The organism is Anaerovibrio sp. JC8, from assembly GCF_002100115.1.
In the GTDB taxonomy this organism is placed as follows: Bacteria; Bacillota; Negativicutes; order Selenomonadales; family Selenomonadaceae; genus Anaerovibrio.
Genome location: NZ_ANBM01000006.1, coordinates 115,343 through 173,013 on the forward strand (window position 1 = coordinate 115,343; position 57,671 = coordinate 173,013).

Consider the following 57,671-nt stretch of genomic DNA (forward strand, 5'->3'; position numbering starts at 1 on the left):
GGAGGTTCTGGAGTTGTTACAACGTCTACGACATCATCCACGACGTCATCAACAGTGTCTACTACATCGTCTACTACGTCTACCACATCATCCCAGAAGCTGCCGCCTGCTACTTTTTCCAGCTCATAACTGGTAAGTTCCATCTTCTTCAACATTGTCATTACCCCCTTTTGTAACTTAGTTGACTTTATCATCTTTGTCTATATATACGAGTGACAGAGTGTTCTATTACAAATATTTGAGGGAAAAATAAAAACAGGCCTCCAAAATTATTTGGAAGCCTGCACTCTTAAGCTATCATTATTATCCTGCTACTGGGCCGTTGGAACCGCCGATAATTATACAAAAGGCTGTTTTCCCCTTCTTTTGTGTTAAACCAATTCCTACCCCTATATAGGCGCAGGCATTGCTGCCATTTTTAGTGTCATCAAGCTTTATTTTCCTGCCTCCCGGAGCTCTCCCTCCGGCTACCTGTGCCAACTCATCCTCAGACAGGTTCATTTCCTTCAGCTGATCCTGCTCATATTCCTTTAATTCCTCAAGGGTAAATGGCAGGCCAACTTTGTACTTTATATCCCCATGCTGGTCAAAGTGTTATATTTAATTCCTATGTATGGAAAAGGCTTATGTCATCATTCAACACAATGTAATCAACCTCACCTATTCCACGTAAGGAATGTCTTCACCAGTATAATACTGCAATTCTACCATGTTCTGTAAAATGCCAGATAGATGTCATTTTTTCCTCAGTCCACCCCAGGAAATGCATCTACAAATTTAATTTTAATGTCCGGAAAACTCTCCACAAATTGAATGGTAAAATCCTCGCCATATTCCACAAACTGCCACTCCCCGATTTTATTAGGGAATGCTTCAACGGTTTTCACCCGTATATCCGGAAAAGAATCCACTACCTTTACCTTGATATCCGGGAAATGGTCTACAATTCTTACCTTCCCATTGAGCCTGATACCTTTATAATACCCGTCCTTGTTTATGACCGTGGCTGCCATGGCCGGAACCGATACAGCAATAATCAACAAGGCCATAAATAGTGCAATTATTTTTTTCGTCATGATGATATCCTTTCTGGAAAAATCCACCGATATGTTGAACCTGTTTTTATACATTCAATAAAAATAAGATTTTTTCCTGCTGAAAAAGATAACACGTATTTTTTTAATACTTATCCCTTGTAATAGAACACTTTTTCTGTTATTCTATTTTTATGTAGAACTTATGTTTTATTGTTTGGCTTGTCTACTACTATTAAATAGTATTATAATGAGTTTGGAGGGATACGCATTGAAGATAACCCGTAAATTTGTTTTAGGTACATGGTTTGAACACTCATGGAAAACGCTGGGTTTTGATGATGATGACCTTCGGCGCTTACAACGCGAGAACGAAACATATTGAAGAAATAGATTGATGAATTGGAATATAATTTGTGAGGTGAGCAACATGAGTAAAGCATTTAATATCCTTTCTTCTGCACTGGATGAAGCCATTGACAATGCTAAATCTGAAGAAAAATTCCTGACTGAAAATACTCTGTCCATCGAAATAGAACCGCTACAGGAATACACCGCAAAGGACATAAAAGAAATTCGTCACAACACTGGTCTAACCCAAGCCCTATTTGCCCAATGGTTTGGTGTATCCAAACGCACCGTTGAAGCCTGGGAATCGGGCCGTAACAAACCCTCTGGGCCAAGTACCCGTTTACTGGGATTGCTAAAATCCAATCGATTGTCTATTGCTCATTGAGGCTACCCCTTCTAAGCCAATTTTAATTTTAAATTAACCCTATCCTTATTGCGCCGTCGTGGGACCGTGGGTAATATATAGCTAAGTTAAATGTAACTATGCACATAGGAGGGAAATGCCTTATGAATAAGTTAGTTGAAATTGGTGTAGGTCTTGCAAAGGGGACAGTGAAGAATACGGTTTATGGTCTGGCCAGTACGGGGTGTACGGCTCTGGATGTGGGCAAGGCTGTTTTCCGCGGGAAGCCCGAGGAGGCGGCTGATGTTGTTTCCAACAAGCTGGACCGCATGGTGGACGGTGTGAAGCTGCTGGCCACGGATACCAAGAATCTGGGCAAGGATATGTATTCCAACTACAAGGAGGATAAGCCGGTATTCGATGATGCCAATACCCAGCGTTTTATCAAGGTTGGTTCCATAGCGGGTTCCCTGCTGCTGGCCGGCAAGGCTCTGGATTTCGTGCCAGGTGCCCCAATTACACCAGCGGTGGCAGCCTTCAACCATGACGGGATTCTCGCTGACCACGAGGGCCAGGAAAGTGGTCTGGTGCTTAGCTCCCGCCATCTGCCGGTAACTGTCGAGGCAGAGGACTGCTAAAATAATAATTATTTCCAAGCAAAATACCCCCTAAGGTACTGGTGTTGGCCAGATGCTTTAGGGGGATTTTTCGTGCGTCACAATAAACGGAAGAATCTTCTATGGAAAATTTTTAAACAAATAGGTTATAATGACATGTAGCATAACATGAAAAATGAGGTGACTAACCTGTGACGGAAAAACTAACGCCCCTTGACCGCCTTCGTGCCAAGGGCTATAAAATAACTCCACAACGTCGTGCTGTTTTGCAGGCCCTGGCTGCCTGCCCGCCCTTCACCACTGCCCAGCAGATCCGTGAGGAGGTCCAGAAGCAGCAGCCTGATGTTTCTCTGGATACGGTTTATCGCAATCTTTCCCTGCTGGCTGAGCTGGATATCGTCCACGAGATTTTCCGCAGCTCCGGCAATGTATACGAGCTGGTAGATGATGAGCATCACCACCATCATCTGGTCTGCACGGAATGCGGCCGCACTGAATGCATTGATATCTGCCCCATGATTGACACTTACGAGCAGGAAGCCGCCAAGAAGGGCTTTCAGATCACCGGTCATATCTTCGAGCTTTATGGGCTCTGCAGTCAGTGCCAGGAAAAGAAATCTCATAAGAAATAACCCTAAAACGACAAGAGTGAGAATAATTATTGAATTCGCCCTTGTCATTTTTACTTATCGTGCTATAATCTTAAATAGTAATATTACTATTTAATTATTTTCTTTATAGGGAGGTAATCGTTTTGAAGTTCAAATCTGCATTATTCTGTCTGCTTACAGCCCTCTGCCTTATGCTGGTTGGCTGCGGAGCTGACAATAATCAGTCCAATGGCAAGGAAGCCAAGGACGGCTCTGTGAGCATTGTCACCACATTTTATCCTATGTATATTGATGCCATCAACATCACCAAGGGTGTTGAGGGCGTGACCGTTACCAATATGACCAAGCCTCAGACCGGCTGTCTCCATGATTATCAGCTGACCACGGCTGACATGAAGATTCTGGAAAAAGGCGATATACTGATTGCCAACGGTGCCGGCATGGAAAGCTTTCTGGAGAAGGTTATTAAGGAACAGAAGCACCTCAAGGTAATTGATTCTTCCAGAGGCATCCAGCTGCTGAAGGAGAACGGCGAGGAAAATCCTCATGTATGGCTCAGCATCACCGACAATATCCAGCAGATCAAGAATATAACCGACCAGCTGAAGGATGCGGATCCAAAGCATGCTGAGGCTTATCAGGCCAATGCGGATGCCTACATCAAGAAGCTGGAGGCCCTGAAAAAGGAAATGCATGATGCTCTGGACAAGGTTCCAAACAAGGAGATTGTTACCTTCCATGAGGCCTTCCCGTACTTTGCCAAGGAATTTGGCCTGAAAATTATCGCTGTTGTTGAGCGGGAGCCGGGCACCGAGCCAAGCCCAGCTGAGCTGCAGGGGGTAATCGAGCAGGTGAAGCCTCTGACCACCAAGGTTCTGTTCACGGAGCCTCAGTATTCCCCTGATGCTGCCAAGACCATTGCCCGGGAAACCGGTGCCAAAATCTACGTGCTGGACCCGGTTGTAACCGGTGAAGCCAACGAAGGGGCCATTGATGCCTATCTGGTAACCATGCGGAAGAACATGGAAACCCTGAAGGAAGCCCTTAAATAAATTAAAAATAAAACTACGCCCGTCATAGCATAATGCCAATGATTGAGCGTAGTTTTTTATTGTGTTTGAATTTAACGCTGTACCTTGCCCACCAGCTCGGAAACGTGGCTAAGGCCCCGCTTCTCCAGGTAAGCGTCAATGCCCTCGGCTACCCGCACCACAGCATCCGGATGGACGAAGTTTTCTGCACCCACGGCTACAGTGGAGGCACCGGCCAACAGGAATTCAATGGCATCCTCCGCAGTGGCAATGCCGCCCAGGCCCAAAATCGGAATGTTCACCGCCTGAGCCACCTGATATACCATCCGCACCGCAATAGGCTTTACTGCCGGGCCGGACAGGCCGCCGGTTACATTGCCCAAAAGTGGCTTCCAGCTATTTATATCAATGACCATGCCAGTAAGAGTATTTATCAGGGCCAGTGCATCCGCCCCCGCTTCCTCTACGGCCTTGGCCATTACTGTAATATCCGTTACGTTAGGAGACAGCTTCACGATAACCGGCTTGCTGGTATGGGCCTTAACCTCCTTGGTTACAGCCGCCGCAGCCTTGGGGTCCGTGCCAAAGACAATGCCGCCCTCCTTCACATTCGGACAGGAGATATTGACTTCAATACCGTCTACCCCGTCCACGTCCAGCTTCTCAGCCATTATGCCGTAATCCTCCACGGAGCTGCCGGAGAAATTGGCAATAAAGGCAGTATTAGGCGCTTCCTTGCGAACCTTTGGCAAAATATCCCGCAAAAATACATCAATGCCGGGGTTTTCCAGACCAATGCAGTTCAGCATGCCGGAAGGAGTTTCCGCAATGCGTACCCCCTCATTGCCAGCCCGTGGCAACGGGGTCAAACCCTTGGAAATAATGGCTCCCACCTGATTTAAGTCCAAAAAATCACTATATTCAACGCCAAAGCCGAAGGTACCGGAGGCTCCCATAACCGGGGTGGCCATCTTGATGCCGGCAAAATCCGTAGCCAGTCTGTTCATATTCATCAGCCAAATACCTCCTCTGCGTCAAATACCGGGCCATCGCCGCAAACCTTCCAGCGCTTGCCGCTCTTACCCTCAAAGGTGCAGCCCAGACATACGCCAATGCCGCAGGCCATGCGCTTTTCCAGAGAAACCTCGCACTCAATGCCCTGCTTGATAGCCAGCTCGGCAATTCCCTTCATCATAATGGTAGGACCGCACACCTTGATATGCTTAATATCCGGGTATTCCTTCAAAATATCCGGAATGGCATCAATGGCAAAGCCCTTGCGGCCATAAGAGCCGTCATCAGTGGTATAGACCAGCTTCTCGGAGAAATCCTCCACAAAATCGCTCCAGAACAGCTCCTTGTGGTTCCGTACACCAAGGAGAGTTACTGGCTTCGGGGCGTCCATTTCCTTGCCCAGACGACGGGCAGTATAGATAATCGGGGCAATGCCCACACCGCCACCAATCAGCAGGGTACGGCCTTCATTTTTAAAGGAAAAGCCCTTGCCCAGAGGACCTTCCACACTGATAGGGGCCCCGTCCTCCAGCTTGGCCAGCTCCTGAGTTCCCTTGCCGGCCTTGCGGTATATGAGAAGCAAAAAGCCCTGCTCCTTGTCCACATCAGCCACCCCAAAAGGACGGCGCAGATAAGTGCTGCCCATTTCGTTCTTGATCATGACGAATTGGCCAGGCTCTGCCAGGGCCACTACCTCAGGACACTCCAAAACCAAGGCATTTACATCTTCGGATAATTCCCAGTTGGAAATAATATTACCGGTCTCCACCAGCTTTTTGGTTGCGTTCATTTGCCATTCACCTCAATTAATTATTAAAGCATATTCCCGGCCTTTTGGCTACCTTTTAGGGGGCCCCAGCCGCAAAAAGGGAAAAGCTGCCCACAATGAGCAGCTTTTGAATTAATAAAGTAACTTTATTATAACGTTATATTATTGAATTAGAATTTAACGTTTGCACCAACGAGGAAGGTACGGCCCTGAAGTGGATAGAAATGACCTGTCCAAGCGGATTTTGGTACAAGATAATATACCTGATTGGTAAGATTATTGATTTTAAAGTATACATCAATATTTTCCGTAGCCTGGTAGCTAGTATTGAAATCCCAAATAGCATAATGGTTGCGGCCATAAGCTGTATCATCAAGACCACTGCCAAAACGTCCCATAAGATTAGCCTTCCAGCGGTCGCAGTTGTAATGAACCCCCAAACGATAGCCATTTGGTTCGTAATAGGCCACCTGCTTGCCATCCGTTTCACTGCTGATGTAGGAATAGCCAAGATCATAAGACCAACGGTCAGACAACGCACCATTTAAGGAAATATTTATGCCTTGCTTCTTTTCATTTGACACATTCAGAGCATCTGTCATATAGGTAACTGGATTATATACCCATTTAATAGCGTCATCAATATCACTCCAGAAATAGTTCACATCCAATATAGCCTTTTCATTGAATTCATGGGTTACACCAATGGTTTCCACATTGCCTGACTCCGGCTTCAGATTTGGATTACCCTGCATATAAGCATCCGTATAGTACATATCATCCGCAGTTGGCGCCTTAAATACCTTACCCCAGGAAGCGTACAACTTGGTAGCCGTATCCGGCTGATAATTTATGGCAGCCTTCGGAGACCAGTGAGTTCCAAAAGCATCATGATGATCCATACGCAGGCCTGGTACAAATGTCCAGCGCTTGTCCATCGTTATAGTATCCTGCAGAAACAGAGCATAGGTGGTAATATCCTTATCCTCATACCCACTTTGTTTATTGGTGGAGGTACTCTTGCGCCATTCACCGCCTGCAATGATTTTGTTATTGCCTAGCTGCCAACCATTCTGATATTCCAAGCTATTGCTGTGAGTATCATACTTGCCCTGATAATCGGTGGACTTATAGTTGGCACCATAGCGCAGGAAGCCCTGTACTGGCTGATCCTCCTTGAAATTGTATGTAATAGAACCATAATTATAATTTTGGTCCTGATACAGTGTTTTCTCTTCTATTCCCATATCAGCCTGTCTATGAGTGAACATTAACCGCAAGGAATCGCTGTCGGAAAACTTCTTATCAAGCCGTAAATATAGGCTCTTCTTGTTATAGCCGCTGTTGTTACGGCGAACATCTTCCCCATTATCACCTTTATACTTAAAATAATCCCTTTCCTGAAGGCCAGCAGCAGCGAACCAGCTCCAGTCACCTTCACTGCCTTGGTTGCTGAGTTCCACATTATGTGTACCAAAGGAACCAATATTCATATCCAAGTTAGTTTCCGCCTTGCTGCCCTTCTTGGTGATAATATTAACTACACCACCAACCGCATCACTGCCGTAAAGAGCAGAACCTGCTCCCTTCACTACCTCAATACGTTCGATGCTCTTTACAGAAGGAAGCATCCCCAAGCTGGCACTGGCACGGGTCATGGAACCCTGATCGTTATTTAAACGCTGACCATCAATGAGAATTACAACACGCTGATCGCCATTGATGATTACTTCCTGATCACCGTTGGCATTACCATTAGTCACAACCACACCATTAATCGGCCGCAACGCCTCTGCCACATCGCTGTAGTGATTATCCTCAATCTGCTCAGCGGTGATAACAGTTACATCTGCCGGGGTGCTCATAATAGATGATGGCATACGCTCTGCTGTAACTACCACATCCATTATATCATCGTCCTGGACTGCAGGTGCCGCCTGGACCACTGCTGTACTGGAGCAGAGAACGCCCACAGCCAAGGTGGCCAGCACCTTGTTCTTCAACTCATTTTTCATAACTCTTTCCTCCTCTTAATTCTCCAATGCTGACAGGTGCTGCTGCGGAGCCAGCTTGAACTTGTCGCCGTATACCCTGTAGGCGATTTCCTGCACCGCATACACAAAATCCTGTGAGCAATTATATATATACCCTTCATCCGGCTCCAGCAGCCGGCCATTCTTTATGGCCTTCATACCTTGCAGGGATGGGTCATTAACATAGTCAGCCCGTATTTTGTTTATATCCAGCTCCCCATGATTGTTATAGCTTGGCAAAAACAAAATATCCGGGTCAATGGCTACCAACTTTTCCTTGGTAAGGACCTCACCATTTTTCAAGCCGGCGGCCGCCATTCCATTGATAACTCCAGCCAGCTGACAGGCCTCGTCAAAGGCACAGCCTGCTCCGCCGTAGTCCTTCATAAGGGAAATCAGCACCACGCTGCGGCGGTCTGACGCGGGAATTTCCGCCACCTTGGACTTAATCTCCGCCAGCTTGTCATCCATCTTTTTTAGCAAAAGCTCCCCACGCTCCGGCTCACCCACAGCCTGGGACAGCAGAGTGATGGTTTCCTTTATATCCTGTAAATTTTTGGGACCCTTGCAAACCACCACCGGGATACCCAAATCTCTGAGGGATGCCACACGGGACAAATCACCCCAGTCCGGCACTATAACCAAATCCGGCTGAAGGCTGGCAATTTCCTCCACTGATGGGTAGGTAATCTTGGTGGTTACCTTCTTCCCCAGCTCTACCATATTGGAGCTGGTAGGGTCATCCAGCATAGTATTCACTGCTGCCATCCGTTCCGGCTCCACCAGAGCCAGCATCATCTCATCAGTGCTCATGGCCATGGTCAGGATTTTCTTCGGCTTGGCGGGAATATTGACCTTAGTCCCCTGAATATCCGTTACTGTATAGCCCGTCTGTGTGTCGGCCCCTGCATTATCCTGCTTGCAGCCAGCCAGACAAGTTAAGACCAGCAGCATTACTACTATAAGCTTAAACTGCATTATTTTTTTCAGCATATATCCTCCAAGGCAATATAAAAGCCGCCCTCAAAAGAGGACGGCCGAACATTGCATATAACATTATAACGTGATGCTAGAACTGCGTAATCCCCTTCCCATCTCTCGTAGGTCAAACGGTGATTGTTAATCAGGCAGTTCTCCTGGCTCCGGTTCACAGCTCCTCCGCGCCTTCCCAGAGTCTCCCCCAGTGACATTTCTTGCAGATTCGCTCCCCGATACAGTGGCGTGACCGCGCCGGCCTTAAACCGGCTTTTCTATTAAGTACTATGACGCCTAATCCGTTATTTTTTTATTAATTAATACGCCATAGATAATATCATCATACAAATTTTCTGTCAACGCAAAATAAAATTAACAAGTCCTTTTACCTATAGTTCGCAACATAAAAAAGGGACCGCCAGGCGGCCCCTTTTGGGTTGATAATCCATAATTAATATAAACTGAATTCTTAAACCTTGAACTTGCTCATGGCATTCTGCAGATCAACAGCCAGATTTGACAAGCCATTGGCGGCTGCAGCGATCTCCTCACTGGAGGCCGACTGCTCCTCGGCTGCGGCAGAAATGGTCTGGGTTTCCTCAGAGGTATCACGGCATACCTTGTCGATATTATCCATAGAGCCTACTACACTCTGCATACCCTTGGATACAGTCTGAACTGCAGAATTGATTTCTTCCATTTCGTTCTTAATGGAAGCTACACGGTCGGTAATATCACGGAACTGCTCGCCCACCTCACGGATGGCCTGAGTGCCGGCAGTAACCTCCTGATTACCCGATTCCATAGCTTTTACTGCATTCTCAGTATCACCCTGAATAATGGCAATGCGGTTCTTGATTTCCTCGGCAGATTCCTGGGACTGCTCTGCCAGCTTGCGAACCTCCTCAGCTACAACGGCGAAGCCACGGCCGGCTTCACCGGCACGGGCGGCCTCAATGGCTGCATTAAGGGCCAGAAGGTTGGTCTGGTCTGCAATGGAGGAAATACTCTCCACAATTTCACCAATCTGCTGGGAATTCTCGCCCAGCTTCTTTACTACTTCAGCGGAATTGGCCACGCTCTTTTCAATGCCATTCATCTTTGCCATGGCATTCTGCATGAGACGGGCACCATTGTCTGCTGCCCCGGCCATCTGCTCAGTATTTTCAGTAACACCGTTGGTCTTTTCAGTCATTACATTGATATCACCAAAGGAGCTGTCAATGCTGTACTTGGCCTCATCCATGCTGGTAAGCTGTTTTTCCATGCCACCGGCCACATCCACAACGGACTGGGCCACATGGGTGGCTGCCTCTGCGGACTGCTGGGCACTGGCGGTCAGCTCCTCACTGGAGGCGGCTACCTGCTCAGCCGTTGATTTCATCTGGCTGATCATGTTCTTCAAATTCTGGTGCATCTGATTGAAATTGTCCGCCATCCGGCCCAATTCGTCCTGAGCCTTGATAGGCAGTGCATTCAGCCGCAGATTACCTCTGGACATTTCCTCAATATGAGCACCCAGGGCCTCAATACGGGTAACCATATTGTTGGCCTGATATACGATACTGCCTACGCAAAGGGCGATCATAACAACGCAGACAAAAATCATGATTTTACTCATGGTCACTGCCGGAGCGTTGATTTCTTCCTGTGGCATAATGAGACCCAGCTTCCAATTTACATTTGGAACAGTAGCAAAGTACAAATTATGACCGTCAAATTCAGCTATGCCGCTTTCACTGTTCAGCATAATCTGACCAGCCGCTGCCAGGCTCTTGTCCTCATCATCGGTGATTTTGAGAGCATCAGCTACCGCCGCCTCATTATTTGTGTAAATGTATGTACCATCGGCGGTGGTGAGAATAGGCCGGCCATTTTCGCCCACCTTGAGAGAGCCCATTACATCGCTGATTTCCTTCAAGGTGAAATCTACGGTAATACAGCCCACATACTTGCCGGACAGGTCAAAAATAGGGGCAGAACAGGTGGACATAACCACGTTGGAGGTTGGATCATAGTAAGGGTCCGTAATCAGGGCAGCTTCCTTGCCGATATTCTTGGCATTCTTGTAGTAATCCTGCACAAAATAATTGTACTCGGCATTACTGTACTCATAAGTTTCCTTAATGGAGCTCCCGTCACGATACCAGTAAGGTCCCATGTATTCCTGGGACGCATCAAAGGCAAATGGCTCAAACCAGATACCACTGCCGAAGAAGAACTCATCGGATTTGATGGACTTGGCTATCATAGCCTTGTAGCTGTCCATTGGAGTTGAGGTGTAGGTACCGCCGATATAGCGGGCCGTATCAACTGCATTGGCCCGGGCCATGTTCAGCTTGTCATTGATAAAGTTTACATTGGCCTTCAGCTCGGAATTCATGGTGTGCTCCACCTGAGTGCCAAGACTGTTGCTGGATGAAATCACCGACACAATGGTCAGGATAAGCATACCGATAATAACAAACGGCAGCATACCAACCAGCATTTTTCCTTTAATGCCCATTGTAAAACCTCCTTATATTAACAATCATTCAACAATTTTATGACAAAATGAGACAAATATTTCACTTATAATACTTCTACACAAATGACAAAACTCCTGCACATTGAATGCAGGAGTTTAAGTAGTTTTAATTAATATATGACGTTACCTCAGCTTAAAAGCAGCTCATCGGAATTCAGCTCGCTGCCGGCAGCCTTTTCGAACATGGCCAGCAGATCCTTGATGGTAAGGTTCTTCTTTTCCTCGCCGCTGACATCAATGAGGATTTTGCCCTCATGAAGCATGATAAGGCGATTTCCACAGGCCAGGGCGTCTCTCATGTTATGGGTAATCATAAGGGTGGTGAGCTTGCGGCTGTTGACGATATTGTTGGTAAGCTCCAGCACCTGGGCCGCAGTCTTCGGGTCCAGTGCCGCGGTATGCTCGTCCAGAAGGAGCAGCTTTGGCTCCACCATGGTAGCCATAAGCAAAGTCAGGGCCTGGCGCTGACCGCCGGACAGGAGGCCCACCTTGGACTCCAGACGGTCCTCAAGGCCCAGATTCAGTGGCTTTAACTGCTCACGGAAATAAGCCCGCTGGGATTCCGGCGCACTCCACCGCAAAGTTGGCCACTTGCCGCGACGGGAGGCAATAGCCAGATTTTCCTCTATCTGCATATTGGCCGCCGTGCCCATCATAGGGTCCTGGAATACACGGCCAATGTACTTGGCCCGCTTGTATTCAGGCAGCTTGGTAATATCCTGGCCGTCAATTACAATTTTGCCCCGATCTACCCGGAAAGTACCGGCAATGGCGTTCATCAGAGTGGATTTGCCCGCTCCGTTGCCGCCGATAACCGTCACAAAATCACCTGGCTTAAGATGCAGGGATACACCCCGCAGAGCCACCTTTTCCGTAATGGTCCCAGGATTAAAGGTCTTGGAAATATTGTCTATTTTCAGCATCACTGGGCCACCTTTCTCTTTTTCAGCTTAGCCTGGCACAGCGGCATGGAAAGAGCGGCCGCAACCAGAATGGCTGTAAACAGCTTCAAGTCGTTTGGTGGCATACCCATCTGCAGTACAATGGCGATAACAGCACGGTACACAATGGAGCCCAGAATAACGGAAATCAGGCAGTTTTTAAAGCTGCGGGTGCCAAATAGCACCTCACCGATAATAACAGAGGCCAAACCGATAACGATGGTTCCAACACCCATTCCCACGTCGGCAAAGCCGTTGGCCTGGGCCACCATGGCGCCGGATACGGCTACCAAAGCGTTGGAAATCAGGAGGCCTAATATAATAGTAATGTCTGTGTTAATACCATTGGCCCGAATCATGTGTGGGTTGCAGCCAGTGGCACGGATGGAGGCACCAATTTCGGTACCAAAGAACCAGTAGCACAACACTCCCGTGAATACCACCACAATGGCCCCCACTATCAATATCATGTTGGCCAATGTCATATCAGGAATGGCATAAAGGGTAAATACGGTGTCCACGTTCAGCAGGGACAGATTGGCCTTGCCCATAACGTGGAGATTTACGGAATACAGGGCAATCATGGTGAGAATGCCCGCCAAAAGAGCTGGAATCTTTAATTTGGTGCACAAAAAGCCGGTTACCACTCCCGCCAGCATGCCCGCAAAGGCAGCGACAAAAATGGATGCCACCGGGCTCATGCCCCCCAGCATACATGCGGCTGCTACCGCCGCCCCCAATGGAAAGCTGCCCTCTACGGTCAAATCAGCAATATCCAGCACCCGGAAGGTGATGTACACGCCGATGGACAGGAGAGACCACAGCAGGCCCTGGGATACAGTAGGAATAATCAGATCCACTTCAAAAACCTCAATTCAATAGTTCAAATTTAATCCCGTACAGAGGAAAGCTCCAGACAGGGTCTGCATATCAGAGACATGTCCGGAGCTTGGTAAAAGACAAAATAGGATAGCAAACACTTAGTTATTAGTTGATAACCTCGGCATCCTTCAGTACATCCTGAGGAAGGGTGATGCCCAGCTTATCAGCATTCTTCTTATTAACAACGGCCTTTAAAACCTTTGCAAATTCGATCTTCATATCAGCTGGCTTGGACTTGCCATCCAGAATGTCAGCTGCCATGAAACCGGACTGACGGCCCAGCTCATAATAATCTACACCATAGGTAGCAAGACCACCGGCCTTTACCATGTTGGCCTCACCGCAGATAACTGGCTTCTTTGCTGCCTCAGTTACGGAAATAAGGGTAGGCATGGAGGAAGCAATTACGTTATCAGTAGGGAGATAGAAGGCATCTACCTTGCTGAGAAGGCTCTGAGCTGCCTGCTGGATATCATTTACGTTGGAAATGGTAGCAGCCTCAACCTTCAGGCCCTTGGACTCAGCGTATTCCTTCATGGCCTTGAACTGAATCTCGGAATTTACCTCACTGGAGGTGTATACACAGCCAATAGTCTTGGCATTTGGACAAAGCTTGATAAGCAGATCAACCTGATCCTTGATAGGGTTCATATCGCTGGTGCCGGTTACATTGCCGCCAGGTGCCTCGTTGGACTTAACCAGCTTGGCCCCTACATAGTCGGTAATGGCACAGCCTACGATAGGAATATCCTTGGTAAGGTTGGCCATGGTCTGAGCTGCAGGAGTTGCAATAGCATAAATCAGATCAACCTTGCTGCTGAGGAACCGCTGACCTATATTCTGGAGGTTTGACTGATCTGCCTGAGCGTTCTGGTTATCAATTCTCAGGTTCTTGCCATCCTCGTAACCACGTTCCTTCAGGGCGTCTACAAAGCCCTTGTTGGCTGCATCCAGGGCGTCATGCTCAACCAGCTGTACCACGCCAACAACCTTATTGTTGGACGCAGACTGATTATTGGAGCCGCAACCGCCCAGCAGGCCAAAGGAGAATACCGCAGCCATTCCCAGGGCTGCCATTTTCATTTTTTTGGAAAACATCATGCATTATCACTCCTAAAGTATAAAAATAAAAACCTGAACATATTATACATGATTGTTTCACAAAAATAAACATTGTTCTCCCTATAAACACAAATTTATTTTATATAAAGATTTTTATTATAAACTCCGTCAACTAAAAACATATATAGAATATTAATCGGACCCGCGGAAATTAAGACAGCGCCAAAACAATCCTTTTCGTTGAATAAATATTCACCTTATGCGACATGAAGGAGTACTTAATGAGTGGACAGGTGCTTAATATATGAAAGCAAAATGGTCAGATGTATTTATTTTACCTTATTTTTGCAGGAAAATTTGAGTAGGTGAAGAATTAATGAGCATGGTAAATCGTTTGTAAACTATTATCCGGACTGATAATTTTTACGAGTGTGTAATATATTTGAAGAGGAGGCGGTTTTATGGAAATTGCGTTGGGCTTTATTGTATTCCTACTATGCCTTATAATCGGCGTGCGCTTCGGTGGCCTTGGGTTGGCTGCAGTCAGCGGCATCGGCCTTGTAATCTTTGTCTTTGGCTTTGGCTACAAACCTGGCGTACCACCAAATGACGTAATGCTGACCATTTTGGCAGTTGTTACATGTGCTGCTTTCCTGCAGACCTCTGGTGGTTTGACGGTACTATTGAAATTGGCCGAGCAGATTTTGCGTAAGAATCCAAAATACGTAACTATTTTGGCTCCTATTACCACCTGGTTTTTGACCGTGCTTTGCGGTACCGGCCATGTTTGCTACACCATGTTCCCAATTGTCTATGATGTTGCCATCAAGCAAAATATCCGCCCTGAGCGGCCTATGGCAGTATCCTCCATCGCCGCCCAGATGGGTATCTGTGGCTCCCCGGTTTCCGTGGCTATTGTTTCCATTGTGAGCTTTTTGGCCATAGCCGGATATGATATCAGCATTGCCAAGGTTTTGATGGTTTCCATTCCATCCACCTTCTTCGGTGTGCTGGCAGCAGCCGTGTGGTCAATGCGCCGTGGCAAGGAGCTGGAGGATGATCCGGAATTCCAGGCTTTGATAGCTGACCCTGAACAGAGAAAATATGTCTATGGTGCCACCGAGTCCCTGCTGGACAAGGAGCTGCCTAGAAGCAACTATATCGCCGTTGGTATTTTCGTTGTTGGTATTATCCTGATCGCCTTCATGGGCAATCTGCCGGATTATCTGCCGCATTTTTCCGCTGGCGTAGGCAAACCAGCCAAGCCGATTTCCATGACCTTGGTTATTCAGATGGTTATGCTGTGTATTGCTTCACTGATATTGTTCTTCTGCAAGGTGGATGCCAAGAAAGTGGCTGACTCCAACGTATTCCGGGCTGGTATGGTGGCCCTGGTATCCGTTTATGGCGTTGCCTGGGCAGCAAATACCCTCTTTGCCCATCACATGGACTTCTTAAAGGGCGTATTGATTTCCGCCGTTGGGGTATATCCATGGGCCTATGCCATTATTGCCTTTTTCACCTCCAAGCTGGTAAATTCCCAGGCGGCAGCCATTGCTGTAGTAGTACCACTGGCGCTGGAAGCTGGTATCGAGCCAGTTATTGTCCTTTCCTTTATTTCCGCTTGCTATGGTTACTTCTTCCTGCCGACCTATCCATCAGATCTGGCCTGCATCGGTTTTGACCGGTCCGGCACCACCAAGATCGGCAGGTTCATTCTGAACCACAGCTTCATGATTCCGGGCCTTATCGGCGTTATCACCGGCTGCTGCGTTGGTTACGTCATCGCCCATGCTATCGTATAATTTCAGAATAGTTTCCTAAAAAACAAAGGTCACCGGCTCAAATTGAGTCAGTGACCTTTTTCTTTATGATCGGGCCATTTGTTCCTTATCAAATTTTCTGGCAAAAATCACCCATACTATGACAATGTATATCAAAAATTGTCCCAGGGTGACGGCGCAATCGAAAAAGCCCGCCCCACGGAATACAATGTCACGGATAAATTTAAACTCCCAGGTTAGAGGGAATATCTGGTTTACCCAATGAACCCATTCCGGCATCATGGTCATGGGCACGCCATAGCCGCCCAGGATAAAGCCCCCGGGAACAAAGAGAATCATCCGGCTGGAGGCCGCCCCGGGGTTAGACGCTGTCCACCCCATTATTACCGACATCATGCCCAGCATAATAATATACAAGGCCTGTACGGCAAAATATAAGAGTATATTGCCGGAAAAGCTTATATCACCCCAAAAACGCAGCACCACCAGCCCCACGAAATTGGCGATAAGCCAGCAGGCGCAATATGGCAGTATTCGTTCTATCAAATCATAAGCGGTACCCACCTTCAAATGAAGGTCCAGCTTTCCTTCCAGCCTAAGCCGTGGCACCATGCCCAAGGTGGCAAAGGCAAAAAACATGCTGGAAAAAAATATCAAAAAGCCCGTTACCTCACCATTGCTGGCCGAATCTGCCGGATTGAACAAGGAACGGGAAACCAGCTTGGTGCCGCCCCTTATGGTATCGCCAGTGCCCAGGGTTGGATTATTGATATCGGCAATAATTTCATTCAGGGCTTCCCGTACACCACTGAGGGCCGACGAGCTGGTATTATCGTAAAATACACCTATATCAGCACTTTCCCCATTGTAGTGGTTTTTCTCCAGCCCCTGGGGCAGATATACCACCGCATAGGCCTTGTCACGATACATCAGCTCATTTGGCTCCGCCGGCGTATTTACCACCGCCGTGACGGAAAGCATCTGGGAATTGTTCAGATAGTTTATGATTTCGTGACTGTAATGGGAATTGTCCAGATCAATTACTGTAATCGGCGTATCCTTGGCGTAATTTAGCCCCAGCATAACACTGAAAATCACCGTGATTACCAAGGAAACCATTATGGAAACCTTCTCGTAGGGCATGCCATCGCCGGTGAGAAGGTGCTTTACTTCGTCCCGAAAGGCCTTCATCTCAGCTTCACTCCCATCGTCATGCCGGGCATAATTCCTTCGGTGGGCTCAAGGTAAATTCGCATCTGGAAGGAGGTCAGGTCCGCCTGTCCCTTTTCTCTGGTCATGCGCAAATCAGCAAAGCCTGGGGCCTGAGTCAGCAAGCGGATGGTACCCTGGGCCTTTTTGTTACCGGCCACAGATGTAGCCTGGATTTCATCCCCTTCCTTATATTTTTCTATGTTCTCTTCACTGACATATATATCAAAATAGTAACGGCTGCTTTCCATAAGCAGTACCGGCGTGTTTGGCGCAATCATTTCCCCTTCCTTGGCCAAAATCTTTATGATTTTTCCATCCTCAGGTGCCCGCAGAGTCAGGTGCTCTTTTTTCACCTTCAATTCCTTAAGCTGAATCTCCAAGGCCTTCAACTGCTGATTCAAGGCCTCCACGTCATTTAACTTGTTCGCTGCGGTCTGACGCTGAAGATCAATCGTCGGCAGGTTCAGTGAATCAGTATCGCCTGTATCCACCGTGCCCCCCAACAATTTGCTTAACAGCTGCTTTTGCTGGGCAACATTGGCCGCCGATACCTGCAAGGTTGTTTGGGCTGCATCCAGCGCAGAGCGGGAAATAGCGCCTACCTCAAATAACTGCTGCTTTCGCTCATAATCAAGGTTAGCATTATTATAATTGGCCTGAGCCGCATCCACAGCCGCCCGCTGCTGGTCTATCTGGCGGAAGCTCTGCTGCTCATTGGTATCAGCCTGAGACATGGCAATATTTACACCACCGCCTGCGGACTTCACCTGAGCCTTCATCTGATTTATCTGAGCTTCCAGCTTGGCAATGGACAAATCCACGTCTGTGCTGTCCAAAACCATCAGAATATCCCCTTTTTTGACCTGCTGAGCCTCCTGAACGGCTTCTTTCACCAGCCGTCCACCTACATTATCAAAGGAAACCTTTATTTGTTCAGCAGTAAGTATTCCTTCCTTTTTTTCAGTGGCCAGCACCAGGGCATCATTGCCCGTATACATCAATAAAAGCCCTGCCACTACCATTACGACAGCGAAAATCATGCCAAATTTCTTTGCCCTTAATTTTTTGTCCATTTTTTCCTCCATTTTTTTGCAACAAAAAACCAGCCGATACATTACCCTTTAGTGACTACAACTCCCGTCCCTGTAGTCACCTGGCATGTATCAGCCGGCGATATTTCCCATAAATGGGCGACGCACTCAAGTGCAATATTTATTTAAGTCTTGGTTATCTTACGATAAAAATCTGAAATAGTCAAGCCCAAATAGTTCAAAAAATTTACTGAAAAATTAGATATACTTTTCTACCAGTTCAATAACTTCCTTAATAAGGGCATCACAATGTGCCTTTTTCTCAATGCCCTTCTCCTTGCTGATGCGGAGCAGGTCCCCACAGTCCAGGGCACCATCATGATTGGCTTTTATGGCCTCATGATATTCATGAAGAATCTTCACATCGTTTACCCCGTGCATGCCCAATACCATAAGACCGGCTGTAACAGCACCGCACACGGACGCCCGCTTCATGCCGCCGCCAAAATTAAAGCCCAAATCAAAGGCCTGCTCCTTGGTCAGCCCCATTTCCTCCGCAAAGGGAATCAGCACCGACTGGGCACAGTTATAATGCAGGCTGGTATCATCCCGCAACGTCTGGGCATGTTCTGTGTACTTACTCATTTGCAACACTCCATTTATATAATACTTGTCTTTCAGTATAGCATATCGGGCTATTTTATGGCACTAAGCAGGCTAAATTTAGTCATCCAGGAAGCTATTAATCATTTTCAGGGCAGAGCCTGCTTTTGAAGCTGATTGTGAATCTGGATTTGCATTTGTAGATGATGTATTCTCAATTGCTTTCTGTTCACCCAAATCATTGATAGGTGCAACAAGAATCTTACCTGTACCGCGATATACATTAACTATCCCTTCACCGGTTCCAAGACTGCTGATGAGGGACTTATTAACCTTTTCCACAGTAAACTGCAGATTACCGGACCAGGCAACAGCGTATGGGCCGTCAATTCTGGCAACACTGTTATCCAGCGTAATTTCCATCAATTCGTCATATGGTACGGAGGACTCCAATACAGCTACTCCGTCACCAACCAATTTGGTATTGAACAAGCCCTCTCCGCCTAAAATTGCCGAAGACAAATTGGCTCTTGACTGCATATCCACCTTTATGTCACCGGAGCTGGCAAGGTACATACCGTCCTCCACGACGATGCCACCGTCCCAATCCTTAGGATTTACCAAAAGAATATGCTTATAGGTTGGTTCAAGAATCAAGGTACCGCTGCCAGAATACAGTGGTTTTACGGCTGATTCGTTATTTACAACGCTCTTGACCATTTTCCCCAAAAAGTCTCCAGCGTCCTTTACATCTGATTTTACAGCAATATCGCCTAGCATCATCTGCATGGCACCAGCTTGCAGCCTATATGAGTCATTCTTCAGGTCAATCCATACCTGGCGCTTGCGAATGTTCATTTCAGATGCATAATACGCAATCATGGCCGAAAGCGGATTTGTCGATAAATCTCTCTTGTATTCATATACTTTTACGGCACCTAACTCAGACACACAGCACCTGTTGCTGCCTTCCTCCTGCTTGATGGAAAAGCCACCATTGCCCATAGGTGCACTATTTACCGGCCCGGCACCTGCTGGTGCTGAACCAAGCTGCGTGCCACAGCTGGTGCAAAATCTGGATCCATCCGGCAATTGTTGTCCACAATTAGTACAAAACATACTCTTCCCCCCATAAATAAAATCACATAAATAATTATTTACCCATGACCATCTTAGCACATAGCGTTCATAGAATCTAGAGCGATATCTCTCTTGTAATTGCCAAACACAAATTGATTCTCCCCTCAATAGCAGCTCATGATCTTATCATCTTTATGATAGAATTGAAATACTATACCAATACAAAAAGACCCCAGCTGCTCTAAAAACAGCTGAGGCCTTATTGTATATTAACTAACTTTTTCATCACTTTAGGGTTATTCTCTGCATATATTAAGCTTTTCCTTTATCTTTCTATTGGTACCACCCTAAGGGTTTTGCCTAACGGAGCCAATACCTTTAACACTGTAGCTAGTGTGGAATTTGCACTCCCCCGTTCCATACGGGCAATGACTGGTTGCTTTACACCACTTAATTCCTCTAGCTGTTTCTGGGTAATTCCCTTCTCATTACGGGCAGCTATCAACTCTGAGATGAGTGCAACCCGCAAATCACTTTCAGATATTTCTTCTGATGTAAAATATTTTTTCTCCAGAGCATCCCACTCATCAATATTATTCTCATCAGTAACATGTCGTTTCCCGTAATCAACCAGCTTACTTTTCGCATCATTCACTGCTTCTTTATACTGCTTATTCATCCCGACCAATCCTCCCGACATAGTTTTTCAACATACTTTTTGCTTTGTCTATTTCTCGTTTTGGGGTCTTCTGCGACTTCTTAACAAAATGGTTCAGGATTAGAAAAGTTTGCCCCGTCCACAAGGCAAACATAAATCTATCATCCAATGGGCGCAACTCCCATATATCACCGTCAATATGCTTCACAAAGGGTTTTCCTGCTCTAGTTCCATTAGCACGCAATACTTTCATGTAATCATTTATCTTATTTGCCTTTATACGATTATTTTTATCTTGCTTAGAGATAATAGAGCGAATATACTCTCTTGTTTCTGATATACCGTTCTCATCTTCATAAAAACGTATGTTATACAATATGTACATTCCCTTCTTGCAAGAATTATAACTTAAAAGTTATTAAGCGTCAATATTCCATCTTCCACTTGTTTACATTATTCTAAATTTATTAATATTATATCATATATTATTTAATAATTATATGTATTATTAATAATAGTATTAATATTTTTGACGTTATTTTGTAACTTCAATATACGCAGAAGAAGGGATATCAATAGCAGTAGACATAGGAATTTGTCAATACTATTTTGGGCAAAACCTTCACAATATCTTTACATTCTCTGCAAGGGTTCTGCATATTTGGTCGCTATACTGTAAGCAGATAAGAAAAATCAACCCTTGAGGAGGAATTTGTGTATGACAAACTATATGGAACTTTTGATGACGAATCAGCCCTGGAATCTCATCGCCTTTATGGTGCTGCCGGTGGCAATGGCCGAACTCATCACCATGGCGGAATTTTTTATTCTGTCCGATGCCCAGGAACATAAGAGCTGGAAAAAACTGAGCCACTATCTGGGCATGATTTTAGGCGTTTATTTTACCGGGGTGTTCCTGTACCTGGCCACAGCCGTGGTACCGCAGATTGAATTCCGTGGCTGGATTGACCTGCTGGCTGTAGGCTTTTATATGCTGGGCGTCATCCCCTTAGGTGCCATTGCCCTGCAGGAAATGGGCATCATCAGCGGAGCTTTTGATGAAAATAGAAAGATGCACCGCCATATCGTGCTGCTGGTCACGTTCCTGATTGTCAGTCATGTGGCTATGGTCTTCGGCATGGCTGACCCTACATTAGGTGGTTGGCAGTCCGCCCCGCAATATGATATGATGGATAGCAATATGAGCGTTATGCATCACACGGATGATGCCGCCCATGGAATGAAACACTAATACGGCAAGGAAGATGGACTCTTACGGAAATTGAGTCCGTCTTTTGCATATACGAGGAAAAGCAGAATGCAGAAAAAATATTGCTGGTGGATGATGATGTGAAACTGCTGGATGTTCTGGAGCCATTTCTCCGCAACGAAGGTTTTGCAACCATGCGGGCCCCAGACGGGCTGGAAGCCCTGACGCTGCTGATGAAGCAGCCAGACCTCATCGTCCTTGACATCATGATGCCGCACCTGGATGGCAAGGAAGTCTGCCGCCGCATCCGGCAGATCAGCCAGGTTCCCATCATCATGCTGACCGCACTGGATGAGGAAGCAGACAAATTGGAAAGCCTGGATTTAGGCGCAGACGATTATATAGCCAAGCCCTTCAGCATGCGGGAACTGGTGGCCAGGATACGGGCCGTCCTGCGGCGGGCCTCAGGCCCCCTTGCCGATACGCCGCCTCAGACACGTAAAATTACCGCAGGCGGCCTTGTCCTGGACAGCTTGCGGCACACGGTGCAGCTGGATGGGAAAATGCTGGAGCTTACCCCTACTGAATTTACCCTGCTGGAAGTATTGATGCGTCATCCGGGGCAGGTGCTGAACCGCCTGCAGCTGATGGAGCAGAGCCATGGTTTTGCCTTTGATGGTTATGAACGGACCATTGATGCCCATATCCGCAACCTGCGCCGCAAGATTGAGCAGGGTACCCGCAAGCCCACCTATATTTTGACCGTGTATGGCGTGGGCTACCGCTTTGGAGGTGATGCTAGTGAATAAATGGCAAAGCATCCGCCTGAAACTGGCCGGAGGGACCTTTCTCCTGCTGGCCATCACCGTATGCAGCCTGATTGTGCTGATGAACGGACAGATGGAACGTGCCTTCCACGGTTTCCTGCAGCTGCATTTTTCCGCAACGGCAGCACAGGATACAGCAGAAGTGATGTTCCTGCAATCTGTCCATCAATCCCTTTGGTGGGTGGGGCTGTTTTTCATCGTTCTGGGTCTGGCGGCCAGCTATCTCCTGGCCACCAGCATTACCAAGCCCTTGCGCCGCCTCACCGAAGCGGCCAAGGAAATCGGCCGGGGAAATTTCAACCAGCAGCTGCCTGCTTCAGCCCATGATGAAGTGGGTCAGCTGACCCAGGTCTTCAATCAGATGGCCGAAGACCTGTCACGCAATGAAAAATCAAGACGTGAGTTTTTCGCCGGCATCGCCCACGAACTGCGAACCCCCCTGGCTATCCTGCAGGGAAATCTGGAGAACATCAGCAGCGGCATCACTCCCCCGGAACCAGAAATCATCTTCTCCATGCAGGAGGAGGTCATGCGCCTGAGCCGTTTGGTGACGGACCTGCGTGACCTGTCCCTGGCCGAAATCCGGGAACTGAAGTTGCACCGGGAGCCCACCGATTTAGGCCAGTTAGTCCTGCAGCTTGGTCAGTTCATGCAGCCGTTATTTGACGAAGCCGGTCAAAAACTGCTGCTGAATGTGGCAGACAATCTGCCCCCCGTATCCGTAGACCAGGACCGCATGCGCCAGGTCATTGGCAACTTATTGGCCAATGCCAGCCGTTACAGCGGCCCCGGAAGCACAGTACAGCTCTTTGCCCGCCAGGAAGGCGATTCCCTGTGCATTGAGATACAGGATAACGGGCCTGGGATACCGGAGGAAGACATGCCCCATATCTTTGAGCAATTCTATCGCGGAGAAAAATCCCGCAGCAGGAAAAATGGCGGCTCGGGAATTGGTCTGGCCTTAGCCCGCCGCTATGTGGAAATCCATGGCGGTACCATAAAGGCCGAAAACCTGCCGACAGGCGGGGTACGTTTCGTAATCCGAATCAAAAATATTGACTAATACCGCAATGGCCATATCTATGAATTAGGACAGGAAGGACAATATCATTCTCCATTCACATGACCTGTTTTTCGGATAAAAATGCCAAAACTAAAACAGACCTTCTTGATACAATTATAACGATTACCAACCAAACCGATTTAACAATGAACCCATTACAATATTCAACTATCGTTACAGTGGTATGCACCTTTTTATTCTTCTTTTCCATACCCCTACAATCTAGTTTCGATAATCTTCCCTTATGAAAACTCAAAGTGCCTGATATCCCAGACTACAGGGATATCAGGCACTATTTATTTCGTTATATTGTATCAATTTATCCGTGATGGGGTTTGCTAGAATTTATCATCGATACAATTTAATCATTACACCCGTAACCCACTTAACCATAAACACCGTGTGCAAGTGCCATAAATCCGCTTAAATACTGGCTTTGAAATAAACTCGGTAAAGTCCTCAATGTAAACGGAATAGCAGATTTCTTTCTCAATTTCATCCAGCGTGAGGAAAAACCTACCAGCCTCGCCATATTCATATTTTACACAATACATAATGCCCTCCTAACTGATACCACCTTACCCAGAAAAATTGCAATGGATAACCGTTTAAATCAGTAATCGATGAGATAAAAATTTCTTGAATGTTTTATGTCGTGAATTGCTTTTTTCAGTATTTGTCCTATACGTCCTCTGCCCACACCGAAAGATTGCCCAACTTCCTCTAAAGTACGTTCTCTATAATCCTCCAAGCCAAATTTAAGTGCCAATACTCTTTTTTGTCTTTCGTTTAACGTATCAATAGCCTTCATAAGTGTATCTTTATAAATTTTAAATACCGCTTCATCTTCGATTAATTCTATTTTTTTACTATCATCGCCACTTAATGATACTATTTCGTACACACCAATATCATTTTTTTCCATAAAATACTCTAGTGACTCAATATGAGTTAGAAAATAATACTCAGAAAAATATTGTTCAGCCGTTGATATCTTACAATCATCATACCATTTAACAAATTCTTCAATTTCTTGAGACTTTGTTAAACATCCCTTTATCAATTCAATTTCAGGTAATACGTTATACATATACTTATATACTGACCTAAGATATTGTTGGGTTCTGTCATTCTTTACTAAACCAATATTTGTAGACCACAGTGATTCTCCAATTTTCTTCTTTATTGTATTTGCAAGCATATGATTTATGTGTGGTATTTCACCATCACCCCGATATACCTTGCCGGTTACTAATACATCAAAATCAAACTCTTTTTTATACTTGGTAAACTGATATGTGTAATCACTATAAAGTGACCAAAATGCTAACTCCGCACTTTTCTCTTCATAGTTTGTGATCAATTCTATTATTTCTAGCATTATAGATTGATATAAATCATTTTCGCCTGCCAATGCTCTGTTATTAAAATACTCGTAGTAACAAGAAACAGCTCTTTTTACTACATCTGATATTTTTTCGCATATAGCAGATAATGCATCCGTATCACCGTTTCTATATAACCTAAAAAGTTCCTTATATGAATATAACGATTTTAAAGATGAGTTATACCCTACTATTTTAAATTGTAATTTTTCTAAATAATCAAGGTATAGTTCTTCTACACCCATTCTAGGATAAATCCCAATTAATCTTCTGTATATACTATCCACTGTCTCAATATGAACGGTTCCGTAATGTACATCATTCCATACATTATTCATAAAAACCTGTTTATAAAAGTTCTTTTCTATGTATAAATCGTGGAACCCCAACAATGCATAATCTATAAGCACTTCAATATCGTTATCTTTGCAGAATTCACATATCATGTAGCTTATCCAACGAGTATCTGGTAAATCACTTAACTTAGTGATCCGCTGAATTTCTTTATAAGATATTTTATCATCGTCAATCCTTGCAGATTTTATTTTGTAATAACAATAATCATCTAGGTAGCCGTATATATTTTCAGCTTCCTGGGTCGAACGATATTCATTTATGAAACTAGCATAATCTTTATAGCTGACAGATTCCATTTTAACTCGTCCTCAATGTATTTTTTATATTCCATATTCTCCCTTTTAATGGCATTTTATCTCCACCGTCTGGTTCCGCCTCCAGATTGGCGATGATGTTCCCTGTCCTCACGTTTTTCTGAACGATAGCTGTCATCGTCATAATCTTCGCTGTAATTGCCGGCTGTATAAAATTCTTCGTCATAATAAGGATCATCGTCACCCTGTTTTGCCACCCGCTCAGAATATGTCCTGTCATATTCTGCCTGAAGTTGCTTATGCCGTTCTTTTAGTGCGGCTGCTTTAGGTTTTACAACATTTTCATCGATATCAATAATTTGATTGCGAATCAGCAAAACCTTTTCTTTTAAATCTCCATCATATTTTTCCGGGATTAACTCAGCATAATACCTCAGCATGCTGTTCTTTATTGTAAGCCCTTTTTCTATAGTTCCCCATTCACTAATGATTTCCAGACAATTGGCAGTATAATACAATTCCTCAGCATTTGGACATTTACTTTTTACTTCGCTGGCACAGTCCTCCCGTTCACTAAAGTGTCTGTGGTCAGCTGTACCAACAAAAAAACATAAAGACGCTTTCTTGGACTTCTCCTTGTCAGGATTTGAAAAATCCATCTCCTGAAATATCGCCATTCCTTCCTGATAACTCTCCTCGGCACTTTTTATGAAGTATTCTCGTTCCTGCTGTTGCCTTGCTTCTATATCGGACTTGGTTTCGCAACCACCTACGAATAATAGAAGCAGCACCAAACAGATCACAAAAGATATTGTTTTTATAGTTTTCATACCCTAATACTCGCACCACTTTTCATAATCATCTCGTACTATTGTATATTCATGGTGGGGCTATCATGGCTGATATTATTGGATAAAATGCCCTTATTTCTATAAGGTTGTACCGTTCACCATTACTTGATACATAGACCATGTGCAATCTCTAGTTTTTCAGAATTAAGTTTCACGCTGTATTTTTCTCCAAGCAAAATAAATTATACTTCCGTATGTCACGGTTAATCCTACCCATGCCATAAATGTTTTAGTATCTCCATTTATTAACGCGAGAAAAGAAGCGAATGTAAATATAGCATACACTATTACACTTGAAGTAAGAGCTACTTCGGGGCCAAACATAAAATTTATAATTATAAAAGCGAACGCTGAGAAAATAAATAGTCCTACCATGACAGGTACCTCCATTATGATTTTATCACTGTCTTGACAATTTCTCGGTATTTTTTCCACGGCATCCATCATATGTACTGTAAGTATAAAAATCTTCAATAAAGAAGGCTATTCACCTTTTATATCTTCCCCCGGCCATAAGTGCCGGGGGGATGGATATAGAACTGTATTTTAAAATCAATTATTACCTTTTTTCAAAAATTCAGCCAACGGAGAATTAGGACCCCATTCCAATGAGTATTTCACTATACCACTTTCACCAATTAGAGTTGCCATTCTTGCATTAATGGTTTCCTTAGAAACTTCTTGTCTTTCTGCCAGAAGCTGCTTCCTCATTTTTTCTATAATAGAAACAGTTTTTACTACATAACCAATAATCAAATTAGCAGCGATAAATGTTGAATAGTCTTTAAACAATTTTACATCTGTTATAAGGCTTCCCATATTCTCAATTTCTTCATCTTCACAATCATTAAACTGTTGATAATCCAGCTCATCAATTTTCGGATTATATAACATATCACGTAAAAATGGGTAAAATATTTTATTTTTTTCTATCAACGATAATACTCTATTTCCATCAAACTCGACATCAGGACGACTATTTCCCAAAGGGTCCATGACAAGCGAAGAAATTTCATCATAATCATACCCTTCTCCAATATCGCCTCCTAAAGTTTCATAAATAGACTCAAAAACATTCTCCGGATTGTTCCATGCTGAATTAATATCCTTTAATCTGCTTAACTCATCTTCACTTACATAGCACTGCACTTCAGCAGATAAATCATCTGGCAGTAAATTGGACAAATCTACCAACCTTTTACAGTAGTCATCTATTATATCTGTATATCCGTTACTTAACACCTTTGGTATTCCCTGTTGCTTATCATTAGCAAGCAAAACTCCTGTAAATGCATATACCTCTTTTATACAGTCAGCAATTTTCAGATCTACAGCATTATTATAATTATTAGAATTAACGGTAGTGTTCATAATATTCCCTTCGTTCTTCTCAAAATGATTTAAGTCGACGCCTAACAGGGATGTCAACCTTGCCTTTGTATCATTATCGCCAGGACCATTATTATTGTCTCTTGTCCAGCTTTTAACAGTTTCTTCTGATAAATAAAGTTCATCAGCTATTATTTTGAATATTTCGGTGTAGAAATTAACAGGTTGGCCAATAAACTCCTTCCTATCCTTGATCTGTTTTAAGTAAAGTTTAAATGCTATTGGCGACCACATAATGAGTTCCTCCCTTTAATTATTTTCAACCGGTTGTTGGTATTATAGTAGCAATTTTAATATCAAATGTCAGTGTATTTTGTGTAGCAAAGTTGTGTATTAAAATGTGTATTTACAGAGGTGCTGTAAGGTGTGCAAGCTGCATATAATGATGGAAATGTAGCAATTTATTAATAATCTTCCACATTACTGCATATTCAATTCACACGACTGATTTTCAGATAAAAATGTCAAAATTAAAACAGACCGTGAAACCAGAAAAAACAATGGTTCCACGGTCTGTATTTTTATACCTTCCGATAAGGCGAATTTATAGGTACTAATATGACGCTTGGTGGTATCCCCCAATTTTTCCAAAATCTCCTCAAAAATAAAGAATCCAGACTATGTCATTACAGCTCTCTGCAACCTAATATTTTTGTTGCTTTCGTATCCCCATACATAAGGAATAAAATTATGATCTAATCATCTTTATATGTGGTATACCATCTATATCATATGGTTCAGACACCTGCTTAAAGCCATTTTTCTCATACAGGCCTTTGGCATAAACCTGTGCTTCAAGGTATATTTTATCAGCAGCAAATACCTTCTCAGCAATCTCTATACCGTCGGTTAGAATTCTGCTACCAATACCGCAACGCCGTTTTACAGCAATGACTCTTCCTATGGATACATGTTCGTTTTCTACTCCCCTATCCATAACACGTAAATATGCTTGAATTTGACCATCTTCCTCATACCAAACATGTATGGCATCCTGGTCCAAATCATCAATTTCTTTATATGGACACTTTTGTTCAACTACAAAAACATCAACTCTTAATTTTAGAATTTTATACAGCTCAATGTTTGCCAATTCGGAAAATCTCTTATATTTCAAAACCATAGCCAACTACTCCTTTATCTTATCTATTTTCAGCAGGATATTCTCCACACTGTTGGTACAGGATTACACGCGGACAAGGAAAAAACCAATCAAGCAGAACATTATTCCAATCCCTTGTTTTATTGTTAAACTTTCGTTATATAAGCCAACACCGATGGCGATAAGAATTAATGCTCCTGTAACATTCACCATAAGAGGAGCGATGCTGATTTCCCATCCAGCCCTATAAAGCAACAAATAACCTACTTCAATTCCAACCAATACAAAGCCCCAGGCAACACTCACCCAATTCAGATCCTGAATATCATGTTTAATTCCACCGCCAGTATAATAATACCCTATCACGCATAGTATAAAACTTACAAAATATGTGACACCAAGCCCCAACATGGGACTTAATGAAATCGGTGTCCATTTGGCTATATTGTGATAAAGTACATTTGACAAAACCGTAAGGGCAAATGGCCCCCAAAAAGCTAACCCACTCATTTAACCAGCTCCTTCTTTAACCTAAAAAAACATAAAGCGTTATTATCCATTCCACTGTTGCTATAGCAACAACCCTACAGAACGGATAATAACGCTTCCTCACACAATCCCCGGGGAGATTGACAAGCTCAATATAAATTTGATCATCATTGTATAACATACCATCAGTAAATTCAAGAAGATTTTTGTTCGTATTGCGGCTGAAAGCAATGATGAGTAGAATTAATATGTCAATCATAAAAATCATTTATTCTTTTCCGGCATTCAAATGAAACGTACAATATTCCACTTTACTTTATATCCAATTCACACGACTGATTTTCGGATAAAAATCCAAAAACTAAAACAGACCGTGGAACCAGTAAAATCAATGGTTCCACGGTCTGTTTTTTATACCTTCTGATAAGATGTCTTTATGGGTACTAATATTGCCCCTCTGACATCGTCAAGGGTCAATTTCACCCTTAAAATCATGCAACAACTCTTTTGGCTGAATATCCTTATGCCGATAACGTCTACGTCCTTTGGTCACTCCAGCATAATCTATTGCCTCAACCGGGCAAATATGCAGACATCCAAGACACTCCACGCAGTTATGCTGCCACACCGGATGTCCATCCGGGCGTACTATATTTCCTTTAGGGCAAATACGCTGGCACATATCTCTTAAAACCTGCCATGTGTCGTGATGGCCATTTTGAGCAATAGCCTTCGCTATACCTTTAAGTTTCCGTTCTGCCAGCCAAGCCCTAATACTGATACGCCACTCGGCTGCCGTATCCCTATAAGGCAGATAGTTTGATACCAGGCGAAGGAACCAGGCACCATGCAGTTGCCGCCTTTTCTTTGCCAGAATGGCGTTCATATCCAAAAATGGTCTGCCCCAATAGGGCACACCACATGTAGCGATGGCAAACAGATACGGTGATTCCTTGAAGGAAACTTTCTCCAAGAATTCCTCCACCTGCAAAGGCAAGGATAAGTAATGCATAGGAAACACAAAACCTACCTTGTCAGCCTGTACTTCAAATATGCCACTGTTCAATTCCTCCGGTATGGAACGAAGCTCCACATCCGGCAGTCTCTCCTGAAGAAATCTAGCCACATAGAGAGAATTCCCCGTGGACGAGTAGTAATATATGATCATTCTAATTCACCACCGAGGCCATAATCTTTTGCCTCAACGCATCCATCAGATATCAAACTCTTCCTTTAAGTCTAATATGCCACGAATTTCAACATGGCCATTTTCCAGATAAAACAAGCCCATTTCCCAGCCTTTTTCATCGTATAAGGGATGAATTTCCCACCAAAGTGAATAACGCAACCTACTACAACAAGTACTATCCCCAAATATATGAGCATTTTTCCAATATCAGGCATTGCCTCACCTCTTCTCTACCCACATATAATGTCAATCTTCCTTTACATAATTCTGTAAAATCAAACAAACCAGAATAATAACACAGCCTATCATGCCATTAAGTGACAGTTGCTCATTCAACAATAAGAAGGCGAATCCTGCGGTCATAACAGGACAGGAACATTGTAGAAGAGCAATTGTTTTTGCTGAAATCGTACCTAATGCAGCATTTTGCAGCAAATAACCACCTATCGTGCAAGCAATGCCGATATAAGCAAGAATGGCAAACGACAAGCCATCAACCGTGCTAAAATCCACCTTCCCGTCAATAGCGAAAGTTGCCACAATAGTTACTATCCCCGTAGCAACAGTTTGTACTGTAGTGAGTCCCAGTGGTGTTGTACTTTCAAGAGCATTTTGTCCAAACACCAGCGAACCGGCCAAGGTAAGTGCTGATATAAGGGCCAATATGTCCCCGACTCCTATGCCAGAAAAACCATTGTCTGCTACGCCACACAAGAAATACAAGCCCATAAGCATCAAAAGCAAAATAGGTATCTGTTTCCAACTACATGAAATCCTAAAACAGACAAATGCCAATACTGGAGTAAAAATTATGGCCAGTGAACGCAAAAAAGCTACTGTTGTAGCCTCCGTCAAACTTATGGCTACATTACCCACAACATAGGCTATAGCAATAGATATGCTTGGTAAAAGCAGTGGCCTAATTTTGCTATTTTTTAATTCATTTATTATCCTTTTACCAGCAAACAAAAATAGTACAGTAATAGCTATGCCGTAACGTATCACAAGAGCTGAATAAACTGGAACAATCTCAAATGCATATTTTGATATAGGGTCACCAAAGCCGTAAATCAGGCTTTGAAGTAAAATACACAATACCGCCTTCATCGGAGTCATTGCTTACTCTCCTTATTCTGGTATATCGCGGGAACACCTCATTACCTATCAAGTAACTTTTCCAACGCATCCTTATACTTCAAATCATCCGCCTCAGTTCGTTTGGCTGGACCTTTAAGATGATGTTTCCCAGATGACCTCCGGGCCTTCTTTGCCATGTGCCTTTCCATCAGCAGTCTATCTATGTTCTCATTGGTATAAAGCCATCCATTCTGGTGTATGGCATGAGCCTTCTTACCCAATGCCATAGCTGCCACACCGTAATCCTGGGTGACTACAATATCGCCTGCATGGCACAGATTGACAAGAGCAATATCTACCGCATCCGCCCCGGCTCCAATTACCTTGACCTCACTATAAGCGGAGTTCAAGATATGATTGGTGTCACACAAGAGCGTAACCGGAACACCATATTTCTTTGCTATTTCCTCTGTCTGCCTCACGACCGGGCAGGCATCCGCATCAACAAATATTTTCATTTTATCCGTTCCTTTGCCTTTGGCTCATATTATATCATAATTACTGCATAACCAATTCACACGACCTGATTTTCGGATAAAAATGTCAAATTTTAAACAGACCGTGGAACCAGTAAAATCAGTGGTTCCACGGTCTGTATTTTTATTCCTTCCGATAAGATGTCATTATCGGTATTCATAGTGACCTACAAAGTTTTTCCTAAATCAGGTCATGTATCCGGCCTTATCAGCCCTTATTCCATCAGGGCCAAAAAAGAATGATACAATGTGGTCTTGTTATTAAAATAGGGCAATATTTTACAATACTCCTCCTGTTCATATAACTACACTATGAGCAGGAGGTTTTATTATGAACAACAATTTAAAATCCGTACTTCAATCACCAGCTTTTAATCTTTCCGCGGCAATGATCATTGTGGGAAGCTCAGTCATCTGTGGAAAGGTTCTTACCCAGGAAATCCCCTTATTTTTGGCATCGGAAATTCGCTTTTTGCTATCCACGCTACTTTTCACCCCCTTTGGGATATACAATAAAAAACTTCTCTTTATCCCCCGCCACGACCTGCTTATTTTATCTGCAATGTCTTTTTGCGGACAGGTGGTATTTACAATCTTACTCCTGTGGGGGCTGCGTTACACATCAGGAATAAATGCAGGCACTCTTACCAGCACTACGCCTTTTTTCATGGCAATTATAGCCATTTTACTTCTAAATGAAAAATACGGTAAAGTGCAGATTATTGCACTCTGCATGAGCCTATCGAGTATTATGTGCCTTAGTTACGATTCTTTTATTGATATTGCAAATTCAAATTTTGACCAAACTATTGGCAATTTGATGGTGTTGGGAGCGGTAATGGGAGAAAGCTGCTTTCTCTTGCTTGGGAAAAAATTAAAAACCAATATTTCCGGGATAAACCAGACTGCCATATTATCGCTCCTAGGTGTCATTATTTGCCTGCCCCCAGCTATAGCTGAATCAATCCATTTTCCCTTTCATTCATTGACATATACCGATCTACTTGCTATGTTATACCTAGGCTGGATATATACCAATCTCGCCTATTTCTGCTGGTTTAACGGGCTAAAAAGGACCTCAGGGGCCAATGCCGGTATTTACACCGCACTGATGCCAATTTCTGCCTCTTTTTTCTCCCTATTATTAATGAATGAATCCATAAACCTGTACCAGGGACTGGCCTTATTCCTGGCTATAAGCTCTATAATTATTTCCACATCTTGGAAAAGGGTGGCTGATTATGGGAAATTCAAGAAAAGAAACAATCAAATACAGCCATCTTAATCTCTTGGGTGGCATTGATTTGCTGGATGCGGATTATCACAGTCAGCATTTTTCCAAGCATACCCATGATGGATATGCTTTTGGTGTAATTACTCAAGGAGAGCTGGATTTTTCTTATTTAGGCAAAAGCTGGGAAGCACAGCCGGGAGATATAAATCTTGTAGTGCCCGGCGAAGCCCATGATGGTCATGGTAAGGACCACAAAGGCTGGTCCTATAAAATGCTATACCTTCCCCCGGAAATTCTTTACAAAGTTTATGCTGACAGGACGGGAAAGGATACATTACCATGGTTTACGGCCGGTGTGGTTCAAGATTCCTTGTTATCCAAGAATCTGCTTCATCTCTATCAACAATTAACTTTTAATGGCGAAGCAGCACTGGAACAGGAATCATCTCTTATAGAATGGCTTACAGCCTTTGTGGAACGCTACAGTGCTGAACCAATAAAAATGTACCGTGGTGGAAAGGAACATCAGGCCATAAAAATTTGTCTTGATTTTATCCAAGAACATTTTCAGAAACCAATCTCACTATCCGCCTTATCCCAGCTGACAAATTTAAGTCCTTATTACCTTCTCCGTTCCTTCAAAAAAGCCACAGGGCTTCCACCCCACCTTTATCAGCAGCTGCTACGCATAAAAATTGCCAAAGAGCTTCTGTTATCTGGCGATTCACCAGTAAATGTTGCTGCTGACCTGGGCTACACAGACCAAAGCCATTTTTCTCGCCAATTCAAGCAGATTACAGGAGTAACGCCGGGAAATTTTGCCAGTAACAGATAAAATCAGCTTGTGAAAGGATTTACTGCCATGAAATTGTCATTTAGTTATATTCCATTAGGTTAATTCGATATAAAAATTGTATTATCCTGCTTATTTTAAAAGCCCCGGCTCTGGAAAATGATAGTACCCAAATAAAGAAAGCCCCTCTGAGCCATTATATGGACTCTGAGGGGCTTTTATTGGTATCAGGGTAGATATTATTGTATCTCCTAACAGACCTTCTTGATACAATTATAACGATTACCAACCAAACCGATTTAACAATGAACCCATTACAATATTCAACTATCGTTACAGTGGTATGCACCTTTTTATTCTACTTTTCCATACCTCTACAAACTAGTTTCGAGGATATTCCCTCACTAATACTCAAAGCGCCTGATATCCCAGACTACAAGGAAATCAGGCACTATTTATTTCGTTATATTGTATCAATTTATCCGTGATGGGGTTTTATACAATTCTACAATAATGTCCTTAAACCTTTTATTATCATTTCATTCATATTCATATGCATCTACTTCACCAGCTATGTTTTTTTAGCCGCTATTTCTTTTGCCCACTAACTTATCCCCTTGGGACTATTGGGGTGAATAATTGTTATCCGCAACTATTGATTAACTCCATTCAGCAAGTTATAATTAATTAGCTAGAATATTTGTTATATTTAACAACAGTTTGGGTTTCTTTCCAGGTATCATTTTATATTCGAGGGAGATTTTTATGAAAAAAGGGATTATAGCAACTTTTTCAGCTCTGGCATTGCCACTGCTTTGCGGAAATGCTCTTGCAGCTTCTTCTGCTGAAATGTCCAATCATCATTGGGCTGTGGATGCAATTGAGCAACTAGCCCAGGACGGCTTCATTGAGGATTTGGATGAAAATTTTGGTAAAGGCAAGGTTTCCCGTCAGGACATGGCCCAAATAGTGGCTAAATTTGCCGACAAAAATGTCCAGGGGCCAAGCAAACCATTGGCTGACCGCCTTGTTGTGGAATTTGCCGATGAGCTACATCAGATGGGAATAAACAAAAAGAACACAGACAAGGTGCTCTTTAACAATAAATTCCAGATACGCACCCAGGACCAGTGGCAGGCAGACAAGGGCAACAGCATCAGAAATGATGCCCATTATGCTACTCTCCAGCTCAATCCTTATGTTTTATTTGACAAAAATTGGTCTGTAAATCTTAGGGCAGAAGCCAATTTTAACTTCGATACAGGGAACTTTGTCTCCCCTGGCAATTATCTTACGGATGGACAAAGGGTAATCCCAAGCACTGGCATACAGCACGCCTACCTACAGTATGACGACAATAACGTCCAATTAATGGGCGGTATGATACCATATTTCTCAAAAATTGATGAAGGCATGATGTATGATTACCATCTTTATGGTGGACAGGTGACAGTATCCAACGATGTTAATGTTACCCTTACTGCCGGCAAAACAAACCGCTTTGATGCAGTAAACGACTTGGCCAAGGTATATGCCAACGATTCCACTGTAAAATATGGCAAATACTATGGACTGGAAATCTACAACAACCGCCATGACCGCTTTACTTGGGGAGTTGCCTACCACCATTGGAGCGATAAGAACAAGCTTTACGAGGAATGTGGTGCCACTGCCATAAATATTTATGAGGCTGCATTTGGATATAGATTTGACAAAAATTTCCGTATCCACGGTGCTGTTGCCTGGACCAATAGCCCAAATTCAGAGCATGAGCCAGGAGAGGCTCCTGATCAAGTAAACCATGATTCCAAACGTGCCTATAATATTGAACTGGATTATAAGGGTGCCAAGCTTTCCCAGCCAGGCTCCTTTGGATTATTCATAGCTTATAGACAGCTTGGACACTACGCAGTTATTGCTCCTACCTATGACATTATTGGTCACGGCATGAGGGGAATGGAAATCGGCGGAGATTATGTCTTTACCCCTAATCTCTTAGGCAGTGTCCGTTACTTCCACGGCCAGGAAATGCCAGACGAGACTGGCCCTGGCGAGCTTCTTGAAAACGCCCGTGGTTTCCTATGTGAGTTAAAGTACTTCTTCTAAAGGTAGAACTAAAAACAGCTATCCCCCAAGGGCATCTGAAACCCTTGGGGGATATTTTTATGGTCTGTACTTCATACGGTTTAATCACGGAGCTTGCACTTTATCTTTACAATATTACCACCAACTACCTTAAATTCCAATTTTTTAAAGTAGTCGGTACTGTAATAGGTATATTCAGTATCGTCATAATCCCGGTCAAGCTTGTCAGGAGCTCCATAGGTGGCAGTAATGGATGCTTCAGGCATACCCACCTGCAGACCGCCAGGAGTGGCATTTCCAGCGGTATAGGTTTCAATTTCCTCTACCAAATTCGGATTGTAGTCGGAACGTTCAATAACAATACCATTGGAAAAATAAATCTTGTCCCCGGCAAATTGCGGATTCCCCAGCTTGGCTGTAGCATCACTTACAGAGGAGCCTGGAGCCACTCCGGATATTGCCATTCCCTCTGGTGAAATCATGGCACAACACACTGCACTTGCTGTCATGGTAAGGCCTGCCACCAGTGCTATCATCTTCTTTTTCATATCAAAACGTCTCCTTTAGTGCAACATTCCACACTCTATTTTTTCTACATGATTTAATTCAATCTCAAAATTAAGGCCCACGGCAGGGTTGTTGACAGAATTATATATCATGTGATCACCCAGCACGGAATTAGGCTGACCATAGGCTGCTATAACATCGTCAACCGATGAGCCAACACGGATTCCCTTGGCCGTGGCCAGTCCGTTTAAATCATCCACCTTAATCCGCTGCACTATGCCATTAATCACGTACAAGTCAAATACATTTTTGTATTCGTATTTCGTCATCCCGTCGTCCCTATCAATTTCATGGGGTTCACCATGACGCTGACGCACTGCATCAATTGATGCACCGTAGGAAATCTGCCCCAATACCAGCTGGTCATCAGTCAAGGTTCCAGCCGCCGAAGGCTGATTCTGTACTCCCCCCGCTGCCGGCACCTGAGTCTGGGTAGCCGCCGGAATGGTTGTATTGCCAGCCGGTGGTACAGCACCCGCTGGTACAGCACCCGCTGGCTGCTGTGTAGCCGCCGGAACTACAGGGGCCGTATTGGCCACATACACCGAGTGCAGATAGAAATATGCAACCGTGCCACCAATTCCCAAAAATAATGCAACCACCACTGCAAAAATAGCCTTCTTGCTCATAATGATGCCCTCCTCTAGCATTAATAATCTTGTTGGTGATTATAATGCCTTATTGCTTAATGTTTTTTATTTTGCCCTTTATAAAGTGTTCCCAAGTGGATGGTTGAGTTCAGCAACACCAATTTCCACTTGCCTTTTTTGTATTCCAGCACATTTATACAGGTGTTATTCTGGGTGATTTGCGGATAATGCTCCAAACCAATGTCCAGCACACTGCAAATCAAGGCCTTAATTCCTTTGGAATGGGCTCCAATAAATATGGTCTTGCCGGGATAACGGCTTACAGCATCATCGACAGCAGCGCGATAACGCTCCTGCAGCTCCTGAAGACTTTCTCCCTCGGGCAGCTTCATGGTCCAAGGCTGCTTATCCCATTTGCGGTAAGCAGCTGGATCATTTTCTGATATTACCTTTTTATACTCTCCGGCCCACTTGCCATAATCTATTTCCTTTAAGCGAGGGTCTGTGTAACTAATGGTCATCCCCTTGGCCTGGGCACATTTTTCCGTGGTAACGTAAGCCCGTTCCAAAGGACTGCTGATAAATACGTCAATGGGCACATCCTTGATGCTGGCCGCCAGCTTATCCGCCTGGTCAAGTCCAGTGGCATTCAGAGGAATATCCAAAGCTCCCTGAAATCGGTCATAAATATTGTAATCTGTTTGTCCATGACGGACCAATACGATTCTGGTTACCTCTTTTTTGTTCTTGGCTGCATGAACGGGGATAGTTACGGACAAACAAAGCAACAAAAATAATGAGGTCAAAAAATAAATAAATTTTGTCTGTCGCACTTCCATTTTGTATTACCTCCTCAGTAAAACCACGGTTACCCCCGCATTAGAATTACGGGTGTTATTTTCTATAATTGAGAAGAAAAATCCTGCATTTTCCTAAAGGCGTTATAGCGTAAATTTCATGTATATCCTTATATACGGACATAGAGAAAATGTATTACAAACATTTTTAAAAAATCTCTCCTTTCGGGGCAATGTACAATAATGCAACAGAAAACAGACCAAGCGTATAACTACTGATGCTTACTTCTATATCTAAAGAAAATATCCTGCTTAAATACATGTGTGTACATTGTCATAAATAAAAACACCTCCTGCTACATTATCCTGTCAGGAGGTGTATGCGGACACATGTTATTGATAACTTTTCCTTAATCATGTTAAGCACCTCCTTGCGTCTATATTCCCGTACTAACCGCGTTATATCAAGCTATACTTGATAAAGTTTTTATCGGAATAAAACACTATTAATAAGCTATGGTTACAACCGTGCTCCAGGTCTGAGTAATCATTACATTCCATCTAGCTTTTATTCTATTGCTATAACAACGGAGTACATAATAAAATGCCCGGTAGCCTATAATTAAGACTCTCAGGCACTGATTATATGGTTATTTTTTGACTTTTTGACTATATCGGAGTTCAATACAACAGTACATCGATACATTTTAATTATTACACCCGTAACCCACTTAACCAAAAACATCCTGTGCAGATCCCGTAACTTTCAGATACAAAAAGGCCCCAGCTGCTCTAGAAACAGCTGAGGCCTTCTTTATGTGTAGACGAAAATCTCATTTTCGTCTTAATTGATGGTGGAGATGAAGCATAATTCACCCTTTAGACTTAATGGAAAGTCATCTCATCTCCAAATATTAACCATATATAGTCTGAATATTAACTTACTTTTTCTTCTACTGCTTGTCTGTTATCTGCACAAAACTCATGAAAATCCGGCTGAAATGATTGCATCGATGAAACTATTTTATTTACCCTGCGTTAAATACATTTTTACAGCATCATAATACTCAACAGCTCTAGCATACTGTTCTTCAGCATCAGCCTTAGCCACAATATAGAAATCATTATAATCGCAGTTATTCCTTATCTGAAACGCCTCTTGTAGGTACGTCGAATATTTTTTATCAAAGATACCTGTCTTAATGTATTCTCTTTGAAAATAGGAAATAACCCCTGCATGCTTGGCAAAATCTACAGCATCTTTGGCTAACACAGCCCTAACCGCAGAAAAGATAGCATAATAAGACCGCCCAATAGAATCTTTATAATGTTCATTATCCAATAATATCTTGGCTGACTCCAGTTTCTCCTTGGCGCTGTCCAAACGGTAGTCTACAAGTTCATCCAACCTTCTGCCCCTCCTTTATTATATTTTTATAATACGGTAGGGTACCCTTATATTTGATAAACTCATTATATGGAACAACTGTCGGCGAAATAATGACATCGTTTTCTAATCCTAACTCAGTAGATAGTTCCCACATTTTCTTAAGTTTACGCTGCAAATCCAGTCTATCTCCCTTTACTATAGCCACAAAATCAATATCTGATTCACAGTCGTAATCACCCCGTGAATATGAACCATAAAGATAAATATCTATTATGTCATCACCATAAATTTTTCTGTAACCATCCTTGATAGTAGCCACAATGTTCTCCAGTGATAAAGCTGTCATATTGTCACCACCTAGCACTCATTCTTCTGTAACAGTTTCCTCTCTTTGCCTTATTTTACTATGGTTGCTGATTTTATAGCAAGGCAATATTTTGACCACAACAGAAAAGCCCCATCTCCATGAGAGAGATGAGGCAAATTTTCTCACCGAATAACTTGTAGACCGCACCATCGATAAGCGGTAACATTTTCATTTATCTTCATGTTCATATTACCACATAGCACGATGATAGACTCACAGGACTCACAAAATTCAAACCAACCAACAATACAGGAAAAGCCCTATTCAGTTGACATCATCTGCCTACTGACTAGGGCTTAATTTCTATATTTCCTGTTCCCAGCCAAACTCAACGGCTATGCTATGCCATTTCTGTGACAGGGTTTGCTGTTCCAGTTTCACATCAGGGTCTACAAGATGAACGATACCTTCAGTTTCAGTTTCCATTTCCTTCTGTACTTTTTTAACTGTTGGTGGATTTTGTTCATCATCGGAGTTCAGCCGCCGGTTCTGCAGCTTAGCTTCTTCCTGCTGCCTGTTGGACTCGTTTTCCCATGCTCTATTTAAAAGATTTCTGGCAGTTGTATCAGGCTTCTGTTCCTCCTTATTGCCAAACATCTTATCCAAGAGTTTTTTATCTTCCTTCAATGACATGAGCTCCAACTCCTGACTTGAAAGCCCTTTGGACTGCTCCGGTCCCTTATGCTTATCGTTCTTTTTAACGTAGACACCCTTAGTTGGTGTTTCAATTTCCCAATAGTCGGCCACAGCCTTACGGACACTTTCCTGATAGTCGGCGCTTTCCGTATCTATACGCTCACCGTTGCTGACAGTTTCCACCATACTACGTATTTGCTTGATAAGGGAATTATTGCCGTCATCAATTTTATCCAGGGCACTGCTTAGCTTGCTGAAAAAATCATTATCTTTCCCAAATACATCCAAGTAATTGTTCAATGTGTTGGCCAGCTGACCAAAGAGGCCAGAAAAGGCTTCCCCGTTTTTGTTCATCTGGTAAACAACATTATAATCCTCATCATAGCTTGTCCATGTGCCGGCCCCAGTATTCAGATACAATGCCTGCTCGGCTTCCTCATAGGTATCATAAGGTTGCAGGATTTGTCCAATAAGATTATTTACACTGCCGCTCAATTCCTTTTGGACAGTTTCCTCTGCGTGTTCCCTGCGCTGAACAATTTCTTCCTCAATGGTCATTTTCTCAACAATACCGGTTTCCTCGGTCCATCTGTAATGGGCTGAGTCTATTGAAGTTACTTTTGGCAAGGTGGCAGGCTCTGCCGTTGGGTCAACCCCAGGAATAGTTTTTTTCTCCAGATACAGTGCCATGGCCTGATCACTAATTTCGACAATATATGGCTCGTTATTCTTCCATATATTGTTAGGGTCCAGCTCCCCGGTCTTAACACCGCCCAAAATCTTCTTGGTATTATCTACATGGAGATTTTGGTAGCTGTCTACCGCCCTATTCATCTGCTTCATTTCGTCTTCCCTGGCCTGCTGCAGTTTCTCAGCCAAAGTTCCCTCGTACTTGGAAAGATTACTGCCAGCCCACAGCATTGAAACCATGGAATTATTCCGTACCATCATAATACTTCACCTTCTTAAAAACGAACACGATACTCCTTAACAGTATATCGATATTTTAGGCAGATAGTTTAATTAAATAATTACTAATAGACCAACAGCCAAGAAAAAAGCTTATTGACACACAAAAAGACCAGAACCACTCTAGAAATGGTCCTGGCCTTCTTTATTACAGGCGAATTTTGCGTTTTCGCCTTAATTGATGGTGGAGATGAATCATAATTCACCCTTTTGACTTATCGTGAAAGTTATCAACAATAATATGCTTTTCCTAGTCCTCCCTGTCTGGCAAACTGAATTATCAGATGTGCAGTTGACTGAACAATATCTTTTAAGTTTGCCATTTCTTCATCATCGAAGCCATCAACTTTATCCCACTTATATGCCGGCAAATAGCAATAAGCAGATTTAAAACCAAGGTGGATTGGTTTTTCCATATATACTTTTACATATTCTTTACCATTCTCATCAAAAAGAGCATCTGAATGCACTATCTGAGTACCATCATTTAATTCCATGAACTGGTGCATCATAAGAATCACCCTCTCGAAACCATACCTTACGCATTTTTGAATTCATTTTCAAATTCCTCATCGTCATCAAACGAAAATATGGATACTTCAAACTCCGCAAGAAAATGTATAAATTCTTCCTTAGACATTTCAGCCAAAGCAGCACAATACCCCAATGAAACCTGTTTCTTTTTGTATAAATCCACAGCATAGAGCCGTTTCATGTATAATGCAACCTCAGCCTGAGTTTTATGAACATTCAATAATACCTCATCAGGTATTTTTATAGCCAATGTACACATAAATATCATCTCCCTTAAAGCACCTTTTACAGGGATAAGTAGCTAAATAGTGAACCTCTGTTCTCATACTAAATATAGCATAATACCTTACAGATTGCCAACAATTTATAATATTAGCCTTATAGACCCTTTCGGAAACCACAAGCAAACCTTATGAACCCCTCAAAGAGAACCCTCTAAAGCCTTGATAATATTGGTGTCAAGAGGTAATGGACTCACAGGGCCCACTACCCCCTCCATCAGTAGAACAGTAAGAAAAGACCTACGAGATGTAAGATTAATAATATCCCTCTTTACTGCATATCCAATTCAAGCGACCTTATTTTCGGATAATAATCCAAAAACTAAAACAGACCGTGGAACCAGTAAAATCAATGGTTCCATGGTCTGTATTCTTATACCTTCCGATAATGTGCAGTTATCGGTATTCATAGTACCTTACAAAGTTTTTCCGACTTTATCAAGATAAGTGTGTAATTTTTTCTTATATTTGTTTGGGACTCGGAGAAAATACTTCTACAAGATAGCACAAAGAAAAATCCATATTAGAAACATAAATGGGGCTGACCATCAAAATGACAGTCAGCCCCAATACTTATTACCGTGGATTATTTATCCCAAAACGTGCGCCTTGTCATATTCAAGCTTTGTGCCTTGCAAGGTTTGTATCTGATTTTGATAGCTTTCTATCATCCGCCTGTAGGTTGCAGCCTGCCGTTTCTGGCTGTCGCTTAATTCTGCAACATTCTGCAATGAAGATAATTTTTTCCGGGTTTCCTTGATTTTGTTTTGCAGCATTTCTATCTGCACATCAGTAGGTGTTTGTGGTGAGGCCGGATTATGCTTGATAAATTCTTCCTCTTGCTGTGCTTTGGTCATAAAGAGCTTGCCGGTTGTCGGGTTGTATAAATCCCCATTATCGCTTTCTACCATGTAATAAGGAACATTGCCCGTTTGATGTAGCCCAAAGTAAATGCTGCTGGAAGTGTGGGTATGCACAGCACCAAAGCCGTGGTACAGATAGTCTGAATAATCTCGTCTGCTGGAATAGGACTCGGTGATATGGGTGTTGTAGTTAACTTCAGTCCAGAAGTCCTTGGCAGTGGCACCTTTCTTGGTGGTATCGAAGTCCTCATACATATCAAGGGTTACTGCCGCATACTTGTTATACACCGTGCTTTTCAGTTCCTGGGAGAAACTTCCTTTACGCCACTGGCAGGCGATTTTCCAGTCCTCGATTAGACTTTCATCGTTAGTGTCCATGATATTCTTGGTGATTTCCGCATAGCTTTCGTAGGTGCCATTTACGATATTTTCCCAAATATCCATGTGGTCCTGATGTTGGGCCATGGTCTGGAAGGTGTAATCGTCTACTCTGAACAATAAGCCGTCCAATGCTTTTGTGATGTTGCCCTCGGAACCATTGGTCACGATGGCTACTCCCGTGTTCTGTCTGATTTTATCCGCAAAATCAAACATACTTTGGTCGTATATTCCTGCGTTCTTGTAGCTATTTTGCCAGTGGTAGGACTCTGCTGCCGCCAGTAATTCATCTACATCATTCTGGCTTTTTGTACCACCCTGGGCCGCCATTCTCTTGTAGGTTTCATCATTGGCGAAATCTGCCCAAACGTCCTTTATATAACCATCATCTACATCATCAACGCAAGGGTCCGTTTTGCGGTTTACCCCGGCATATACATTAAGGGCCCGCAGTGAGTCATAATCCTGCTTCATGTGTTCCTGTACAATATCTGCCTTGAATAGAGATGAATTTTGATATAACGCAGTGCGGGCTGCTTCGGCCTCATGCAATGTTTTATAGCGCTTGCTAAATTCCACCTCATAAGCCGGTGCATTGGCATGATCTTGTGTCGACATGCTACGCAGGGCACGTTCATCTCTCGTTACCGAGTATAATGGCATTTTGCTATCAGTATGATAGCCAGGCAGGTAAATATCAACTCCTACAAACATTTACTTTTTCCCTCCTTGCATATCTGATATAGACATTTAACGCAAAATGCCTATACCAGTTCCTAAATACTTTTCTAAATAATATCGTCATAAAAATATAATTTTATAAATTAAAATTTGAGTTTTACAGATAAATTTATAAAGATAAACGATTTTTACTAAAATTATAGAGGAAAAATATAATGGTTCTAAACATCCAAATAAAAAGAAAGTGCGTAAGTTTAGTTACCGGTAACTTACACACTTAATTTTACACTCTCAATACAGGAAAAGCCCTGTTCAGTTGACATCATCTGCCTACCGAATAGGGCTTTTTTTACATTTCCTGTTCCTAGCCAATCGTTTCAAGTATTGATTGAAACCGTCTAAATCAGCATATTAATTGTCATTATGCTCTGTTCTTCCTGGGTTGGTTCACGATCTGGTAAACTGCCCATCCGCTGCTTGGCATCTGCCAGAAGTCTTTTCACCTTTTCTACTTCAGCCGCATCACACATATTCTGCTTATACCCATTTTCAACTTCCTGCAAATCCTGTTCTAACAGAGCTATTATAGCCTGCATATCCTTTTGAGTAGCAGCTGCCGCAATCTGACGACTACGTTTTCCTTCATTAACGGAAACCGTGGTTTTCGATGATTCTGCCGTCACTTCACCATTTTCATCAACAATAATTCTCATACCCTGAAAGCCCACTTCATCCTTATGGCTGTTATATGACTCATCCGCTGCTCGCAATATGTCAAAGAGTCGTTCGCAACTGTCACTATCCGTCAGGCATTTCTTTAAATATTTACTGGAAATACTGGTCATGCCACCATTGACTACATTGAAATTTTCACGTAAATATTTTGTCAGCTCATCAACACTTCCAAAATTTGTACTTTTACTAGTAGCCATTGTATTTTGCAGATGAGCCTCTGAGACAGCCGAACCGACTTGGGACAATGATGATATTTCCACCATATCGCCGTCCTGATTTTTTATCAGACCTGTCGGTTCTTGCTCTGCCTTGCGTGCATCGCTTTCTTGCTTCACACGATTGCCTACATCTTTGGCCTGCTGCCGAATACCTGTGAGGCTACCTAAAGGTCTACCGCCAAAACTGATACCATTTTCTCCCATGGTTGTTCCCTCCTTGGTTTTCTTCCTTGTATCCTTACATCTAGCTTCAAAAACTGCTCTTCATTGAAAACGAACACGATACTCCTCAACAATTTATCGATATTTTAGGCAGATAGTTTTATTAAATAATTCCTAATAGACCAGCAGCCAAGAAAAAAGCTTATTGACACACAAAAAGACCAGAACCACTCTAGACGGTTCTGGTCTTCTTTATTACAGACGAAAATCTCATTTTCGTCTTAATTGATGGTGGAGATGAGGAGAATCGAACTCCTGTCCGAAAGCGTTGTTATATAGACTTCTCCGAGCGCAGTCAATGTTTAAATTTAAGAGCTGGGCAGACACAGACAACCGCCGTCCCTCCGATCCTGGAGAAATTTCCCCTCAGGCCTCCAGGAGTCAGCCCTTTGGGTATCCCGCTATTGGCCTCTTATCCGCTCACGCGGGAGATAAGCAGACAGAGGTTAGCATTAAGCTGCTAAAGCGTAGTTTTCGTTTGCTTTTATATTTAAAGCGTTTTCACCTTACTAACGGGGCTAGGTGACCCCCCGGCTCGCTATCCATACTCCAGCCACCCCCGTCGAAACCTTTACATCCCCCTGTAAAGGGCAATCTCAGGTTGTTAGAGATTTCTGATATATGAATTAGTGTTCTCTATTATAACAATAATCCACAATAAGTCAAGTAAAATGAGACTTATTCAGTGGAAAGATTATTCTTTCACTGAATTTAGTCGAATAAATCCAGAGCTCTACGGATGCTTAGTCCACACCTTGCAAAAAGGGCTTTAGCAACCGTTAGCGTGGGGTCAGTCCAGCACTTCCGTGAAATAAATAACCGTTACGGTATCATCCATGGTGATGCGCTTCTGGTAAATCTGCTCAAAGTCAGCCACCAGCTCCTCACGGGAGTTAATCTCAGGGTTCTGCTGACCCAAATCCTCTGAGGTCAGATTCGCCATGGTCTTTACCCGAACCTTGTCAAGGAAGGCAGAATACAGCTTCTTTTTAGGAGTGAACTTCTTGCCAACGGTAATCCAGACGATGGAATTTTCCGGGAACTGATCGCTCACATCACCCAGACGAACGGTACAGCGCTTGGTACGGGCCTCCAGCATTTTCGCATGCTTTTCAGCCTGAAAATTTAATGACATCATAACTTATCACTCCTAATATTAAAATTGACACAAGTTTCGTCAGAGTCTACACAGACCTAACATAGAAACAGTTTAACACATTTTTGTGTTGTAATAAAGAAAAGTGTAAAGATTATTTTTTCTGCTCGGAAACCTTAGGAATTTCCTTTTGTACGGCATTGTTCAGCACATCATCAGGAATAACAACATTATTCACGGAGCCGTAATTGGATGCGGCAAAGTTTATCTCTATGGTGCTGGCATCAATAATGGCCATCATGCCGCTGTCCTCCTTCATGTCCTTGAAAACCGCCTTGGCAGCTGCCCGCACCTGAGGAGTGAGATCTGCATGGAGGCTGCTGAACTGGTGCTGAACCTCATCAATGATGATGGTGCTCTCAATGTCCCCCATATTGCTCAGGATGTCCTCCAGAAGCTTTTTGTCAGACTCCTTGCCGCCCTTTTTCACATTGTCCAGATTATATATCTTCATTACATAATCCTTCACCTTCTGGCCATCCAGGGTAACAATATAGCTCTGCTCGGCGCCCTCACGGGGACCATAGCTGACACTCTTTACCACATCAGGCATATCTACAGTAAGGCTTTTCTGGAGAGCTGCTTCCATGGCCTTGTCATCGACCTTGCCATAAACGTATTTATCCCAGCTGCCATTTTGGTTCTGGGAATAAAACTCAACGTTCTTGGCAGTTTCCCGGCAATAGAAATTGTATTTGACAGCCCCATTAGGAACATCGGCCACCTTCATTACAACCTCACTACTGCCCTTGGAAACAAAAACAGGCTTGGAAACAAAATCGCAGGTTCCGGTCATATCCCCGCCAAAAATCGGAGAGTTGAAATCAATCTTGAAGGCCAAGGTACCATTATCCATATCCCTAAGGCTGGCCAGAGAATCTATCAGCTGGGTTCTGGCATCCACCTCCATAACCGCTGCCGACTGTATTTCCTCAGCATAAACTGTGGAATCCGTAAAACCCGGAGTACCAAGCATCAACGCACAAGCCACACCTGCTGCCAAAAGCTTATTTTTTAATTTCATAGAAATCATCCTTTCAACTTTTGTTTAAATTATTAGGTTACCTTTATTATTTAGGTATTGCTTACTCTGTATCCAATGGCACCTTAAAGGCCGGTGGCGGATATTCTCCATCCAGGGCCTTCAGCTCAGCCGCAGTCAGCTCAAGCTCAGCTGACTGGACATTTTCCTTTATATGAGTGGCCGAGGAGCTCTTTGGTATAGCTATCGTATGGCCGTTGCGGATATTCCACGCCAGCAGCACCTGAGACGGGGTAACCCCATGGGCCTTTGCGATGTCGCAAACCACAGGATTTTCACGAAGTCCCCTGCTGAGCCGCCCCCCCTGGGCCAACGGACAATATGACATAAGCACAATACCATGCCCATTCATATAATCAATAAGATTGAACTCTATACCTCTTGACCCCAGATGATAAAGCACCTGATTTACCTGGCACTTCTCTCCCCCTGGAATCTTCAGCAGCTTCTCCATGTCCTTGGTGTCAAAATTCGAAACGCCCCAGCTGCGGATAAGGCCCTCATCCTGCAGGGCATTCAGTCCTTCCACCACTTCTTCCATGGGAACATTGCCAATCCAGTGATAAAGATACATATCCAGATAATCCAGCCCCAGCCGCTCCAGACTTTTCACGCAGGAGTTGCGCATATCCTTCCTGCCGGCGTTCCACGGAAGCACCTTGGACACCACAAATACGTCCTCCCGTTTCCCTTCCTTGAAATACTGGTCAAGAGCCTTGCCTACCAATATTTCCGAGCGGCCATCACCATACATTTCCGCCGTATCAATGAGGCCCATTCCAGACCGGAGGCCAGTGAGTATTGCTTCAATTTCCTGCTTTTCCTTGGCAGGCTCATCACCGATCATCCAGGTGCCGAGACCAATAGGGGGTAAAATAGAGCCATTCTTTAATGTAACTTGCTTATTCATAGCCATAACCTCCATTACCGTTATTATAACGCAGATACTGGTATTTTTCTTTTAGATATAGATTAAAATGCGTGTGAAATTTTGCTCAAATGAAATATAACAAAATTGTTAGAAAACATATATTAAAGTTCTATGGAGGTATAGCCCATTATAGGACTATAGTCCCTTTCGTGTTTTCGAAACAAGCAGTATAATATGCACTGTAAGTTGAAGAAACCCAGTAAACCGTTGATATTACTGAGGTTATGACTGTTCAGGAGGCGAAAACAACATGGATATGGCAATTATTGCAGACGGCATTCTCAAGGCTATCACTCTGGCTGGCGTTTATGCTTTCATTAAGTAATTAAGACATACATGCTAAAAGGTCAAACCCTTGGCTACGAAGGGCTTGACCTTTTTTATTGTCTCAAAATATATCTATGTATTGTCAGTATATTAGCATTTCTTTACAAGAATGCTCTGCCCCATGCCACCGGCCCCGGCAATGGACAATATACCCAAAGACCCATGGCGAAGCTCCAAGGCCCGCAGAAGATGAATCATGATAATGCCACCGGAGGCCCCATAAGGATGGCCATAGGCCAAGGCTCCGCCCAGCATGTTATAGCGGTCGATAAGGTCCGGATACTTTCGCTGGAAAAGCACATCTATTACCGCAAAGGCCTCATTAAATTCGATGGCAGCCATGTCACCGTAGGTAAAATCATGACGGGCCAGCAGCTTGTCAGCCGTCAGCATGGCACCCCGGGGGCTCTCCACTGGGCTTCCTCCCGCAGCACAGGTCCCCAATATTTCCGCCTGCGGGGAAAATTCCGGATGATCCTGAAGCCATTTTCCAGATACCAGCACCACAAAGGCCGCCCCATCATTGATAAGGCAGGAATTTCCAGCCGTAAGGAGGGAGCCTTCTCCCAAAATCCTCGGGAGACGCCCCAGAAAACGCTGGTTCATTTTGGAACGGATACCATCATCCTGTGTGATACCCTCCACCGGCACGATCTGCTCCTTCAGCAGCTCCTTCTGGGCACACTCCGTTGCCAGCTGATGGGAACGCAGGGTCCAAAAATCCAGTTCTTCCTTGGTGACCTTCTCAGCCTCCATGGTGGCCTCAGCCCCCCGCAGCATGGCGTCCTCCGCTATTTTCCCCGGAGAGAACTGAGCCGTCATATAACGGCCATCCCCCTGAGGAGTATGGCTGTAGCGCTCGTCCCGGGCATTATAAATCCGCACCGGCTGCAAAGAGGAGCTTTCCATACCGCCACAGATATACATATCCCCGTTGCCGCTGGCTATCTGGGCATAGCCCATGGCAATAGCCGCTGCCCCGGAGGCACACTGCATATCCACGGTAAAGGCCGGCACTTCCTCAGGCAGACCCGCTGTAAGACACATGAGCCGGGCAATATTGCCCCCGGTCCCCACTGCATTTCCTGCAATAACGCCGTCCGGCAATATACCCGGCCCCAATTTTTCCATAATAGCCTGCACCACAAAGGCTCCCAGCTTTTCCGCCGGGATAAACTTGAATTTATTGTTTTTGGTTACAATGGGGGTCCGCCGCCCCCACAATACGTACACCTTTTCCACGAAGCAGCCTCTTATATACTCTACTTAGCTCTATATTACTCTACCTCAAAGGTACCATTGATATATTCCTTGCCATTGCCCCTGAGAACCACCTTGTTGCCCTCAACGTCCAGCCACAGTGGTTCCCCTGCAAACACGGCATTTCTGTAGGAAACCTCAAACTTCACCACATTCTGCGGCAGGGTCTCCAAAATTCTCTCCATAATGAAGATACCAGGCACCACAGGAATCTCAGTACGGTGAATCTGATTGGTATCTCCTACGGCAATAACAAAATCCAAAGTCTCCTGGCGGGTAAATACATGCCAGCAGCCCTCAGAATTTACGGCATTATCCCCTGTAAGCTCGGGAGCGGTGAGCTCCGCCTTGGCTGCCGCCTCCTTTGGGGTCAGCAGCATGGTTGTGGTAAGGCTCTCCATACCGGAACGGGCCTGACACAACAGCATACGCTTGGTGGATTTCAGCATTTCCGGCTCGTAGGTGTCACCCTTGTAGGTATCCGGGCTTTCCTTCTGCCACAAATTCTTGATAATCATTACACCATCATAATCTCCGCCTCTTAAGCGGCCTGCAATTACTGCTAATTCTCGATTCATAGCAACTCCTTCAAGGCCTCCTTGTTGACCTTGCCTCTATCATTTAATGGAAGCATTTCCAAAAAGACCAGCTTCTTTGGACGCTCCCTTTCATCTACATATTCACCAACATCATGGCGGAACTGCTTGGAATCCGCAGGCCCCTCCGTAACCACAAAGGCCGCAATATCCTGGCCCCTGGTTTCATCCGCAAAGGGCAGCACGGCCACATCTCTGACGTTGTCCATATTTCTGATTTGCTGCTCCAGCTTAAAGCAGCTGATTTTGTAGCCGCCCTTGTTTATCCAGTCTGTCTTACGGCCTGTAAAAATGATATCCCCATCATCATTTATATAGCCTGTATCATCGCAGCAATACGGCACCTGAACCCCGCTGACATGAAATGGGGTATCAACCACCAAAACACCGTCTACGGACTTCACCCGGATGCCCTCAAAGGGCTTGCCCAGATTCATTGTGTTCTCATCATCTATCTCCAGATGCTTGTAGGAAATATAGCTGAGCTCACTGGAGCCGTAGTAAAGAATTATATCCGCCCCGGTAAAGGTCCTGCGGAGAGCCCGCTGGGTCTTGAGGCTTAAAATCTGGGACCCTGCAATTATCTGCTTCACATAAGGGCTTTCTCCCTTGGCCGCAACCCCCAAAATCTGGAGCTTGGCCGGCACCATGTACACATGGGTGACAAAATTACGGACTATAAGCATATTCCAGTAATTTCCGCTGATGCGTCGGCAGGTCACCACGGAGCCCCCGGCAGCCATCACCGACAGGAACATATTAAGATTGCCGGTAAAGCTCATGCTTCCGTGAAGGAACATAACAGTGTCGGCATCCACACCAAACACCTTGTTCTGCTCCTGAAAAAATCCCGCCCAGCTTTCGTAGGTGCGGTACATTACCTTGGCCACCCCCGTGGTTCCGGAGCTCAGTGCCCCCATGACATCACAAGGGTAATGGTCCGTCACCCCTTCATCCAGCAGAAGGAAATTGTTTTGCATGGTTCCTACCTGCCACATGCCGTAAATGTTGTTTTCCTGCATTATGGCTTCCACCACGTCGGAGGAACAATCCTGATGCATCAGAACAGGAATGGCCCCCAGCTTCTCCAATGCCAAAAAAGGCCCCGACTTGATAGACAGGACCCTCTGCAATTATCAGTATTGGTTTATACGGCTTGATCCCCTTTTCGGACGCACTGGCAGCCAGTTCATCCACAAGCCTTAAAAGAGAAGCATAAGAAAAACTTTCCCCATCGCAGTCCAGCATCATTTTATCCGGTATTCTGCTGCACTGCCCGACAAGTAAATCGTAATAGTTTAGCATCTTAACGCTATTCACTCCCCCAGAGCACTATTTACTCTAACCCCAATAAATGCTGCTAAGATACATTTTACTACATCTCCCGGGATAAAAGGAAGTACTGCCTGCATAAAAGCGGCCTTAAATCCTATATTTAGGACTAACATCATGGAAATCAGTCCACCAATATAAACAATAGGAATACTTACGATAATGGCTACGGCAATGTAACGCTTTAAATCAGGACGGGAGCCCTTGAAATAAGAAACCGCCGTAAAGGCCAGCACCCAGGCAAAATAGAAGCCTCCTGTGGGACCAAGAAGCCGCCCCAGGCCGCCCGTACCGCCTGGCAATATAGGCAGCCCTGCCAGCCCTCCCAGAATAAGATAAGCTGACAAGGTCATGAATGTCTGCTTCGGCGTCAGCACAAAGGCCGTCAGGCAGGTTGCTGCAGTGGTGGCCACCACCATAGCCGGTGTAAAGGGAAGCGGAAATGCTATGTATGATGACACACTGACCACCGCCAGACACATGGCCATCTTGGCCAAGACCTTAACGGAAATATTCTGCTGAACTGCAACACTCTGACTCATCTTGTCAACACTTACCTTTCTTGCTCCAAGAGCTTTATTACGAATACAAGTATAACCCCCTGTCAACCATTCGTCAACCAAAAGTTTACTGATGGTTGACATTAAAGTTAACCTATTATGGTTTCGTGTATCCATCATTTACCGATTCTTGAAATTGTTTAACGAATTTCTTTTCTAATAATTATAATTTAAGCTAAAAACCAATATTTCCATTTACATTTTTCCATATATACTTTATAATATCATCGAAATGGTGGTGATTAATAAAAATGGATAAAATCGATAAGCAAATTTTAAAGCGCCTGCAGGAGAATGCCCGTGTAACTATTTCCGTGCTGAGCTCCGAGATTTCCCTTTCCATGCCGGCTATCAGCGAGCGTCTGAAGAAGCTGGAGGCTTCCGGTGTTATTAAGCAGTACACTGCGATTCTCAACCCAGAATTAATGGACAAGAATCTCACTGCCTTGGTAAATTTGGGCTTTGATAATCCTTCCAAGGCCGACGATTTCAAGAAATTCGTTGTAAACGAGCCTGACATCAAGGAATGCTTCTACATTACCGGTGATTTCGACTATTGCCTGAAGATTATTACTCATAACACCCAGACATTGGAAGGTCTCCTTACCCGTATCAAGGAGCAGGCTGGTGTTACCAAAACCCAGACTATCGTGGTGCTGTCCTCCATTGTTGACAGACCATCCGTTGTCCTTGACTGACAACTTAATTAAAATCGCAAACAAAAAACTGTGGATATGCCCTTTATGGGTCTGTCCACAGTTTTTAAATTTGTCTGATTAATTTTTCCTTTTATGGCTGGCGCCTGTCTTCTCCGTCTGTTATGACCTTATTCCACCCATAATACTGGGCGTACATAATATTATGGCTTCCTTCAAGACGGGGCTCCAGATCAGCGCCCCAGGCCAGAATACCCGTATTCCAGGTCATGGCACTCTCGCACCACTCTCCCAGTTCATCAGCAATCGGCGGCACATCTATCTGATGCACCACCACCAGCTCCTGATTGGCACGGGCGTTAATGTAGTCTATGCGGTCGGTCCACTGTTCATAGACGCTCCATTCCACATGGATAAGGATGCCCGAAACCACCAGCCAAACAGCCGCCACCAGTCCAAAGGCACCCCGGCAAAATCCCACGTGGTTCTTTGCAAAATGCTCCAGCTCCGGCATTAATTCCCTCAATGCCGTCAATGAAAGAATAATCAGGCAAACTGTAGGGAAAAAGCCAGCCCGGGCCGAGGCCATGGGCACAAACATCATGATTATCATAACCACCAGTGCTGCGGCAAAAAATACCCCCTGAAACATGGTTACCCTGTTCAGCCGCTGACCAGCCGGAAGGTTATAAATGTACAGCACCACCGGCACCAATAAAGGCAGCCAGAATTTTGTCACCGGCCAAAAACATTCATCGAAATTGATGTAAAACATCAAGGAAGTCCAATACATTTCCGGTGGCAGGGCAGGATTATATTCAAATTCCCGCTGCAAAGCCAAACGATGCATTTCTCCCGGTGCCTGGGTCAGCATAAGGGTTCCTATGCAGAGGAAAATAAACCCTACCACCATCCAAGCCTCCAGCTGCTTCTGCCGCCAGAAGTATATCAAGGCAAAAAAGGTAATAAAGGCTACGGCTGCCGCCCCTGTTTCCACGGACCAGCCGGCGGCCAGACCACTTACAGCCATCACGGGAATACTCCATTTTGGGGGAGCTTCCCAAAAATCACTGTGCCAGTATTTGAGGCAATAAGGCAGTAAAAACAAGCATTCCAGCAGGGCCATCCAGAGATAAACGCAGCTGCCGCACATCCATAATATGGTCAAGAACGGGTCCGGCAGGAAAAACCAGGCGGCCACCACCAGCCATATCATATAGGTCTTGTTCATGCTCTTCAGAATTTCGCCGGTTCCCAGGCGGAACATTAAAAATATAAGTGCCACAAAAACAACAGTATTCAAAATGTTGAAGGGCAGCTTGCCCTGCCAGGCGAAAAACTGGGTAAGGCCGATTCCCAATATTCTGCCGCCCCAGGTGAAGTAATGGGACCACTGGCTGACCACAATATCATAAAATGACGTTATCCGCACCCGTTCCCCTACTCCGTCCAGAAGATTTCCCCGGTCTGCCCCATCCCATATAAAAGCATAGGGTATATCATCAGATACCAGAGGAAGAATCATATTCCGCACAAAAAAGACCAGGGTCACCACCAGCAAAATGGCCTGCCAGGACAGCCAGGAGGGCAATACAGCTGTATTTTGCTCAATCCGTCCTTCGTTGTGTTTTGCCATATTATTCTCCTACCTTTTTCCAATCATTTTCCTTGTCGATACGAATGCTTTTTAAGCCATAAAACTGGGCAAACATATTGGAGCGGTTATCCTTGGGCTTGTATTCCAAATCCGCCCCGTAAATCAGGTGGTATATGGTCATGGACCGTGGCCCAAGCCATTCATCCAAATCATCCTGTATATATAGGGCAGGAACCACAATTTCATCATCGTTGCGGTGCTGCTCTATATACTCCATGCGTCTCTCCCACTGACGGGCATTGGAGGTTTCCACGTATAGCGCCCCCATCAGTGATAGCACCACATATACAAAGGTGACCATTCCCAGGCCCCAAAGTGAATTGCGCCACACTGCAGACAGCCGGCATTTTTCCCTTAGGAATGGTACGCATTCCTTAAGGGCCGCCGTGGAAGCCACTGTCAGAAACATGGTGGAATGAAAGCCCGTATGCACCTTAAATTCGGGGGCAAACATCATCAGGCACAGTATTTCCATGCCGGCCCCCGCAAAGGCCATAATATAATGCTTCACCTCACGGGTCTTTTGCACTTTCATAAAATATATTATCAGAGGGAGAAGCAAAAAAGACTCCCAAACAAAAATCGGCAGGAACCCCTCGGTGAAGTTTCTGTAAAACATTTCCGAGGTAAAGAGCTTTTCCGCTGCCAATACGTATTCCGGCTCGTACTGCAGCATGAATTTTTCACGCATAATGGAGCCCGGTGCCAGCATCAGCAGCAAACAGCCTATAACGGCTCCCGCTGCCCCCGCCACCATCCAGTGCTTAAGGTGCCCCTCCTGACGGTAGAAAAAGAACAATGCCAGCCCCACCAGGGTCAGTGTAACCAGACTGCCCCCTTCCTCTGACCAGCCGGCCACAAGGCCCAAAAGAGCCATGACCAGTATGGACCATTTAGGCCATTGCCGCCCAAAATCCCCGTTTCTGTAGGCCAGTGCGTAGGGCAGCAAAAAGGCACACTCCCAAAGGCCCGTCCACAGATAAACGCAGGCCCCTGTCATCCATACCATGGTGGTAATGTAATCAAATACCCCAAAGTGAATACACAAAATAACCCACAGAAAACAGCCCTTGGCCTTGGCAGGGGACACAATTTTTCCCATGGCCAGCCAATAGACAATCGTCATCAGCAGCAGACAGGCAGCAGTGTTGGCCATATCGAAGCAAGCCATGTCCTGCCAGGCAAAAAACTGAATTATCAGCATGGAGAAGGTGCGCCCGCCCCATGTAAAATAATGGGTCCATTGAGAGGCAAAAACATCACCTATGCTTGCAATCTTCTGCCGTGGGCCTATATCATCCATAAGATTGCCACCGTGCTCCGGGTCCCATATAAAGGCATAGGAATAGTCATCCCCCACCATGGGCATAAGGTTATTGCGCCAGAAAAATATTATGCCCACAATAAGCAATATAACCTGCCAAGGTATTTTTTCCCACGTTTTAGCAATCCAATTCATCCTTGAGCCGTACCCTTATATACTCTGCTGATCATAATAAACAGCAATGGAATAACAAATACACCCAAAATTGTGCCCACGGTCATGCCGCCTACCACAGCCACACCCATGCTGCAGCGGGATACACTGCCCGCACCGTCAGCAAAGGCCAGCGGCAGACAGCCCACCACGAAGGCAAAGGATGTCATTATAATTGGCCTGAAACGCAATTTGGCAGCAGTCATCACCGCCCGCAGAGGGGCCATGCCATTATCCACCCGCAATTTGGCGTATTCCACTATTAAAATCGCATTTTTAACCGTCAGACCTACTATCAGGAGAATACCAATCTGAACAAAAATGCTGATAGGCTTATCAGCCACGGCTACCCCCAGCAGGGTGCCGCCGATTCCCAGCGGTACAGACAGCAGCACCGCCACTGGCAGGCTCCAGGACTCGTAAAGAGCCACCAGACAAAGGAACACAAACAGAATACCCAGTGCCAGAATATAAATAACCTCACGCTGAGCCTTTTTTTCCTGCAGGCTGTCCTTGGACCAGGCCATACGGAAGCCAGTTCCGATTACCTTGCCCGCCGCTTCCTCCAAAGCATCCATAGCCTCTCCGGAGGAGTAGCCGTCGGCAGCGGTTACATTGACCTGTATGCTCCGTACACCGTTGTAGCGGCTGATATAGCCCGGGCCCACGCCCTTGGAGGAATGGACCAGACTGCTTATTGGCACCATTTCCCCGTCCTCGCTGCGGACAAACAGATAGCGCAGATCCTCCTCGGTTTCCCGATAGCCACGGTCAGCCTGGATAACAGTCTTATATACTTGGCCATAGCGGGTGAAATCATTGACCTCCTCCCCACCAAACATGGCTTCCATGGTGGTGTAGATGTCACTTATATTCACCTTTAATTCCTTGGCCAGATCCTCATTTACAGTAAAATCAGCATAAGGGGTATTGATGGAAAAACCGATTTCCACCTCATCCAGCTCCTCATGCTTCTGGGCCTCCAGATAAAGGGCCGTAGCCAAATCGTTAAGCTCCTCATCTGTATGGCCGCTGACATCCATAATCTGC

58 protein-coding genes, 1 other RNA gene and 1 riboswitch (2 of these 60 running past the window's edge) are annotated in these 57,671 nt (G+C 44.4%); of the genes, 12 read left to right on the top strand and 47 right to left on the bottom strand.

Annotation, left to right across the window (positions count from 1 at the left end; translation table 11 throughout):
* The 3 genes from D081_RS12650 to D081_RS07610 all read right to left on the bottom strand — a co-directional run.
* A protein-coding gene (locus tag D081_RS12650; RefSeq protein WP_085023591.1) for a hypothetical protein crosses the window boundary here: on the bottom strand, positions 1-155 show its 5' portion. Its footprint begins 31 nt before the window's first position; the window shows 155 of its 186 coding nt (coding positions 1-155); it begins with the start codon at positions 153-155; its stop codon lies off the left edge, out of view.
* A 148-nt stretch (positions 156-303) separates the two neighbouring features.
* Positions 304-501 carry a hypothetical protein gene (locus D081_RS07605; RefSeq protein ID WP_085023592.1) on the bottom strand — a complete coding sequence of 66 codons (198 nt, stop codon included), beginning with the start codon at positions 499-501 and terminating at the stop codon, positions 304-306.
* Between the two features lie 245 nt (positions 502-746).
* Entirely contained in the window at positions 747-1,076 is a 330-nt protein-coding gene (locus tag D081_RS07610; RefSeq protein WP_085023691.1) for a hypothetical protein, read from the bottom strand.
* Positions 1,077-1,464: 388 nt separating this feature from the next.
* On the opposite strand from D081_RS07610, the gene D081_RS07615 reads away from it, so the two are divergent.
* The 4 genes from D081_RS07615 to D081_RS07630 all read left to right on the top strand — a co-directional run bounded on the left by D081_RS07615 (position 1,465) and on the right by D081_RS07630 (position 4,008).
* Positions 1,465-1,770 carry a DNA-binding transcriptional regulator gene (locus D081_RS07615; RefSeq protein WP_085023593.1) on the top strand — a complete coding sequence of 102 codons (306 nt, stop codon included), beginning with the start codon at positions 1,465-1,467 and terminating at the stop codon, positions 1,768-1,770.
* Positions 1,771-1,892: 122 nt separating this feature from the next.
* On the top strand, positions 1,893-2,366 hold the full coding sequence (locus D081_RS07620) for a hypothetical protein (protein ID WP_085023594.1): 474 nt from the start codon (positions 1,893-1,895) through the stop codon (positions 2,364-2,366).
* 170 nt (positions 2,367-2,536) lie between these two features.
* Positions 2,537-2,977, top strand: coding sequence for a Fur family transcriptional regulator (locus D081_RS07625; protein WP_085023595.1), 441 nt, complete (start codon positions 2,537-2,539; stop codon positions 2,975-2,977).
* A gap of 170 nt (positions 2,978-3,147) precedes the next feature.
* On the top strand, positions 3,148-4,008 hold the full coding sequence (locus tag D081_RS07630) for a metal ABC transporter substrate-binding protein (RefSeq protein WP_085023692.1): 861 nt from the start codon (positions 3,148-3,150) through the stop codon (positions 4,006-4,008).
* 71 nt (positions 4,009-4,079) lie between these two features.
* Here the strand turns inward: D081_RS07630 and D081_RS07635 are convergent, their stop codons facing one another.
* From D081_RS07635 to D081_RS07670, 8 genes are all read right to left on the bottom strand, one after another.
* Positions 4,080-5,000, bottom strand: a complete 921-nt coding sequence (locus tag D081_RS07635) for a dihydroorotate dehydrogenase (protein ID WP_085023596.1) — start codon at positions 4,998-5,000, stop codon at positions 4,080-4,082.
* Positions 5,000-5,791, bottom strand: a complete 792-nt coding sequence (locus D081_RS07640) for a dihydroorotate dehydrogenase electron transfer subunit (protein WP_085023597.1) — start codon at positions 5,789-5,791, stop codon at positions 5,000-5,002. Before D081_RS07640 ends, D081_RS07635 begins: the two co-directional genes overlap by 1 nt.
* A 149-nt stretch (positions 5,792-5,940) precedes the next feature.
* The gene (locus tag D081_RS07645) at positions 5,941-7,785 is read right to left on the bottom strand and encodes a TonB-dependent siderophore receptor (RefSeq protein WP_085023598.1); all 1,845 of its coding nucleotides are present in this window, start codon (positions 7,783-7,785) and stop codon (positions 5,941-5,943) included.
* Positions 7,786-7,800: 15 nt separating this feature from the next.
* Positions 7,801-8,796: an ABC transporter substrate-binding protein gene (locus D081_RS07650; protein WP_085023599.1), complete on the bottom strand. Its 996-nt coding sequence runs from the start codon at positions 8,794-8,796 to the stop codon at positions 7,801-7,803.
* 115 nt (positions 8,797-8,911) lie between these two features.
* Positions 8,912-9,091, bottom strand: a riboswitch (cobalamin riboswitch).
* A gap of 156 nt (positions 9,092-9,247) precedes the next feature.
* Positions 9,248-11,284, bottom strand: a complete 2,037-nt coding sequence (locus D081_RS07655) for a methyl-accepting chemotaxis protein (protein WP_085023600.1) — start codon at positions 11,282-11,284, stop codon at positions 9,248-9,250.
* 149 nt (positions 11,285-11,433) lie between these two features.
* Positions 11,434-12,228, bottom strand: coding sequence for an ABC transporter ATP-binding protein (locus D081_RS07660; RefSeq protein WP_085023601.1), 795 nt, complete (start codon positions 12,226-12,228; stop codon positions 11,434-11,436).
* Positions 12,228-13,106 (bottom strand): ABC transporter permease, encoded by an 879-nt coding sequence (locus D081_RS07665; protein ID WP_085023602.1) that lies wholly within the window; start codon positions 13,104-13,106, stop codon positions 12,228-12,230. The genes D081_RS07660 and D081_RS07665 overlap by 1 nt, the downstream gene beginning before the upstream one ends.
* A 127-nt stretch (positions 13,107-13,233) precedes the next feature.
* The gene (locus D081_RS07670; RefSeq protein ID WP_085023603.1) at positions 13,234-14,229 is read right to left on the bottom strand and encodes an ABC transporter substrate-binding protein; all 996 of its coding nucleotides are present in this window, start codon (positions 14,227-14,229) and stop codon (positions 13,234-13,236) included.
* Between the two features lie 422 nt (positions 14,230-14,651).
* On the opposite strand from D081_RS07670, the gene D081_RS07675 reads away from it, so the two are divergent.
* Positions 14,652-15,995 (top strand): anaerobic C4-dicarboxylate transporter, encoded by a 1,344-nt coding sequence (locus D081_RS07675; protein WP_085023604.1) that lies wholly within the window; start codon positions 14,652-14,654, stop codon positions 15,993-15,995.
* A 63-nt stretch (positions 15,996-16,058) separates the two neighbouring features.
* Here the strand turns inward: D081_RS07675 and D081_RS07680 are convergent, their stop codons facing one another.
* The 6 genes from D081_RS07680 to D081_RS07705 all read right to left on the bottom strand — a co-directional run bounded on the left by D081_RS07680 (position 16,059) and on the right by D081_RS07705 (position 20,934).
* Positions 16,059-17,165, bottom strand: a complete 1,107-nt coding sequence (locus D081_RS07680) for an ABC transporter permease (protein WP_085023605.1) — start codon at positions 17,163-17,165, stop codon at positions 16,059-16,061.
* Positions 17,162-18,259 carry an HlyD family secretion protein gene (locus D081_RS07685; RefSeq protein WP_085023693.1) on the bottom strand — a complete coding sequence of 366 codons (1,098 nt, stop codon included), beginning with the start codon at positions 18,257-18,259 and terminating at the stop codon, positions 17,162-17,164. Before D081_RS07685 ends, D081_RS07680 begins: the two co-directional genes overlap by 4 nt.
* A 216-nt stretch (positions 18,260-18,475) precedes the next feature.
* Positions 18,476-18,862, bottom strand: a complete 387-nt coding sequence (locus D081_RS07690; RefSeq protein ID WP_085023606.1) for a C-GCAxxG-C-C family protein — start codon at positions 18,860-18,862, stop codon at positions 18,476-18,478.
* A gap of 78 nt (positions 18,863-18,940) precedes the next feature.
* Positions 18,941-19,939: an AIM24 family protein gene (locus D081_RS07695; protein WP_085023607.1), complete on the bottom strand. Its 999-nt coding sequence runs from the start codon at positions 19,937-19,939 to the stop codon at positions 18,941-18,943.
* A gap of 286 nt (positions 19,940-20,225) precedes the next feature.
* Positions 20,226-20,579 carry a helix-turn-helix domain-containing protein gene (locus tag D081_RS07700; protein ID WP_085023608.1) on the bottom strand — a complete coding sequence of 118 codons (354 nt, stop codon included), beginning with the start codon at positions 20,577-20,579 and terminating at the stop codon, positions 20,226-20,228.
* A complete protein-coding gene (locus D081_RS07705; protein ID WP_085023694.1) occupies positions 20,572-20,934 on the bottom strand; it encodes a type II toxin-antitoxin system RelE/ParE family toxin in 363 nt (120 codons plus the stop codon). Before D081_RS07705 ends, D081_RS07700 begins: the two co-directional genes overlap by 8 nt.
* A 342-nt stretch (positions 20,935-21,276) precedes the next feature.
* On the opposite strand from D081_RS07705, the gene D081_RS07710 reads away from it, so the two are divergent.
* The 3 genes from D081_RS07710 (at position 21,277) to D081_RS07720 (ending at position 23,658) form a co-directional block, all read left to right on the top strand.
* Positions 21,277-21,810, top strand: a complete 534-nt coding sequence (locus D081_RS07710; protein WP_143272158.1) for a DUF6803 family protein — start codon at positions 21,277-21,279, stop codon at positions 21,808-21,810.
* A gap of 86 nt (positions 21,811-21,896) precedes the next feature.
* Positions 21,897-22,577 (top strand): response regulator transcription factor, encoded by a 681-nt coding sequence (locus D081_RS07715; protein WP_369824004.1) that lies wholly within the window; start codon positions 21,897-21,899, stop codon positions 22,575-22,577.
* A complete protein-coding gene (locus D081_RS07720; protein WP_158087600.1) occupies positions 22,570-23,658 on the top strand; it encodes a cell wall metabolism sensor histidine kinase WalK in 1,089 nt (362 codons plus the stop codon). Before D081_RS07715 ends, D081_RS07720 begins: the two co-directional genes overlap by 8 nt.
* Before the next feature lie 368 nt (positions 23,659-24,026).
* Here D081_RS07720 and D081_RS07725 read toward each other — a convergent pair whose 3' ends face one another.
* The 9 genes from D081_RS07725 to D081_RS07775 all read right to left on the bottom strand — a co-directional run bounded on the left by D081_RS07725 (position 24,027) and on the right by D081_RS07775 (position 32,269).
* Positions 24,027-24,212: a hypothetical protein gene (locus D081_RS07725; RefSeq protein ID WP_085023612.1), complete on the bottom strand. Its 186-nt coding sequence runs from the start codon at positions 24,210-24,212 to the stop codon at positions 24,027-24,029.
* Positions 24,213-24,271: 59 nt separating this feature from the next.
* Positions 24,272-25,696: a sigma factor-like helix-turn-helix DNA-binding protein gene (locus D081_RS07730; protein ID WP_085023613.1), complete on the bottom strand. Its 1,425-nt coding sequence runs from the start codon at positions 25,694-25,696 to the stop codon at positions 24,272-24,274.
* A 56-nt stretch (positions 25,697-25,752) separates the two neighbouring features.
* Positions 25,753-26,484, bottom strand: coding sequence for a hypothetical protein (locus D081_RS07735; protein WP_085023614.1), 732 nt, complete (start codon positions 26,482-26,484; stop codon positions 25,753-25,755).
* Positions 26,485-27,057: 573 nt separating this feature from the next.
* Positions 27,058-28,128 (bottom strand): hypothetical protein, encoded by a 1,071-nt coding sequence (locus D081_RS07745; RefSeq protein WP_085023616.1) that lies wholly within the window; start codon positions 28,126-28,128, stop codon positions 27,058-27,060.
* A 454-nt stretch (positions 28,129-28,582) separates the two neighbouring features.
* Positions 28,583-29,017: a GNAT family N-acetyltransferase gene (locus D081_RS07750; protein WP_085023617.1), complete on the bottom strand. Its 435-nt coding sequence runs from the start codon at positions 29,015-29,017 to the stop codon at positions 28,583-28,585.
* A gap of 63 nt (positions 29,018-29,080) precedes the next feature.
* Positions 29,081-29,506, bottom strand: a complete 426-nt coding sequence (locus D081_RS07755; protein ID WP_085023618.1) for a hypothetical protein — start codon at positions 29,504-29,506, stop codon at positions 29,081-29,083.
* A 445-nt stretch (positions 29,507-29,951) separates the two neighbouring features.
* On the bottom strand, positions 29,952-30,653 hold the full coding sequence (locus D081_RS07765; RefSeq protein ID WP_255375009.1) for an EFR1 family ferrodoxin: 702 nt from the start codon (positions 30,651-30,653) through the stop codon (positions 29,952-29,954).
* Between the two features lie 267 nt (positions 30,654-30,920).
* Complete coding sequence (locus D081_RS07770; RefSeq protein WP_085023621.1) at positions 30,921-31,790, bottom strand: DMT family transporter; 870 nt, start codon at positions 31,788-31,790, stop codon at positions 30,921-30,923.
* 41 nt (positions 31,791-31,831) lie between these two features.
* A complete protein-coding gene (locus tag D081_RS07775) occupies positions 31,832-32,269 on the bottom strand; it encodes a YaiI/YqxD family protein (protein ID WP_085023622.1) in 438 nt (145 codons plus the stop codon).
* Between the two features lie 349 nt (positions 32,270-32,618).
* Between D081_RS07775 and D081_RS07780 the strand changes: the two genes are divergently transcribed.
* The 3 genes from D081_RS07780 to D081_RS07790 all read left to right on the top strand — a co-directional run bounded on the left by D081_RS07780 (position 32,619) and on the right by D081_RS07790 (position 36,420).
* Positions 32,619-33,572 (top strand): DMT family transporter, encoded by a 954-nt coding sequence (locus D081_RS07780; protein WP_085023623.1) that lies wholly within the window; start codon positions 32,619-32,621, stop codon positions 33,570-33,572.
* Positions 33,529-34,356 (top strand): AraC family transcriptional regulator, encoded by an 828-nt coding sequence (locus D081_RS07785; RefSeq protein ID WP_085023624.1) that lies wholly within the window; start codon positions 33,529-33,531, stop codon positions 34,354-34,356. Before D081_RS07780 ends, D081_RS07785 begins: the two co-directional genes overlap by 44 nt.
* 723 nt (positions 34,357-35,079) lie before the next feature.
* Positions 35,080-36,420 (top strand): hypothetical protein, encoded by a 1,341-nt coding sequence (locus D081_RS07790; RefSeq protein ID WP_085023625.1) that lies wholly within the window; start codon positions 35,080-35,082, stop codon positions 36,418-36,420.
* An 80-nt stretch (positions 36,421-36,500) separates the two neighbouring features.
* On the opposite strand, the gene D081_RS07795 is transcribed toward D081_RS07790, so the two are convergent.
* From D081_RS07795 to D081_RS07880, 18 genes are all read right to left on the bottom strand, one after another.
* Complete coding sequence (locus D081_RS07795; protein WP_085023626.1) at positions 36,501-36,947, bottom strand: hypothetical protein; 447 nt, start codon at positions 36,945-36,947, stop codon at positions 36,501-36,503.
* A 15-nt stretch (positions 36,948-36,962) separates the two neighbouring features.
* Entirely contained in the window at positions 36,963-37,595 is a 633-nt protein-coding gene (locus D081_RS07800) for a hypothetical protein (RefSeq protein WP_085023627.1), read from the bottom strand.
* Between the two features lie 56 nt (positions 37,596-37,651).
* Positions 37,652-38,395 (bottom strand): histidine phosphatase family protein, encoded by a 744-nt coding sequence (locus D081_RS07805; RefSeq protein WP_085023628.1) that lies wholly within the window; start codon positions 38,393-38,395, stop codon positions 37,652-37,654.
* A gap of 982 nt (positions 38,396-39,377) precedes the next feature.
* Positions 39,378-39,761 carry a HEPN domain-containing protein gene (locus D081_RS07810; RefSeq protein WP_085023629.1) on the bottom strand — a complete coding sequence of 128 codons (384 nt, stop codon included), beginning with the start codon at positions 39,759-39,761 and terminating at the stop codon, positions 39,378-39,380.
* A complete protein-coding gene (locus D081_RS07815) occupies positions 39,754-40,089 on the bottom strand; it encodes a nucleotidyltransferase domain-containing protein (RefSeq protein ID WP_085023630.1) in 336 nt (111 codons plus the stop codon). The genes D081_RS07810 and D081_RS07815 overlap by 8 nt, the downstream gene beginning before the upstream one ends.
* A 324-nt stretch (positions 40,090-40,413) precedes the next feature.
* Positions 40,414-41,697 (bottom strand): hypothetical protein, encoded by a 1,284-nt coding sequence (locus D081_RS07820; RefSeq protein WP_085023631.1) that lies wholly within the window; start codon positions 41,695-41,697, stop codon positions 40,414-40,416.
* A 248-nt stretch (positions 41,698-41,945) separates the two neighbouring features.
* Positions 41,946-42,227 carry a hypothetical protein gene (locus D081_RS07825; RefSeq protein ID WP_085023632.1) on the bottom strand — a complete coding sequence of 94 codons (282 nt, stop codon included), beginning with the start codon at positions 42,225-42,227 and terminating at the stop codon, positions 41,946-41,948.
* Positions 42,228-42,253: 26 nt separating this feature from the next.
* Positions 42,254-42,508: a UPF0175 family protein gene (locus D081_RS07830; RefSeq protein ID WP_085023633.1), complete on the bottom strand. Its 255-nt coding sequence runs from the start codon at positions 42,506-42,508 to the stop codon at positions 42,254-42,256.
* Between the two features lie 612 nt (positions 42,509-43,120).
* Positions 43,121-44,485, bottom strand: a complete 1,365-nt coding sequence (locus D081_RS07835; protein ID WP_085023634.1) for a FlxA-like family protein — start codon at positions 44,483-44,485, stop codon at positions 43,121-43,123.
* A 365-nt stretch (positions 44,486-44,850) separates the two neighbouring features.
* Positions 44,851-45,609 carry a hypothetical protein gene (locus tag D081_RS07840; protein ID WP_085023635.1) on the bottom strand — a complete coding sequence of 253 codons (759 nt, stop codon included), beginning with the start codon at positions 45,607-45,609 and terminating at the stop codon, positions 44,851-44,853.
* 247 nt (positions 45,610-45,856) lie between these two features.
* Positions 45,857-46,208, bottom strand: a transfer-messenger RNA (tmRNA) gene (ssrA, locus tag D081_RS07845).
* Between the two features lie 209 nt (positions 46,209-46,417).
* Positions 46,418-46,765, bottom strand: coding sequence for an ASCH domain-containing protein (locus D081_RS07850; protein ID WP_085023636.1), 348 nt, complete (start codon positions 46,763-46,765; stop codon positions 46,418-46,420).
* A 112-nt stretch (positions 46,766-46,877) separates the two neighbouring features.
* Positions 46,878-47,807 carry a hypothetical protein gene (locus D081_RS07855; RefSeq protein WP_085023637.1) on the bottom strand — a complete coding sequence of 310 codons (930 nt, stop codon included), beginning with the start codon at positions 47,805-47,807 and terminating at the stop codon, positions 46,878-46,880.
* Between the two features lie 61 nt (positions 47,808-47,868).
* Entirely contained in the window at positions 47,869-48,735 is an 867-nt protein-coding gene (locus D081_RS07860; protein WP_085023638.1) for an aldo/keto reductase, read from the bottom strand.
* A gap of 438 nt (positions 48,736-49,173) precedes the next feature.
* Complete coding sequence (locus tag D081_RS07865) at positions 49,174-50,325, bottom strand: thiolase family protein (protein WP_085023639.1); 1,152 nt, start codon at positions 50,323-50,325, stop codon at positions 49,174-49,176.
* 35 nt (positions 50,326-50,360) lie between these two features.
* Positions 50,361-50,921, bottom strand: coding sequence for a hypothetical protein (locus D081_RS07870; protein ID WP_085023640.1), 561 nt, complete (start codon positions 50,919-50,921; stop codon positions 50,361-50,363).
* Positions 50,918-52,036: an AMP-binding protein gene (locus D081_RS07875; RefSeq protein WP_143272160.1), complete on the bottom strand. Its 1,119-nt coding sequence runs from the start codon at positions 52,034-52,036 to the stop codon at positions 50,918-50,920. The genes D081_RS07870 and D081_RS07875 overlap by 4 nt, the downstream gene beginning before the upstream one ends.
* Before the next feature lie 219 nt (positions 52,037-52,255).
* Positions 52,256-52,813 carry a biotin transporter BioY gene (locus D081_RS07880; protein WP_085023642.1) on the bottom strand — a complete coding sequence of 186 codons (558 nt, stop codon included), beginning with the start codon at positions 52,811-52,813 and terminating at the stop codon, positions 52,256-52,258.
* A 269-nt stretch (positions 52,814-53,082) separates the two neighbouring features.
* On the opposite strand from D081_RS07880, the gene D081_RS07885 reads away from it, so the two are divergent.
* Positions 53,083-53,529: an Lrp/AsnC family transcriptional regulator gene (locus tag D081_RS07885; RefSeq protein ID WP_085023643.1), complete on the top strand. Its 447-nt coding sequence runs from the start codon at positions 53,083-53,085 to the stop codon at positions 53,527-53,529.
* 91 nt (positions 53,530-53,620) lie between these two features.
* On the opposite strand, the gene D081_RS07890 is transcribed toward D081_RS07885, so the two are convergent.
* The 3 genes in view from D081_RS07890 to D081_RS07900 are tightly spaced (at most 1 nt apart) and all read right to left on the bottom strand, a layout consistent with a single transcriptional unit that may run on beyond the window.
* The gene (locus tag D081_RS07890) at positions 53,621-55,123 is read right to left on the bottom strand and encodes a DUF6056 family protein (RefSeq protein ID WP_085023644.1); all 1,503 of its coding nucleotides are present in this window, start codon (positions 55,121-55,123) and stop codon (positions 53,621-53,623) included.
* Position 55,124: 1 nt separating this feature from the next.
* On the bottom strand, positions 55,125-56,603 hold the full coding sequence (locus D081_RS07895; protein WP_085023645.1) for a DUF6056 family protein: 1,479 nt from the start codon (positions 56,601-56,603) through the stop codon (positions 55,125-55,127).
* Positions 56,600-57,671: the end of an efflux RND transporter permease subunit gene (locus D081_RS07900; RefSeq protein WP_085023646.1), read on the bottom strand. 2,018 nt of this gene lie beyond the right edge of the window; 1,072 of the gene's 3,090 nt are visible here — the last part of the coding sequence; the start codon falls outside the window, past its right edge — the gene reads right to left on this strand; it ends in the stop codon at positions 56,600-56,602. The genes D081_RS07895 and D081_RS07900 overlap by 4 nt, the downstream gene beginning before the upstream one ends.

Excerpts from the sequence above, each read along its gene's own strand:
- D081_RS07800 (WP_085023627.1), bottom strand. The coding sequence starts at position 37,595 with ATGAGCAAGAAGGCTATTTTTGCAGTGGTGGTTGCATTATTTTTGGGA.
- D081_RS07615 (WP_085023593.1), top strand. The coding sequence starts at position 1,465 with ATGAGTAAAGCATTTAATATCCTTTCTTCTGCACTGGATGAAGCCATT.
- D081_RS07655 (WP_085023600.1), bottom strand. The coding sequence starts at position 11,284 with ATGGGCATTAAAGGAAAAATGCTGGTTGGTATGCTGCCGTTTGTTATT.
- D081_RS07670 (WP_085023603.1), bottom strand. The coding sequence starts at position 14,229 with ATGATGTTTTCCAAAAAAATGAAAATGGCAGCCCTGGGAATGGCTGCG.
- D081_RS07895 (WP_085023645.1), bottom strand. The coding sequence starts at position 56,603 with ATGAATTGGATTGCTAAAACGTGGGAAAAAATACCTTGGCAGGTTATA.
- D081_RS07755 (WP_085023618.1), bottom strand. The coding sequence starts at position 29,506 with ATGAGTGGGTTAGCTTTTTGGGGGCCATTTGCCCTTACGGTTTTGTCA.
- D081_RS07635 (WP_085023596.1), bottom strand. The coding sequence starts at position 5,000 with ATGAATATGAACAGACTGGCTACGGATTTTGCCGGCATCAAGATGGCC.
- D081_RS07815 (WP_085023630.1), bottom strand. The coding sequence starts at position 40,089 with ATGACAGCTTTATCACTGGAGAACATTGTGGCTACTATCAAGGATGGT.
- D081_RS07650 (WP_085023599.1), bottom strand. The coding sequence starts at position 8,796 with ATGCTGAAAAAAATAATGCAGTTTAAGCTTATAGTAGTAATGCTGCTG.
- D081_RS07675 (WP_085023604.1), top strand. The coding sequence starts at position 14,652 with ATGGAAATTGCGTTGGGCTTTATTGTATTCCTACTATGCCTTATAATC.
- D081_RS07785 (WP_085023624.1), top strand. The coding sequence starts at position 33,529 with ATGGGAAATTCAAGAAAAGAAACAATCAAATACAGCCATCTTAATCTC.
- D081_RS07610 (WP_085023691.1), bottom strand. The coding sequence starts at position 1,076 with ATGACGAAAAAAATAATTGCACTATTTATGGCCTTGTTGATTATTGCT.
- D081_RS07880 (WP_085023642.1), bottom strand. The coding sequence starts at position 52,813 with ATGAGTCAGAGTGTTGCAGTTCAGCAGAATATTTCCGTTAAGGTCTTG.
- D081_RS07885 (WP_085023643.1), top strand. The coding sequence starts at position 53,083 with ATGGATAAAATCGATAAGCAAATTTTAAAGCGCCTGCAGGAGAATGCC.
- D081_RS07780 (WP_085023623.1), top strand. The coding sequence starts at position 32,619 with ATGAACAACAATTTAAAATCCGTACTTCAATCACCAGCTTTTAATCTT.
- D081_RS07790 (WP_085023625.1), top strand. The coding sequence starts at position 35,080 with ATGAAAAAAGGGATTATAGCAACTTTTTCAGCTCTGGCATTGCCACTG.
- D081_RS07640 (WP_085023597.1), bottom strand. The coding sequence starts at position 5,791 with ATGAACGCAACCAAAAAGCTGGTGGAGACCGGTAATATTATTTCCAAC.
- D081_RS07795 (WP_085023626.1), bottom strand. The coding sequence starts at position 36,947 with ATGAAAAAGAAGATGATAGCACTGGTGGCAGGCCTTACCATGACAGCA.
- D081_RS07680 (WP_085023605.1), bottom strand. The coding sequence starts at position 17,165 with ATGAAGGCCTTTCGGGACGAAGTAAAGCACCTTCTCACCGGCGATGGC.
- D081_RS07820 (WP_085023631.1), bottom strand. The coding sequence starts at position 41,697 with ATGATGGTACGGAATAATTCCATGGTTTCAATGCTGTGGGCTGGCAGT.
- D081_RS07765 (WP_255375009.1), bottom strand. The coding sequence starts at position 30,653 with ATGATCATATATTACTACTCGTCCACGGGGAATTCTCTCTATGTGGCT.
- D081_RS07830 (WP_085023633.1), bottom strand. The coding sequence starts at position 42,508 with ATGTGTACATTGGCTATAAAAATACCTGATGAGGTATTATTGAATGTT.
- D081_RS07890 (WP_085023644.1), bottom strand. The coding sequence starts at position 55,123 with ATGGCAAAACACAACGAAGGACGGATTGAGCAAAATACAGCTGTATTG.
- D081_RS07850 (WP_085023636.1), bottom strand. The coding sequence starts at position 46,765 with ATGATGTCATTAAATTTTCAGGCTGAAAAGCATGCGAAAATGCTGGAG.
- D081_RS07770 (WP_085023621.1), bottom strand. The coding sequence starts at position 31,790 with ATGACTCCGATGAAGGCGGTATTGTGTATTTTACTTCAAAGCCTGATT.
- D081_RS07645 (WP_085023598.1), bottom strand. The coding sequence starts at position 7,785 with ATGAAAAATGAGTTGAAGAACAAGGTGCTGGCCACCTTGGCTGTGGGC.
- D081_RS07690 (WP_085023606.1), bottom strand. The coding sequence starts at position 18,862 with ATGAGTAAGTACACAGAACATGCCCAGACGTTGCGGGATGATACCAGC.
- D081_RS07835 (WP_085023634.1), bottom strand. The coding sequence starts at position 44,485 with ATGTTTGTAGGAGTTGATATTTACCTGCCTGGCTATCATACTGATAGC.
- D081_RS07825 (WP_085023632.1), bottom strand. The coding sequence starts at position 42,227 with ATGATGCACCAGTTCATGGAATTAAATGATGGTACTCAGATAGTGCAT.
- D081_RS07840 (WP_085023635.1), bottom strand. The coding sequence starts at position 45,609 with ATGGGAGAAAATGGTATCAGTTTTGGCGGTAGACCTTTAGGTAGCCTC.
- D081_RS07725 (WP_085023612.1), bottom strand. The coding sequence starts at position 24,212 with ATGTATTGTGTAAAATATGAATATGGCGAGGCTGGTAGGTTTTTCCTC.
- D081_RS07710 (WP_143272158.1), top strand. The coding sequence starts at position 21,277 with ATGACAAACTATATGGAACTTTTGATGACGAATCAGCCCTGGAATCTC.
- D081_RS07855 (WP_085023637.1), bottom strand. The coding sequence starts at position 47,807 with ATGAAATTAAAAAATAAGCTTTTGGCAGCAGGTGTGGCTTGTGCGTTG.
- D081_RS07605 (WP_085023592.1), bottom strand. The coding sequence starts at position 501 with ATGAACCTGTCTGAGGATGAGTTGGCACAGGTAGCCGGAGGGAGAGCT.
- D081_RS07660 (WP_085023601.1), bottom strand. The coding sequence starts at position 12,228 with ATGCTGAAAATAGACAATATTTCCAAGACCTTTAATCCTGGGACCATT.
- D081_RS07695 (WP_085023607.1), bottom strand. The coding sequence starts at position 19,939 with ATGTTTTGTACTAATTGTGGACAACAATTGCCGGATGGATCCAGATTT.
- D081_RS07805 (WP_085023628.1), bottom strand. The coding sequence starts at position 38,395 with ATGGAAGTGCGACAGACAAAATTTATTTATTTTTTGACCTCATTATTT.
- D081_RS07735 (WP_085023614.1), bottom strand. The coding sequence starts at position 26,484 with ATGAAAACTATAAAAACAATATCTTTTGTGATCTGTTTGGTGCTGCTT.
- D081_RS07860 (WP_085023638.1), bottom strand. The coding sequence starts at position 48,735 with ATGAATAAGCAAGTTACATTAAAGAATGGCTCTATTTTACCCCCTATT.
- D081_RS07730 (WP_085023613.1), bottom strand. The coding sequence starts at position 25,696 with ATGGAATCTGTCAGCTATAAAGATTATGCTAGTTTCATAAATGAATAT.
- D081_RS07745 (WP_085023616.1), bottom strand. The coding sequence starts at position 28,128 with ATGTGGTCGCCAATAGCATTTAAACTTTACTTAAAACAGATCAAGGAT.
- D081_RS07700 (WP_085023608.1), bottom strand. The coding sequence starts at position 20,579 with ATGAATAAGCAGTATAAAGAAGCAGTGAATGATGCGAAAAGTAAGCTG.
- D081_RS07630 (WP_085023692.1), top strand. The coding sequence starts at position 3,148 with ATGCTGGTTGGCTGCGGAGCTGACAATAATCAGTCCAATGGCAAGGAA.
- D081_RS07620 (WP_085023594.1), top strand. The coding sequence starts at position 1,893 with ATGAATAAGTTAGTTGAAATTGGTGTAGGTCTTGCAAAGGGGACAGTG.
- D081_RS07775 (WP_085023622.1), bottom strand. The coding sequence starts at position 32,269 with ATGAAAATATTTGTTGATGCGGATGCCTGCCCGGTCGTGAGGCAGACA.
- D081_RS07685 (WP_085023693.1), bottom strand. The coding sequence starts at position 18,259 with ATGGACAAAAAATTAAGGGCAAAGAAATTTGGCATGATTTTCGCTGTC.
- D081_RS07870 (WP_085023640.1), bottom strand. The coding sequence starts at position 50,921 with ATGAATCGAGAATTAGCAGTAATTGCAGGCCGCTTAAGAGGCGGAGAT.
- D081_RS07750 (WP_085023617.1), bottom strand. The coding sequence starts at position 29,017 with ATGGTTTTGAAATATAAGAGATTTTCCGAATTGGCAAACATTGAGCTG.